At 49.9% G+C, this 53861-nt stretch carries 73 protein-coding genes, 1 rRNA gene and 1 pseudogene (2 of these 75 only partly in view); 56 read left to right on the plus strand and 19 right to left on the minus strand.

The annotated features are described in order from the left end of the window. The 3 genes from kefB to slyD form a co-directional block, all read left to right on the plus strand. Positions 1-1484: the 3' portion of a glutathione-regulated potassium-efflux system protein KefB gene (gene kefB, locus KXD89_RS01835; RefSeq protein WP_000399147.1), read on the plus strand. Its footprint begins 322 nt before the window's first position; only the last 1484 of its 1806 coding nucleotides appear in the window; its start codon lies off the left edge, out of view; the stop codon is at positions 1482-1484. A 9-nt stretch (positions 1485-1493) separates the two neighbouring features. Further along, positions 1494-1694: a YheV family putative zinc ribbon protein gene (locus tag KXD89_RS01840; protein ID WP_001007730.1), complete on the plus strand. Its 201-nt coding sequence runs from the start codon at positions 1494-1496 to the stop codon at positions 1692-1694. Positions 1695-1788: 94 nt separating this feature from the next. Next, positions 1789-2379 (plus strand): peptidylprolyl isomerase, encoded by a 591-nt coding sequence (slyD, locus tag KXD89_RS01845; protein WP_000861334.1) that lies wholly within the window; start codon positions 1789-1791, stop codon positions 2377-2379. 48 nt (positions 2380-2427) lie between these two features. Here slyD and KXD89_RS01850 read toward each other — a convergent pair whose 3' ends face one another. Then, a complete protein-coding gene (locus KXD89_RS01850) occupies positions 2428-2646 on the minus strand; it encodes a protein SlyX (protein ID WP_001153615.1) in 219 nt (72 codons plus the stop codon). A gap of 220 nt (positions 2647-2866) precedes the next feature. Between KXD89_RS01850 and fkpA the strand changes: the two genes are divergently transcribed. The 12 genes and pseudogenes from fkpA to bfr all read left to right on the plus strand — a co-directional run bounded on the left by fkpA (position 2867) and on the right by bfr (position 14037). After that, a complete protein-coding gene (fkpA, locus tag KXD89_RS01855; protein WP_000838250.1) occupies positions 2867-3679 on the plus strand; it encodes an FKBP-type peptidyl-prolyl cis-trans isomerase in 813 nt (270 codons plus the stop codon). A 166-nt stretch (positions 3680-3845) separates the two neighbouring features. Beyond that, positions 3846-4568: a transcriptional regulator gene (locus KXD89_RS01860; RefSeq protein WP_000091466.1), complete on the plus strand. Its 723-nt coding sequence runs from the start codon at positions 3846-3848 to the stop codon at positions 4566-4568. Beyond that, on the plus strand, positions 4568-4954 hold the full coding sequence (gene tusD / locus KXD89_RS01865) for a sulfurtransferase complex subunit TusD (protein WP_001209680.1): 387 nt from the start codon (positions 4568-4570) through the stop codon (positions 4952-4954). The genes KXD89_RS01860 and tusD overlap by 1 nt, the downstream gene beginning before the upstream one ends. Further along, entirely contained in the window at positions 4954-5313 is a 360-nt protein-coding gene (gene tusC, locus KXD89_RS01870) for a sulfurtransferase complex subunit TusC (protein ID WP_000820714.1), read from the plus strand. The genes tusD and tusC overlap by 1 nt, the downstream gene beginning before the upstream one ends. 7 nt (positions 5314-5320) lie before the next feature. Then, positions 5321-5608, plus strand: coding sequence for a sulfurtransferase complex subunit TusB (tusB, locus tag KXD89_RS01875; RefSeq protein WP_000903373.1), 288 nt, complete (start codon positions 5321-5323; stop codon positions 5606-5608). Positions 5609-5733: 125 nt separating this feature from the next. Further along, complete coding sequence (rpsL, locus tag KXD89_RS01880; RefSeq protein ID WP_000246815.1) at positions 5734-6108, plus strand: 30S ribosomal protein S12; 375 nt, start codon at positions 5734-5736, stop codon at positions 6106-6108. Positions 6109-6204: 96 nt separating this feature from the next. Then, positions 6205-6672: pseudogene (gene rpsG, locus KXD89_RS01885) on the plus strand (30S ribosomal protein S7); the annotation flags it as partial. Between the two features lie 99 nt (positions 6673-6771). After that, on the plus strand, positions 6772-8886 hold the full coding sequence (gene fusA / locus KXD89_RS01890) for an elongation factor G (RefSeq protein ID WP_000124700.1): 2115 nt from the start codon (positions 6772-6774) through the stop codon (positions 8884-8886). A gap of 70 nt (positions 8887-8956) precedes the next feature. Next, the gene (gene tuf / locus KXD89_RS01895; protein WP_000031783.1) at positions 8957-10141 is read left to right on the plus strand and encodes an elongation factor Tu; all 1185 of its coding nucleotides are present in this window, start codon (positions 8957-8959) and stop codon (positions 10139-10141) included. A gap of 291 nt (positions 10142-10432) precedes the next feature. Beyond that, entirely contained in the window at positions 10433-13126 is a 2694-nt protein-coding gene (gene chiA, locus KXD89_RS01900) for a bifunctional chitinase/lysozyme (protein WP_000773156.1), read from the plus strand. A 168-nt stretch (positions 13127-13294) separates the two neighbouring features. Next, entirely contained in the window at positions 13295-13489 is a 195-nt protein-coding gene (gene bfd, locus KXD89_RS01905) for a bacterioferritin-associated ferredoxin (RefSeq protein ID WP_000289085.1), read from the plus strand. A gap of 71 nt (positions 13490-13560) precedes the next feature. Continuing rightward, complete coding sequence (gene bfr / locus KXD89_RS01910; RefSeq protein WP_000675504.1) at positions 13561-14037, plus strand: bacterioferritin; 477 nt, start codon at positions 13561-13563, stop codon at positions 14035-14037. Between the two features lie 28 nt (positions 14038-14065). Here the strand turns inward: bfr and gspO are convergent, their stop codons facing one another. The 12 genes from gspO to gspC are packed head-to-tail and all read right to left on the minus strand — an operon-like array spanning position 14066 to position 24708. Next, positions 14066-14743: a prepilin peptidase GspO gene (gene gspO / locus KXD89_RS01915; protein ID WP_000178154.1), complete on the minus strand. Its 678-nt coding sequence runs from the start codon at positions 14741-14743 to the stop codon at positions 14066-14068. Beyond that, on the minus strand, positions 14743-15204 hold the full coding sequence (gene gspM / locus KXD89_RS01920; RefSeq protein WP_001295161.1) for a type II secretion system protein GspM: 462 nt from the start codon (positions 15202-15204) through the stop codon (positions 14743-14745). The genes gspO and gspM overlap by 1 nt, the downstream gene beginning before the upstream one ends. Continuing rightward, positions 15201-16364, minus strand: a complete 1164-nt coding sequence (gene gspL / locus KXD89_RS01925) for a type II secretion system protein GspL (RefSeq protein ID WP_001115238.1) — start codon at positions 16362-16364, stop codon at positions 15201-15203. The genes gspM and gspL overlap by 4 nt, the downstream gene beginning before the upstream one ends. 14 nt (positions 16365-16378) lie before the next feature. Next, complete coding sequence (gspK, locus tag KXD89_RS01930; RefSeq protein ID WP_001058522.1) at positions 16379-17362, minus strand: type II secretion system minor pseudopilin GspK; 984 nt, start codon at positions 17360-17362, stop codon at positions 16379-16381. Further along, complete coding sequence (gene gspJ / locus KXD89_RS01935) at positions 17355-17942, minus strand: type II secretion system minor pseudopilin GspJ (RefSeq protein WP_000610634.1); 588 nt, start codon at positions 17940-17942, stop codon at positions 17355-17357. The genes gspK and gspJ overlap by 8 nt, the downstream gene beginning before the upstream one ends. After that, positions 17935-18312, minus strand: coding sequence for a type II secretion system minor pseudopilin GspI (gene gspI, locus KXD89_RS01940; RefSeq protein WP_001041743.1), 378 nt, complete (start codon positions 18310-18312; stop codon positions 17935-17937). Before gspI ends, gspJ begins: the two co-directional genes overlap by 8 nt. Continuing rightward, positions 18309-18818, minus strand: coding sequence for a type II secretion system minor pseudopilin GspH (gene gspH, locus KXD89_RS01945; RefSeq protein WP_001076046.1), 510 nt, complete (start codon positions 18816-18818; stop codon positions 18309-18311). Before gspH ends, gspI begins: the two co-directional genes overlap by 4 nt. A gap of 7 nt (positions 18819-18825) precedes the next feature. Continuing rightward, on the minus strand, positions 18826-19263 hold the full coding sequence (gene gspG, locus KXD89_RS01950; RefSeq protein ID WP_001202874.1) for a type II secretion system major pseudopilin GspG: 438 nt from the start codon (positions 19261-19263) through the stop codon (positions 18826-18828). Between the two features lie 9 nt (positions 19264-19272). After that, positions 19273-20469, minus strand: coding sequence for a type II secretion system inner membrane protein GspF (gspF, locus tag KXD89_RS01955; protein ID WP_001109573.1), 1197 nt, complete (start codon positions 20467-20469; stop codon positions 19273-19275). Beyond that, positions 20466-21947: a type II secretion system ATPase GspE gene (gene gspE / locus KXD89_RS01960; RefSeq protein WP_001219894.1), complete on the minus strand. Its 1482-nt coding sequence runs from the start codon at positions 21945-21947 to the stop codon at positions 20466-20468. The genes gspF and gspE overlap by 4 nt, the downstream gene beginning before the upstream one ends. Positions 21948-21956: 9 nt before the next feature. Further along, positions 21957-23909: a type II secretion system secretin GspD gene (gene gspD / locus KXD89_RS01965; protein ID WP_001326512.1), complete on the minus strand. Its 1953-nt coding sequence runs from the start codon at positions 23907-23909 to the stop codon at positions 21957-21959. Continuing rightward, positions 23893-24708, minus strand: a complete 816-nt coding sequence (gspC, locus tag KXD89_RS01970; RefSeq protein ID WP_001142708.1) for a type II secretion system protein GspC — start codon at positions 24706-24708, stop codon at positions 23893-23895. Before gspC ends, gspD begins: the two co-directional genes overlap by 17 nt. Positions 24709-24887: 179 nt before the next feature. On the opposite strand from gspC, the gene gspA reads away from it, so the two are divergent. The 33 genes from gspA to arfA all read left to right on the plus strand — a co-directional run bounded on the left by gspA (position 24888) and on the right by arfA (position 41855). Then, complete coding sequence (gene gspA, locus KXD89_RS01975; protein ID WP_000107576.1) at positions 24888-26357, plus strand: type II secretion system protein GspA; 1470 nt, start codon at positions 24888-24890, stop codon at positions 26355-26357. Between the two features lies 1 nt (position 26358). Beyond that, on the plus strand, positions 26359-26778 hold the full coding sequence (gene gspB, locus KXD89_RS01980) for a putative general secretion pathway protein GspB (protein WP_000461450.1): 420 nt from the start codon (positions 26359-26361) through the stop codon (positions 26776-26778). 237 nt (positions 26779-27015) lie between these two features. After that, positions 27016-27327: a 30S ribosomal protein S10 gene (rpsJ, locus tag KXD89_RS01985; RefSeq protein WP_001181004.1), complete on the plus strand. Its 312-nt coding sequence runs from the start codon at positions 27016-27018 to the stop codon at positions 27325-27327. Between the two features lie 32 nt (positions 27328-27359). Further along, positions 27360-27989, plus strand: coding sequence for a 50S ribosomal protein L3 (gene rplC, locus KXD89_RS01990; RefSeq protein WP_000579833.1), 630 nt, complete (start codon positions 27360-27362; stop codon positions 27987-27989). Between the two features lie 10 nt (positions 27990-27999). Next, positions 28000-28605, plus strand: a complete 606-nt coding sequence (gene rplD / locus KXD89_RS01995; RefSeq protein ID WP_000424395.1) for a 50S ribosomal protein L4 — start codon at positions 28000-28002, stop codon at positions 28603-28605. After that, positions 28602-28904 carry a 50S ribosomal protein L23 gene (rplW, locus tag KXD89_RS02000; protein WP_000617544.1) on the plus strand — a complete coding sequence of 101 codons (303 nt, stop codon included), beginning with the start codon at positions 28602-28604 and terminating at the stop codon, positions 28902-28904. Before rplD ends, rplW begins: the two co-directional genes overlap by 4 nt. Positions 28905-28921: 17 nt before the next feature. Further along, positions 28922-29743: a 50S ribosomal protein L2 gene (gene rplB / locus KXD89_RS02005; RefSeq protein WP_000301864.1), complete on the plus strand. Its 822-nt coding sequence runs from the start codon at positions 28922-28924 to the stop codon at positions 29741-29743. 16 nt (positions 29744-29759) lie between these two features. Next, the gene (gene rpsS / locus KXD89_RS02010) at positions 29760-30038 is read left to right on the plus strand and encodes a 30S ribosomal protein S19 (protein WP_001138117.1); all 279 of its coding nucleotides are present in this window, start codon (positions 29760-29762) and stop codon (positions 30036-30038) included. Positions 30039-30052: 14 nt separating this feature from the next. Beyond that, positions 30053-30385, plus strand: a complete 333-nt coding sequence (gene rplV / locus KXD89_RS02015; protein WP_000447529.1) for a 50S ribosomal protein L22 — start codon at positions 30053-30055, stop codon at positions 30383-30385. A 17-nt stretch (positions 30386-30402) separates the two neighbouring features. Next, a complete protein-coding gene (gene rpsC, locus KXD89_RS02020; RefSeq protein WP_000529945.1) occupies positions 30403-31104 on the plus strand; it encodes a 30S ribosomal protein S3 in 702 nt (233 codons plus the stop codon). Positions 31105-31116: 12 nt separating this feature from the next. Next, positions 31117-31527: a 50S ribosomal protein L16 gene (gene rplP, locus KXD89_RS02025; protein WP_000941212.1), complete on the plus strand. Its 411-nt coding sequence runs from the start codon at positions 31117-31119 to the stop codon at positions 31525-31527. Further along, positions 31527-31718, plus strand: a complete 192-nt coding sequence (gene rpmC / locus KXD89_RS02030) for a 50S ribosomal protein L29 (protein ID WP_000644741.1) — start codon at positions 31527-31529, stop codon at positions 31716-31718. The genes rplP and rpmC overlap by 1 nt, the downstream gene beginning before the upstream one ends. After that, the gene (gene rpsQ / locus KXD89_RS02035) at positions 31718-31972 is read left to right on the plus strand and encodes a 30S ribosomal protein S17 (RefSeq protein WP_000130100.1); all 255 of its coding nucleotides are present in this window, start codon (positions 31718-31720) and stop codon (positions 31970-31972) included. Before rpmC ends, rpsQ begins: the two co-directional genes overlap by 1 nt. Before the next feature lie 164 nt (positions 31973-32136). After that, positions 32137-32508 carry a 50S ribosomal protein L14 gene (gene rplN, locus KXD89_RS02040; protein WP_000613955.1) on the plus strand — a complete coding sequence of 124 codons (372 nt, stop codon included), beginning with the start codon at positions 32137-32139 and terminating at the stop codon, positions 32506-32508. 10 nt (positions 32509-32518) lie between these two features. Next, complete coding sequence (rplX, locus tag KXD89_RS02045; protein ID WP_000729185.1) at positions 32519-32833, plus strand: 50S ribosomal protein L24; 315 nt, start codon at positions 32519-32521, stop codon at positions 32831-32833. 14 nt (positions 32834-32847) lie between these two features. Next, a complete protein-coding gene (gene rplE / locus KXD89_RS02050) occupies positions 32848-33387 on the plus strand; it encodes a 50S ribosomal protein L5 (protein WP_001096200.1) in 540 nt (179 codons plus the stop codon). Positions 33388-33401: 14 nt separating this feature from the next. Continuing rightward, positions 33402-33707, plus strand: coding sequence for a 30S ribosomal protein S14 (gene rpsN / locus KXD89_RS02055; protein ID WP_001118930.1), 306 nt, complete (start codon positions 33402-33404; stop codon positions 33705-33707). Between the two features lie 33 nt (positions 33708-33740). Beyond that, complete coding sequence (gene rpsH / locus KXD89_RS02060; protein ID WP_000062611.1) at positions 33741-34133, plus strand: 30S ribosomal protein S8; 393 nt, start codon at positions 33741-33743, stop codon at positions 34131-34133. A gap of 12 nt (positions 34134-34145) precedes the next feature. After that, a complete protein-coding gene (gene rplF / locus KXD89_RS02065; RefSeq protein ID WP_000091945.1) occupies positions 34146-34679 on the plus strand; it encodes a 50S ribosomal protein L6 in 534 nt (177 codons plus the stop codon). Positions 34680-34688: 9 nt separating this feature from the next. Next, positions 34689-35042, plus strand: coding sequence for a 50S ribosomal protein L18 (gene rplR, locus KXD89_RS02070; RefSeq protein ID WP_000358960.1), 354 nt, complete (start codon positions 34689-34691; stop codon positions 35040-35042). A 14-nt stretch (positions 35043-35056) separates the two neighbouring features. Continuing rightward, positions 35057-35560, plus strand: coding sequence for a 30S ribosomal protein S5 (rpsE, locus tag KXD89_RS02075; RefSeq protein ID WP_000940121.1), 504 nt, complete (start codon positions 35057-35059; stop codon positions 35558-35560). 3 nt (positions 35561-35563) lie between these two features. Beyond that, the gene (rpmD, locus tag KXD89_RS02080; RefSeq protein ID WP_001140433.1) at positions 35564-35743 is read left to right on the plus strand and encodes a 50S ribosomal protein L30; all 180 of its coding nucleotides are present in this window, start codon (positions 35564-35566) and stop codon (positions 35741-35743) included. A gap of 3 nt (positions 35744-35746) precedes the next feature. Then, positions 35747-36181 carry a 50S ribosomal protein L15 gene (gene rplO, locus KXD89_RS02085; protein WP_001238914.1) on the plus strand — a complete coding sequence of 145 codons (435 nt, stop codon included), beginning with the start codon at positions 35747-35749 and terminating at the stop codon, positions 36179-36181. Positions 36182-36188: 7 nt separating this feature from the next. Next, positions 36189-37520 carry a preprotein translocase subunit SecY gene (secY, locus tag KXD89_RS02090; RefSeq protein ID WP_001118861.1) on the plus strand — a complete coding sequence of 444 codons (1332 nt, stop codon included), beginning with the start codon at positions 36189-36191 and terminating at the stop codon, positions 37518-37520. A 31-nt stretch (positions 37521-37551) separates the two neighbouring features. After that, positions 37552-37668, plus strand: a complete 117-nt coding sequence (gene rpmJ, locus KXD89_RS02095; protein ID WP_000868187.1) for a 50S ribosomal protein L36 — start codon at positions 37552-37554, stop codon at positions 37666-37668. A gap of 146 nt (positions 37669-37814) precedes the next feature. After that, positions 37815-38171, plus strand: coding sequence for a 30S ribosomal protein S13 (gene rpsM / locus KXD89_RS02100; RefSeq protein WP_000090775.1), 357 nt, complete (start codon positions 37815-37817; stop codon positions 38169-38171). 16 nt (positions 38172-38187) lie between these two features. Further along, positions 38188-38577: a 30S ribosomal protein S11 gene (gene rpsK / locus KXD89_RS02105; protein ID WP_001029684.1), complete on the plus strand. Its 390-nt coding sequence runs from the start codon at positions 38188-38190 to the stop codon at positions 38575-38577. Between the two features lie 33 nt (positions 38578-38610). Beyond that, a complete protein-coding gene (gene rpsD / locus KXD89_RS02110; RefSeq protein WP_000135224.1) occupies positions 38611-39231 on the plus strand; it encodes a 30S ribosomal protein S4 in 621 nt (206 codons plus the stop codon). A gap of 25 nt (positions 39232-39256) precedes the next feature. Beyond that, positions 39257-40246 (plus strand): DNA-directed RNA polymerase subunit alpha, encoded by a 990-nt coding sequence (locus KXD89_RS02115; protein WP_001162094.1) that lies wholly within the window; start codon positions 39257-39259, stop codon positions 40244-40246. 40 nt (positions 40247-40286) lie between these two features. After that, on the plus strand, positions 40287-40670 hold the full coding sequence (gene rplQ / locus KXD89_RS02120; protein ID WP_001216368.1) for a 50S ribosomal protein L17: 384 nt from the start codon (positions 40287-40289) through the stop codon (positions 40668-40670). Positions 40671-40776: 106 nt separating this feature from the next. Further along, on the plus strand, positions 40777-41145 hold the full coding sequence (locus tag KXD89_RS02125) for a DUF1992 domain-containing protein (RefSeq protein WP_000266486.1): 369 nt from the start codon (positions 40777-40779) through the stop codon (positions 41143-41145). Positions 41146-41155: 10 nt separating this feature from the next. Next, positions 41156-41581 (plus strand): Zn(2+)-responsive transcriptional regulator, encoded by a 426-nt coding sequence (zntR, locus tag KXD89_RS02130; RefSeq protein WP_000285607.1) that lies wholly within the window; start codon positions 41156-41158, stop codon positions 41579-41581. A gap of 55 nt (positions 41582-41636) precedes the next feature. Then, on the plus strand, positions 41637-41855 hold the full coding sequence (gene arfA, locus KXD89_RS02135; protein ID WP_000092696.1) for an alternative ribosome-rescue factor ArfA: 219 nt from the start codon (positions 41637-41639) through the stop codon (positions 41853-41855). Here arfA and mscL read toward each other — a convergent pair. The 5 genes from mscL to def all read right to left on the minus strand — a co-directional run bounded on the left by mscL (position 41852) and on the right by def (position 46596). Beyond that, positions 41852-42262: a large-conductance mechanosensitive channel protein MscL gene (mscL, locus tag KXD89_RS02140; RefSeq protein ID WP_000022442.1), complete on the minus strand. Its 411-nt coding sequence runs from the start codon at positions 42260-42262 to the stop codon at positions 41852-41854. The genes arfA and mscL overlap by 4 nt on opposite strands. A gap of 129 nt (positions 42263-42391) precedes the next feature. Beyond that, a complete protein-coding gene (trkA, locus tag KXD89_RS02145; RefSeq protein WP_000691382.1) occupies positions 42392-43768 on the minus strand; it encodes a Trk system potassium transporter TrkA in 1377 nt (458 codons plus the stop codon). A gap of 21 nt (positions 43769-43789) precedes the next feature. Further along, entirely contained in the window at positions 43790-45079 is a 1290-nt protein-coding gene (gene rsmB, locus KXD89_RS02150; RefSeq protein WP_000744778.1) for a 16S rRNA (cytosine(967)-C(5))-methyltransferase RsmB, read from the minus strand. 45 nt (positions 45080-45124) lie between these two features. Then, a complete protein-coding gene (fmt, locus tag KXD89_RS02155; protein ID WP_000004473.1) occupies positions 45125-46072 on the minus strand; it encodes a methionyl-tRNA formyltransferase in 948 nt (315 codons plus the stop codon). Positions 46073-46086: 14 nt separating this feature from the next. Further along, the gene (gene def, locus KXD89_RS02160; RefSeq protein WP_000114984.1) at positions 46087-46596 is read right to left on the minus strand and encodes a peptide deformylase; all 510 of its coding nucleotides are present in this window, start codon (positions 46594-46596) and stop codon (positions 46087-46089) included. Positions 46597-46725: 129 nt separating this feature from the next. On the opposite strand from def, the gene dprA reads away from it, so the two are divergent. From dprA to KXD89_RS02195, 7 genes are all read left to right on the plus strand, one after another. Then, complete coding sequence (gene dprA / locus KXD89_RS02165) at positions 46726-47850, plus strand: DNA-protecting protein DprA (protein ID WP_000228551.1); 1125 nt, start codon at positions 46726-46728, stop codon at positions 47848-47850. Beyond that, entirely contained in the window at positions 47822-48295 is a 474-nt protein-coding gene (gene smg, locus KXD89_RS02170; protein WP_000460680.1) for a DUF494 family protein Smg, read from the plus strand. Before dprA ends, smg begins: the two co-directional genes overlap by 29 nt. A 28-nt stretch (positions 48296-48323) precedes the next feature. After that, entirely contained in the window at positions 48324-48866 is a 543-nt protein-coding gene (locus tag KXD89_RS02175; RefSeq protein WP_001129722.1) for a type I DNA topoisomerase, read from the plus strand. 4 nt (positions 48867-48870) lie between these two features. Then, positions 48871-49443, plus strand: coding sequence for an L-threonylcarbamoyladenylate synthase type 1 TsaC (gene tsaC, locus KXD89_RS02180; protein WP_001301412.1), 573 nt, complete (start codon positions 48871-48873; stop codon positions 49441-49443). A 4-nt stretch (positions 49444-49447) separates the two neighbouring features. Then, positions 49448-50266 carry a shikimate dehydrogenase gene (aroE, locus tag KXD89_RS02185; protein WP_000451243.1) on the plus strand — a complete coding sequence of 273 codons (819 nt, stop codon included), beginning with the start codon at positions 49448-49450 and terminating at the stop codon, positions 50264-50266. A 97-nt stretch (positions 50267-50363) separates the two neighbouring features. Further along, positions 50364-51526 (plus strand): IS3-like element IS3 family transposase gene (locus KXD89_RS02190; RefSeq protein WP_085947771.1). Its coding sequence is split into 2 segments (ribosomal slippage): positions 50364-50625 and positions 50625-51526, totalling 1164 coding nucleotides; the frame shifts between segments, so codons are not numbered across the junction. 12 nt (positions 51527-51538) lie between these two features. Further along, entirely contained in the window at positions 51539-51781 is a 243-nt protein-coding gene (locus tag KXD89_RS02195) for a DUF1488 domain-containing protein (protein WP_047281862.1), read from the plus strand. Here KXD89_RS02195 and KXD89_RS02200 read toward each other — a convergent pair. Continuing rightward, positions 51757-52311 carry a gamma carbonic anhydrase family protein gene (locus KXD89_RS02200; RefSeq protein ID WP_001286216.1) on the minus strand — a complete coding sequence of 185 codons (555 nt, stop codon included), beginning with the start codon at positions 52309-52311 and terminating at the stop codon, positions 51757-51759. The two genes, KXD89_RS02195 and KXD89_RS02200, sit on opposite strands and share 25 nt — an antisense overlap. A 473-nt stretch (positions 52312-52784) precedes the next feature. Here KXD89_RS02200 and KXD89_RS02205 point away from each other — a divergent pair. Next, positions 52785-53861 (plus strand): 16S ribosomal RNA (locus KXD89_RS02205); it runs 465 nt beyond the window's last position.

A 53861-nucleotide genomic window follows, 5' to 3' on the forward strand; every position in this document is an offset into this window, starting at 1 on the left:
TGACGGATTTCGCCTGGCAGGCGGCGGTGGTCGGTGGCATTGGCCTTGCGATGTCTTCAACTGCAATGGCGTTGCAATTGATGCGTGAGAAAGGGATGAATCGCAGCGAATCCGGCCAGCTCGGGTTTTCGGTTCTGCTGTTTCAGGATCTGGCAGTAATCCCAGCACTGGCGTTAGTGCCGTTGTTGGCGGGGTCGGCAGACGAACATTTCGACTGGATGAAGGTCGGCATGAAGGTGCTGGCGTTTGTCGGCATGCTGATTGGTGGGCGCTATTTACTGCGTCCGGTATTCCGCTTTATTGCAGCTTCTGGCGTGCGGGAAGTGTTCACCGCCGCGACGCTGCTGCTGGTGTTGGGTTCCGCATTGTTTATGGATGCGCTGGGGCTGTCGATGGCGCTCGGTACATTTATTGCGGGCGTGCTGCTGGCGGAAAGTGAATATCGCCATGAACTGGAAACGGCTATCGATCCCTTCAAAGGCTTGCTGCTCGGTTTGTTCTTTATCTCTGTCGGCATGTCACTCAACCTCGGGGTGCTTTATACCCATCTGTTGTGGGTAGTGATAAGCGTGGTTGTGCTGGTGGCGGTGAAAATTCTCGTGCTGTATCTGCTGGCGCGATTGTATGGCGTGCGTAGCTCAGAGCGGATGCAGTTTGCTGGCGTGTTGAGTCAGGGTGGTGAGTTTGCCTTTGTCCTCTTTTCTACCGCTTCTTCACAACGCTTATTCCAGGGCGACCAGATGGCGTTGTTGCTGGTGACGGTGACGCTTTCCATGATGACCACGCCGTTGCTGATGAAGCTGGTGGATAAATGGCTATCCCGCCAGTTTAACGGACCGGAAGAAGAAGACGAAAAACCGTGGGTCAACGATGATAAACCCCAGGTCATTGTCGTGGGCTTCGGGCGTTTTGGTCAGGTGATTGGTCGTTTGCTGATGGCAAATAAAATGCGCATTACCGTGCTGGAGCGGGATATCAGCGCCGTTAACCTGATGCGTAAATACGGCTACAAAGTTTATTACGGCGACGCCACGCAGGTCGATCTTTTACGTTCTGCGGGTGCAGAGGCCGCTGAGTCTATCGTCATTACCTGTAACGAGCCGGAAGACACCATGAAGCTGGTGGAAATATGCCAACAGCACTTTCCGCATTTGCATATTCTTGCGCGAGCGCGCGGACGTGTGGAAGCGCATGAGTTATTACAGGCAGGGGTGACGCAGTTTTCCCGTGAAACATTCTCCAGTGCGTTAGAGCTGGGGCGCAAGACGCTGGTCACGCTTGGCATGCATCCGCATCAGGCACAGCGAGCGCAACTGCATTTTCGCCGCCTGGATATGCGGATGCTGCGAGAGCTCATCCCAATGCATGCCGATACCGTACAAATTTCTCGCGCCAGGGAAGCCCGACGCGAACTGGAAGAGATTTTCCAGCGTGAAATGCAACAAGAACGACGCCAGCTGGACGGCTGGGATGAATTTGAGTAGAGGGTAAAGATGGCAATCCGAAAACGTTTTATTGCGGGCGCAAAATGCCCGGCCTGTCAGGCGCAGGATTCAATGGCGATGTGGCGCGAAAATAATATTGATATTGTTGAATGTGTTAAGTGCGGACATCAGATGCGAGAAGCAGACAAAGAAGCCCGCGATCACGTTCGCAAAGATGAGCAAGTGATCGGGATTTTTCATCCGGACTAGCGATATGCGCCGAGTTTTTTTAAGCTAGTGAGTACACGGCTGCAGAATTCCGCTACAATCTGCGCCACTATTCTTCCCATGCTCAGGAGATATCATGAAAGTAGCAAAAGACCTGGTGGTCAGCCTGGCCTATCAGGTACGTACAGAAGACGGTGTGTTGGTTGATGAGTCTCCGGTGAGTGCGCCGCTGGACTACCTGCATGGTCACGGTTCCCTGATCTCTGGCCTGGAAACGGCGCTGGAAGGTCATGAAGTTGGCGACAAATTTGATGTCGCTGTTGGCGCGAACGACGCTTACGGTCAGTACGACGAAAACCTGGTGCAACGTGTTCCTAAAGACGTATTTATGGGCGTTGATGAACTGCAGGTAGGTATGCGTTTCCTGGCTGAAACCGACCAGGGTCCGGTACCGGTTGAAATCACTGCGGTTGAAGACGATCACGTCGTGGTTGATGGTAACCACATGCTGGCCGGTCAGAACCTGAAATTCAACGTTGAAGTTGTGGCGATTCGCGAAGCGACTGAAGAAGAACTGGCTCATGGTCACGTTCACGGCGCGCACGATCACCACCACGATCACGACCACGACGGTTGCTGCGGCGGTCATGGCCACGATCACGGTCATGAACACGGTGGCGAAGGCTGCTGTGGCGGTAAAGGCAACGGCGGTTGCGGTTGCCACTAATACCGAAAAAGTGACAAAAAAGCGGGGAATCCCCGCTTTTTTTACGCCTCAATAATGTGGCGGTGGCGTTTCTTCAGCCTGCGACGCGATGTTCGACGGCTGGCTGGCTTTTAACTTCTCGGTCAGCAGACGCAGATGATCGCGCAGTTTCGCCATCTCCATTTCATGAGCGGTCACCGTGACGTTCAGTTCTTCAATGGTGATTTCCTGAAAAGCCAGTCGGCTCTCCAGCTCTGCCAGGCGTGCTTCCAATGATAAATCCTGCATGATTCACCTCTTTTGTCGAATGGTCGCCGCGGATTCTACTTAACTTTGCTGCCCGAGACAGCACTCATTTCGCGGTCATCGAAACTAATTTAAACAAAAAGAGTCTGAAAATAGATGATAATAGGGCGTGTCTGTATGTAGATTTGTTCGACAACGCTTTATAGTACCCTTCTGATAATAGTTAACCCTGGGGTGAGATGCCCCGATCCTGGAGATATGGATGAAATCACTGTTTAAAGTAACGCTGCTGGCGACCACAATGGCCGTTGCCCTGCATGCACCAATCACTTTTGCTGCTGAAGCTGCAAAACCTGCTACAGCTGCTGACAGCAAAGCAGCGTTCAAAAATGACGATCAGAAATCAGCTTATGCACTGGGTGCCTCGCTGGGTCGTTACATGGAAAACTCTCTAAAAGAACAAGAAAAACTGGGCATCAAACTGGATAAAGATCAGCTGATCGCTGGTGTTCAGGATGCATTTGCTGATAAGAGCAAACTCTCCGACCAAGAGATCGAACAGACTCTACAAGCATTCGAAGCTCGCGTGAAGTCTTCTGCTCAGGCGAAGATGGAAAAAGACGCGGCTGATAACGAAGCAAAAGGTAAAGAGTACCGCGAGAAATTTGCCAAAGAGAAAGGTGTGAAAACCTCTTCAACTGGTCTGGTTTATCAGGTAGTAGAAGCCGGTAAAGGCGAAGCACCGAAAGACAGCGATACTGTTGTAGTGAACTACAAAGGTACGCTGATCGACGGTAAAGAGTTCGACAACTCTTACACCCGTGGTGAACCGCTTTCTTTCCGTCTGGACGGTGTTATCCCGGGTTGGACAGAAGGTCTGAAGAACATCAAGAAAGGCGGTAAGATCAAACTGGTTATTCCACCAGAACTGGCTTACGGCAAAGCGGGTGTTCCGGGGATCCCACCGAATTCTACCCTGGTGTTTGACGTAGAGCTGCTGGATGTGAAACCAGCGCCGAAGGCTGATGCAAAGCCGGAAGCTGATGCGAAAGCCGCAGATTCTGCTAAAAAATAAGCATTAAGAACCGCCGCCTGACCAGGCGGCGGTTTTTTTATTACAGGCCGGATATAATTAGTGCTGGAAAGCGGAACCTCCGCTGTATTAATTTAGTTACCCGCATCATTAATGAGCCTGCCCTGAAAAGTTAACGACAGGCTCCTGAAAAGGAGTGTTTTTTTTCATGTCCAGGTCGCTTTTAACCAACGAAACCAGTGAGTTGGATTTACTGGATCAACGTCCTTTCGACCAGACCGATTTTGATATTCTGAAATCCTACGAAGCGGTGGTGGACGGGTTAGCGATGCTTATTGGCTCCCACTGTGAAATCGTTTTGCACTCTTTGCAGGATCTAAAATGTTCAGCCATTCGCATTGCTAACGGTGAACATACAGGCCGGAAGATTGGTTCGCCAATTACTGACCTGGCGCTACGTATGCTGCACGATATGACGGGAGCGGATAGCAGCGTTTCTAAATGCTACTTTACTCGCGCCAAAAGCGGCGTATTAATGAAGTCCCTGACTATCGCGATTCGTAACCGCGAACAGCGTGTAATTGGTCTGCTGTGCATCAATATGAATCTTGATGTTCCCTTCTCGCAGATTATGAGCACCTTTGTGCCGCCAGAAACCCCGGATGTCGGTTCAAGCGTCAACTTTGCCTCTTCTGTTGAAGATCTGGTTACCCAAACGCTGGAGTTCACCATCGAAGAAGTGAATGCCGATCGCAATGTTTCTAATAACGCCAAAAATCGTCAGATCGTGCTGAATCTCTACGAGAAAGGGATCTTCGATATTAAAGATGCGATCAACCAGGTTGCTGACCGCCTGAACATCTCCAAACACACTGTCTATCTCTACATCCGCCAGTTCAAGAGCGGTGATTTCCAGGGGCAAGATAAGTAATGCGTTTTGCCATCGTGGTGACCGGGCCAGCATACGGTACGCAACAGGCGAGTAGTGCTTTTCAGTTTGCGCAGGCGCTGATAGCAGATGGCCATGAGTTAAGCAGCGTCTTTTTCTATCGGGAAGGGGTCTATAACGCTAACCAATTGACCTCTCCGGCAAGTGACGAATTTGACCTCGTACGGGCCTGGCAACAACTGAATGCGCAACATGGTGTGGCGCTGAATATCTGCGTAGCGGCAGCATTACGCCGTGGCGTTGTTGATGAAACGGAGGCCGGAAGACTGGGGCTGGCTTCGTCAAACCTTCAGCAGGGATTTACCTTAAGCGGACTTGGGGCGCTGGCGGAAGCCTCGCTGACCTGTGACAGGGTGGTACAGTTCTGATGAAACGAATTGCGTTTGTTTTTTCTACTGCACCTCATGGTACAGCCGCAGGCCGGGAAGGTTTAGATGCTTTACTGGCAACTTCCGCATTAACTGACGATCTGGCTGTCTTCTTTATAGCTGATGGCGTTTTTCAGCTGCTGCCAGGACAAAAGCCCGATGCAGTGCTGGCGCGTGATTACATTGCCACTTTTAAATTGTTGGGTCTGTACGACATTGAACAGTGCTGGGTTTGTGCGGCTTCACTGCGCGAACGCGGGTTAGATCCGCAGACACCCTTTGTTGTCGAAGCCACGCCGCTCGAAGCAGATGCCTTACGCCGCGAACTCGCCAACTACGATGTTATTTTGAGGTTTTGAGGCGTTTATGCTGCACACATTACATCGCTCACCCTGGCTGACGGATTTTGCTGCGCTGCTGCGTCTGCTCAGTGAAGGAGACGAACTGCTATTATTGCAAGATGGCGTAACTGCCGCAGTTGACGGTAACCGCTACCTTGAAAGTCTGCGTAATGCCCCCATTAAGGTCTATGCCCTGAACGAAGACCTTATTGCCCGCGGTTTGACTGGTCAAATTTCGAACGACATCATTCTCATTGACTATACTGATTTCGTCAGACTTACGGTTAAGCACCCCAGCCAGATGGCCTGGTGATGGCGGGATCGTTGTATATTTCTTGACACCTTTTCGGCATCGCCCTAAAATTCGGCGTCCTCATATTGTGTGAGGACGTTTTATTACGTGTTTACGAAGCAAAAGCTAAAACCAGGAGCTATTTAATGGCAACAGTTAACCAGCTGGTACGCAAACCACGTGCTCGCAAAGTTGCGAAAAGCAACGTGCCTGCGCTGGAAGCATGCCCGCAAAAACGTGGCGTATGTACTCGTGTATATACTACCACTCCTAAAAAACCGAACTCCGCGCTGCGTAAAGTATGCCGTGTTCGTCTGACTAACGGTTTCGAAGTGACTTCCTACATCGGTGGTGAAGGTCACAACCTGCAGGAGCACTCCGTGATCCTGATCCGTGGCGGTCGTGTTAAAGACCTCCCGGGTGTTCGTTACCACACCGTACGTGGTGCGCTTGACTGCTCCGGCGTTAAAGACCGTAAGCAGGCTCGTTCCAAGTATGGCGTGAAGCGTCCTAAGGCTTAATGGTTCTCCGTTAAGTAAGGCCAAACGTTTTAACTTAAATGTCAAACTAAACTCGTAGAGTTTTGGACAATCCTGAATTAACAACGGAGTATTTCCATGCCACGTCGTCGCGTCATTGGTCAGCGTAAAATTCTGCCGGATCCGAAGTTCGGATCAGAACTGCTGGCTAAATTTGTAAATATCCTGATGGTAGATGGTAAAAAATCTACTGCTGAATCTATCGTATACAGCGCGCTGGAGACCCTGGCTCAGCGCTCTGGTAAATCTGAACTGGAAGCATTCGAAGTAGCTCTCGAAAACGTGCGCCCGACTGTAGAAGTTAAGTCTCGCCGCGTTGGTGGTTCTACTTATCAGGTACCAGTTGAAGTCCGTCCGGTTCGTCGTAATGCTCTGGCAATGCGTTGGATCGTTGAAGCTGCTCGTAAACGCGGTGATAAATCCATGGCTCTGCGCCTGGCGAACGAACTTTCTGATGCTGCAGAAAACAAAGGTACTGCAGTTAAGAAACGTGAAGACGTTCACCGTATGGCCGAAGCCAACAAGGCGTTCGCACACTACCGTTGGTTATCCCTTCGGAGTTTTAGTCACCAGGCGGGCGCTTCCAGTAAGCAGCCCGCTTTGGGCTACTTAAATTGAACGCCTAAAAGATAAACGAGGAAACAAATGGCTCGTACAACACCCATCGCACGCTACCGTAACATCGGTATCAGTGCGCACATCGACGCCGGTAAAACCACTACTACCGAACGTATTCTGTTCTACACCGGTGTAAACCATAAAATCGGTGAAGTTCATGACGGCGCTGCAACCATGGACTGGATGGAGCAGGAGCAGGAACGTGGTATTACCATCACTTCCGCTGCGACTACTGCATTCTGGTCTGGTATGGCTAAGCAGTATGAGCCGCATCGCATCAACATCATCGACACCCCGGGGCACGTTGACTTCACAATCGAAGTAGAACGTTCCATGCGTGTTCTCGATGGTGCGGTAATGGTTTACTGCGCAGTTGGTGGTGTTCAGCCGCAGTCTGAAACCGTATGGCGTCAGGCAAACAAATATAAAGTTCCGCGCATTGCGTTCGTTAACAAAATGGACCGCATGGGTGCGAACTTCCTGAAAGTTGTTAACCAGATCAAAACCCGTCTGGGCGCGAACCCGGTTCCGCTGCAGCTGGCGATTGGTGCTGAAGAACATTTCACCGGTGTTGTTGACCTGGTGAAAATGAAAGCTATCAACTGGAACGACGCTGACCAGGGCGTAACCTTCGAATACGAAGATATCCCGGCAGACATGGTTGAACTGGCTAACGAATGGCACCAGAACCTGATCGAATCCGCAGCTGAAGCTTCTGAAGAGCTGATGGAAAAATACCTGGGTGGTGAAGAACTGACTGAAGCAGAAATCAAAGGTGCTCTGCGTCAGCGCGTTCTGAACAACGAAATCATCCTGGTAACCTGTGGTTCTGCGTTCAAGAACAAAGGTGTTCAGGCGATGCTGGATGCGGTAATTGATTACCTGCCATCCCCGGTTGACGTACCTGCGATCAACGGTATCCTGGACGACGGTAAAGACACTCCGGCTGAACGTCACGCAAGTGATGACGAGCCGTTCTCTGCACTGGCGTTCAAAATCGCTACCGACCCGTTTGTTGGTAACCTGACCTTCTTCCGTGTTTACTCCGGTGTGGTTAACTCTGGTGATACCGTACTGAACTCCGTGAAAGCTGCACGTGAGCGTTTCGGTCGTATCGTTCAGATGCACGCTAACAAACGTGAAGAGATCAAAGAAGTTCGCGCGGGCGACATCGCTGCTGCTATCGGTCTGAAAGACGTAACCACTGGTGACACCCTGTGTGACCCGGATGCGCCGATCATTCTGGAACGTATGGAATTCCCTGAGCCGGTAATCTCCATCGCAGTTGAACCGAAAACCAAAGCTGACCAGGAAAAAATGGGTCTGGCTCTGGGCCGTCTGGCTAAAGAAGACCCGTCTTTCCGTGTATGGACTGACGAAGAATCTAACCAGACCATCATCGCGGGTATGGGCGAACTGCACCTCGACATCATCGTTGACCGTATGAAGCGTGAATTCAACGTTGAAGCGAACGTAGGTAAACCGCAGGTTGCTTACCGTGAAACTATCCGCCAGAAAGTTACCGATGTTGAAGGTAAACACGCGAAACAGTCTGGTGGTCGTGGTCAGTATGGTCATGTTGTTATCGACATGTACCCGCTGGAGCCGGGTTCAAACCCGAAAGGCTACGAGTTCATCAACGACATTAAAGGTGGTGTAATCCCTGGCGAATACATCCCGGCCGTTGATAAAGGTATCCAGGAACAGCTGAAAGCAGGTCCGCTGGCAGGCTACCCGGTAGTAGACATGGGTATTCGTCTGCACTTCGGTTCTTACCATGACGTTGACTCCTCTGAACTGGCGTTTAAACTGGCTGCTTCTATCGCCTTTAAAGAAGGCTTTAAGAAAGCGAAACCAGTTCTGCTTGAGCCGATCATGAAGGTTGAAGTAGAAACTCCGGAAGAGAACACCGGTGACGTTATCGGTGACTTGAGCCGTCGTCGTGGTATGCTCAAAGGTCAGGAATCTGAAGTTACTGGCGTTAAGATCCACGCTGAAGTACCGCTGTCTGAAATGTTCGGATACGCAACTCAGCTGCGTTCTCTGACCAAAGGTCGTGCATCATACACTATGGAATTCCTGAAGTATGATGAAGCGCCGAGTAACGTTGCTCAGGCCGTAATTGAAGCCCGTGGTAAATAAGCCTAAGGGTTAATACCAAAGTCCCGTGCTCTCTCCTGAAGGGGAGAGCACTATAGTAAGGAATATAGCCGTGTCTAAAGAAAAATTTGAACGTACAAAACCGCACGTTAACGTTGGTACTATCGGCCACGTTGACCACGGTAAAACTACTCTGACCGCTGCAATCACCACCGTACTGGCTAAAACCTACGGCGGTGCTGCTCGTGCATTCGACCAGATCGATAACGCGCCGGAAGAAAAAGCTCGTGGTATCACCATCAACACTTCTCACGTTGAATACGACACCCCGACCCGTCACTACGCACACGTAGACTGCCCGGGGCACGCCGACTATGTTAAAAACATGATCACCGGTGCTGCTCAGATGGACGGCGCGATCCTGGTAGTTGCTGCGACTGACGGCCCGATGCCGCAGACTCGTGAGCACATCCTGCTGGGTCGTCAGGTAGGCGTTCCGTACATCATCGTGTTCCTGAACAAATGCGACATGGTTGATGACGAAGAGCTGCTGGAACTGGTTGAAATGGAAGTTCGTGAACTTCTGTCTCAGTACGACTTCCCGGGCGACGACACTCCGATCGTTCGTGGTTCTGCTCTGAAAGCGCTGGAAGGCGACGCAGAGTGGGAAGCGAAAATCCTGGAACTGGCTGGCTTCCTGGATTCTTATATTCCGGAACCAGAGCGTGCGATTGACAAGCCGTTCCTGCTGCCGATCGAAGACGTATTCTCCATCTCCGGTCGTGGTACCGTTGTTACCGGTCGTGTAGAACGCGGTATCATCAAAGTTGGTGAAGAAGTTGAAATCGTTGGTATCAAAGAGACTCAGAAGTCTACCTGTACTGGCGTTGAAATGTTCCGCAAACTGCTGGACGAAGGCCGTGCTGGTGAGAACGTAGGTGTTCTGCTGCGTGGTATCAAACGTGAAGAAATCGAACGTGGTCAGGTACTGGCTAAGCCGGGCACCATCAAGCCGCACACCAAGTTCGAATCTGAAGTGTACATTCTGTCCAAAGATGAAGGCGGCCGTCATACTCCGTTCTTCAAAGGCTACCGTCCGCAGTTCTACTTCCGTACTACTGACGTGACTGGTACCATCGAACTGCCGGAAGGCGTAGAGATGGTAATGCCGGGCGACAACATCAAAATGGTTGTTACCCTGATCCACCCGATCGCGATGGACGACGGTCTGCGTTTCGCAATCCGTGAAGGCGGCCGTACCGTTGGCGCGGGCGTTGTTGCTAAAGTTCTGGGCTAATTACACGTTAATTAGTTTTGAATTGAAAAGGGCGCTTCGGCGCCCTTTTTGCATTTGTTGACGGCATATCTTATTCGTACTGTCAGAACGAATAAATTATTCATATTTAAAATATCAATTCAATTTAACATTTTAAATATGAATGTTTCTGTTTTTAAAATGCTTCATTTGTCAGGCTTTTTTCTTATTTTTAATGCCGTAATTTAATTCATATTGAAGGGTTCTCGTAAAACGTAAATAATTCCTGCGTAGGACTTTTGTTTTGCAGTTTTTACGTCACAAGGGATTATAATGAAATTAAATATATTTACTAAATCTATGATTGGTATGGGGCTGGTGTGTTCCGCTCTGCCAGCATTGGCAATGGAAGCATGGAATAACCAACAAGGTGGTAATAAATATCAGGTTATTTTCGATGGCAAAATTTATGAAAATGCCTGGTGGGTTTCTTCTACAAATTGCCCGGGAAAAGCGAAAGCAAATGATGCAACTAACCCGTGGCGTTTAAAGCGTACCGCAACAGCTGCTGAAATTAGTCAGTTTGGCAATACACTTTCCTGCGAAAAGAGCGGCAGCTCATCTTCTTCAAATTCAAATACGCCTGCATCCAATACGCCGGCTAATGGCGGTTCGGCTACACCAGCACAGGGCACTGTTCCGTCTAATTCTTCTGTAGTTGCCTGGAATAAACAGCAGGGTGGTCAGACCTGGTATGTCGTCTTTAATGGTGCGGTATATAAAAATGCCTGGTGGGTAGCCTCTTCTAACTGTCCGGGTGATGCGAAAAGCAATGATGCCAGCAACCCATGGCGTTATGTTCGTGCCGCTACGGCAACGGAAATCTCAGAAACCAGTAATCCACAGTCCTGTACTTCAGCACCACAGCCTTCACCGGATGTGAAACCGGCACCGGACGTTAAACCGGCTCCTGATGTTCAGCCAGCCCCAGCTGATAAGTCAAACGACAACTATGCTGTAGTAGCCTGGAAAGGTCAGGAAGGTTCTTCTACATGGTACGTTATCTATAACGGCGGCATTTATAAGAACGCCTGGTGGGTAGGCGCGGCAAATTGCCCAGGCGATGCGAAAGAAAACGATGCCAGTAACCCATGGCGTTATGTTCGCGCGGCAACGGCAACAGAAATCAGCCAGTATGGTAACCCTGGCTCCTGTTCCGTTAAGCCGGATAATAATGGCGGTGCTGTGACTCCGGTTGATCCAACTCCGGAAACACCGGTGACCCCAACTCCGGATAACAGCGAGCCATCAACACCAGCGGATAGCGTTAACGATTACTCATTGCAAGCGTGGAGCGGCCAGGAAGGTAGCGAAATTTACCATGTTATTTTCAATGGTAATGTTTACAAGAACGCCTGGTGGGTTGGGTCTAAAGATTGCCCACGGGGTACCAGCGCTGAAAACTCCAATAACCCATGGCGTCTCGAGCGTACAGCTACCGCTGCGGAATTGAGTCAGTACGGTAACCCGACTACCTGTGAAATTGATAACGGCGGCGTCATTGTTGCGGATGGTTTCCAGGCCAGCAAAGCGTACAGCGCGGACAGCATCGTAGATTATAACGATGCACATTATAAAACTTCTGTCGATCAAGACGCATGGGGCTTTGTCCCGGGCGGCGATAACCCGTGGAAGAAATACGAACCGGCGAAAGCATGGTCCGCATCCACTGTGTACGTGAAAGGTGATCGCGTTGTTGTTGATGGGCAGGCTTATGAAGCGCTGTTCTGGACGCAAAGTGACAACCCTGCTCTGGTGGCGAACCAAAACGCCACCGGTAGCAATAGCCGCCCGTGGAAGCCGTTAGGTAAGGCTCAGAGCTATAGCAACGAAGAGCTGAATAATGCGCCGCAGTTTAATCCAGAAACGCTTTATGCCAGCGATACGCTGATTCGCTTTAACGGTGTGAACTACATTTCTCAGAGTAAAGTGCAGAAAGTTTCTCCTTCTGACAGCAACCCGTGGCGTGTTTTTGTTGACTGGACCGGAACCAAAGAGCGCGTAGGTACGCCGAAGAAAGCGTGGCCGAAACACGTTTATGCACCGTATGTCGACTTTACGCTGAATACGATCCCGGATCTGGCTGCGCTGGCTAAGAATCATAACGTCAACCACTTCACGCTGGCGTTTGTGGTGAGTAAAGATGCGAACACCTGTCTGCCGACATGGGGTACCGCTTACGGTATGCAGAATTACGCTCAGTACAGCAAAATCAAAGCTCTGCGTGAGGCTGGCGGCGATGTGATGCTGTCTATCGGTGGTGCTAACAACGCTCCGCTGGCTGCTTCCTGTAAGAACGTAGACGATCTGATGCAGCATTATTATGACATCGTTGATAACCTGAACCTCAAAGTCCTGGACTTCGATATCGAAGGCACCTGGGTTGCGGATCAGGCATCTATTGAACGTCGTAACCTTGCTGTGAAGAAAGTGCAGGATAAATGGAAGTCAGAAGGCAAAGATATTGCTATCTGGTACACCTTGCCAATTCTGCCGACTGGCCTGACGCCGGAAGGGATGAATGTCCTGAGCGATGCCAAAGCGAAAGGTGTTGAGCTGGCGGGTGTGAACGTGATGACAATGGACTACGGTAACGCGATTTGTCAGTCTGCAAATACCGAAGGCCAGAACATTCACGGTAAGTGTGCAACGTCTGCGATTGCCAACCTGCATTCACAATTGAAAGGCCTCCATCCCAATAAGAGCGATGCAGAAATTGACGCTATGATGGGTACCACGCCGATGGTTGGCGTGAACGACGTTCAGGGCGAGGTGTTCTATCTCTCTGATGCTCGTCTGGTCATGCAGGATGCGCAGAAGCGTAATCTCGGTATGGTTGGTATCTGGTCAATCGCGCGCGACCTGCCGGGCGGCACTAACCTGTCTCCGGAATTCCACGGCCTGACTAAAGAACAGGCACCGAAGTACGCATTTAGCGAAATCTTCGCGCCGTTTACTAAGCAATAAATGTGTTGGCGATACCTTCCAGTATCGCCGCATTTTTTGTCAATGGGCTACTTTTGGTAGCCCATTATTTTTATTCATATTTCTATTCTTTGCTTAAAAAAGAGTCTTTCCGTAATTGAAATAAGAACTATTTTCATTTATTTTTGAAGAAAGTATACGGGAGTCTCTATGTACGTTTGTCTTTGTAATGGTATCAGCGATAAAAAAATTCGTCAGGCTGTGCGCCAGTTTTCCCCTCACTCGTTCCAGCAATTAAAAAAATTTATTCCGGTCGGCAATCAGTGCGGTAAATGTGTCCGGGCCGCGCGTGAAGTGATGGAGGATGAATTAATGCAGCTGCCGGAGTTTAAGGAGTCCGCATAAACGGAGTGTGTTTTTTGACTTACTCGTAAGCCGTTCTACTCTTCAAAGAGTGGAAGCGAAGGAGTCAAAAAATGAAAGGTGATACTAAAGTTATAAATTATCTCAACAAACTGTTGGGAAATGAGCTTGTCGCAATCAATCAGTACTTTCTCCATGCCCGAATGTTTAAAAACTGGGGTCTCAAACGTCTCAATGATGTGGAGTATCATGAATCCATTGATGAGATGAAACACGCCGATCGTTATATTGAGCGCATTCTTTTTCTGGAAGGTCTTCCAAACTTACAGGACCTGGGCAAACTGAACATTGGTGAAGATGTTGAGGAAATGCTGCGTTCTGATCTGGCACTTGAGCTGGATGGCGCGAAGAATTTGCGTGAGGCAATTGGTTATGCCGATAGCGTTCATGATTACGTCAGCCGCGATATGATGATAGAAATTTTGCGTGATGAAGAAGGCCATATCGACTGGCTGGAAACGGAACTTGATCTGATTCAGAAGATGGGCCTGCAAAATTATCTGCAAGCACAGATCCGCGAAGAAGGTTGAGCCGTGTCGGGAGGGAGAACCCTCCCGGTTAATAAGAGATCCAGGCCAGATACCCCAGGTTTATCATGCTGCCGAGCGCAAGCCACGGGCCGAATGCGATAGTGGTTATAGTCCGGCGTTGCAGAAGTTGTGAAACGATGGCGTAACCAATGCCACCCAGCGAGGCAATCAGCAGTATCATTGGCAACGTTTGCCAGCCACACCATGCGCCTGCAGCGGCCAGTAGCTTGAAATCACCGTAGCCCAATCCCTCTTTGTGACAAACTAACCAGACGCCCCAGTAAACACACCACAGCACCCCATAGCCCGCTACCGCGCCGTAAACCGCATCATGTAAATCAATTAATCCATACTGCGCATTAAATACCAAGCCAAGCCAGAGCAGCGGTAAGGTGAGTTTGTCGGGCAGGAGCTGAGTGCGAAAATCAATAACACTGAGCGTGAGTACGAAACAGAAATAGAGAAAGAGTGCGCCAGTCACGATGGGCGTGAAAGGTGCCAGGGCGCAGGCGATAGCAGCAGCAACACAAAGTATCAGGGGCACTGTATCATGCCAGGCATATTTTTTTTGCCTGAAATGAACCAATACCTGGCGAAACGTTAACGCCGTTTTATCCTCCAACGGCGAGAGGTGATAGGCGATGGCATTAACAAAATAATCTGCAATAAAACCAACCAGAATGAAGAGCGGCAGTAGCATTGTCATTATTGTTGCTCCCTGAAGGACAAATGCCTGAGGGTGATCTCTTCGTTTCCGGCAAGAGTAAACTGAAGGTCTTCAATAACAATACCGTATGTTACCTGTGCCGTAGTGAGCCAGCGGGAGACGTTTTCGAGGGGAGCTGTGACAGGATGAATTGTCAGAGTATTGTCCGGGCCGTTTTCCAGCGTGATAGCCAAATTCTCACGTTTTGCTTCCTCGAGAAGGATATTTTTGATGGGCTGCGTAAGCGCAGGATGACCGAGTAAACCATGGGTGCTCGCTTGATCCTGCATCCATTTGATGTCCTTCTTAATTTTTTGCGCGTGGGACTGATGCTCTGCAATGTAGGTATCTATCGGTTTTATCACCCCAAGCCAACAAAAAACGCCGAGCGAGAGAACCGCCAGTGCCGCAACGATCTGTTTTTCCGATGTGGATTTTTCTGCCCACCATGATTTAATCATTTCCCTGAGTTCCTTACTGTCCATACACCACTGACCGGATCTTTTTCTGTTTTTTCCATCGGAAGCCAGGACTGTGTTAACTCACAGAAACGATCGATATTAGCTTCACTCTTAGCACTCATTTTTAAGGTCAGCGACTTTTGCTTCTGGCTATAGTTCGCCTCCATTAACTGCAGTTCAGGGTGTTCCAGCAGAAGTGTTTGTAAATGATAGAGCAACGGCACAGCTTCAGGATATTGCTGAGCGAGTTGCTGCTTAAAGTAAAAACGAAAATTGTGGGTGCGTTTGATCTGCGGGAAATAACGTTGCCAGGTTTCTTGCTGTTGTTGCTGAAGTTGATCTTCAATCTTAAGCGTATGCCAGAGCGCGATGCTCCGGCTGCCAACAAAAGAAAGAATGGCGAGAACGAGACAGCTTACTGCCAGGCGGGCGAGCCATTTTCCCGATTTGCTTACAGTTTTCTGTTTACGAAAAATACCATGCAGCATGTCATAGCGCTGGAATGCAATATCGGCAGAATACAAACTCAGTGATGGTATTTCAGGATGCTGGATAAGTGGATTGGCCGCTGCAACGCCGTGAGGTACTACACCATAACAAAGCATATTCTCAGGCGGAAACTGGGCAGCAAGATGCTGTAACCAGTGTTCATCCAGTTCGTTGAAGGCATGTGCGGCACTGCGAATGAGCCAGCTTGTTTGCTGGTTAACCAGAGTCCAGCTATCTACTTCCCAGGGAAGATAGCAGCCATCTGGCAAAACCCGCGTCACGTTGAGTCCGGCAGTATGTAAACGCTCAAGATAGCGACTGAGTTTCTCCGACTGAATGCCTATCACCTCGACACTTTCGTTTTGTTTATCGACAACCGTCCAGTGCCAGTCCTGGGTGTTGTCGGGTAACGTCTCCTCTGCCAGCCATTGTAATGTTTGTGCGGTGAGTTTGTATTTGGCGTTGGGCAGCGTGAGGGAACGATATAAAAGGCCCTCTGGTGGGATCAAAAGATGAACATTTCCGGCACCGGGCTGATCGGCCAGCGACTCCAGCGGAAGATCGTCCGTGAGCGTATGTACCGAAGATACGCTATCTGCGGAGAACGTCATCCATTCCCAATGCTTACGCAGCGTCGAGGAAGAACGTATGACCATCAACGATTCAGGCATCACGATCCTTATGATTAGTAGAGTTGCAGCGTACGCCGATAGATTTGGGCGCTCTGCTGTTTACGGTTGAAAAAAATATGGCTTTGCCATCCCTGGGATTGTTCGTCGCTGATACTTTCCGTACTCAGCGTAAAATAGCGGCTATAGGGAAAGAGATGCCTTTTCACCTGAGCAACCAGTGGCTTCACACCGGAGAAATCCTGCTGCGCCCAGTAAAGAAATGCATCCGTGGTTAGCCAGCCTTCCCTCGGCCTTTTTTGCAATAAGACCCGAGCGTCAGCATCCGTGATGTTATTGAGGAATAACGCTCTGAAGAGCGGAATATCGTTCTCCGTTAGCATATTAAGATTGATGCTAAGTTCCGTGGTCGGGAGAACGCAGACATACGGGATAAGCCGCTGATAGATGTTTTCGGTTATGCCTTTTATCTGACGTAATTCGCCAGTCAGAAAAAGCATCTGATTGGCACTATGCCGGGGCGGCGTCTGGCTTTGGTAAAAGCTATCTTCTGCGCCGTGAAAGCGTGGTGAGTCATCGACATCAATATAGTCAGCGATTGATTGCACGATCTCATCGGTGTTTCCGCGATCGATACCGGCGTTAATCAGCAGCGCACTGAATACCTGGGCGGGGAAATCAGGGGAAGCCAGCGGGTCGTCAGAGATTTTTGCTAACGCATTGAGATTAAAACAGTGCTGGGCATCGCGTAACTGCCACTTCACTGTATTGCCATCTTCCAGCTGCAACTGTTGTGGCTGTGCCCAGTACTGCTGCAACGTGGTCTGTCTGTCGTTATCTTTAACGTCCTGGGTGAGGCTGGCAAGCGCAAGTTTCTCCGCCAGTTCAATATCATATTGCCGTTGCAGATGATGGTTTACCTGGCGGGTTCGCTGAAGCTGGCTGTGAAAACTGAGCGTCATGTCTGCTGCCAGAGCAGCCATGAGCGCCAGTAACATGAGTACAATGAGCAGCGCGACGCCGCGTTGTTCATTATTCATGGTTATTATTCCCGGCCTGCGTCTGAGCTGGCGACTCTTCTCTCGCTAACTGCTCAGGTAATGCAAAACGGCGCTGTAACCCCCCATATTGCTGAGTCTGCAGATGTAACGTGACTGAGAGAGGAAGTTCCTGGCTTTCCCCGCTGTTACTTTCCAGAAGAAAGCTCTCGACATGTTCCAGCATCGCCTGGGCGGGTTGATCCTTCCTGCCATCCACAGAAGTACGAACAGCACGGTAGAGCGTATGATTTCGCAGATACCAGTGAACAGTGAGTAAGGTTTGTGCTTCACTGAGAGGAGCCAGCGGATCGCGACTTTGCGTGGTAAAAATAGCTTCTTCACCCAACACCATGATTTTGTCCGTACTCCGATTCCTCCGGGCGACCAGTTGCAGGAGATCGTTATCAAGAATGGTGATGGTGCGCTGTAGCTGATTGAACTGCTGGATTTCTTTCTGTGAGCGTTGATGCAACTCGGAAGCTTGCGAAAAAATCATAAACGCCAGCACGCTAAGCATTGAGAAAATCGCCAGCGCCGCCATGACCTCCAGCAATGTGAAACCCTGCTGGCGATTAATCATCTTGTGCCTGCCCGGATTTATTATCGATGCTTTGATAACGCGTAAGCGAGGTTGTCTGACCGCTGGGTAATGTCACCGTTATGGTGCGTTCCAGAAGCGTGCCGTCTTTGCTTGAGTGGATATCGCTGCGCCAGTTCCACTCTTCGCCATTTATTAACTCTTTGCCAGAACTGGACGTGTTTTCCTCGCCGAATGAATCTTGTGACTGAAGCTGGTTATCCGCTATCCACAATGCCAGCGTCTCGTTACGCATTCGCTCGATGGCATTTCGTTGCCCTTGCATACTGCTCATTAAAGTCAGAGCAACAGCGGTGAAAATACTCATCGCCAGTAAGACTTCAAGCAGTGTCATCCCTGATTGTTTGTTCATGGGCGGGTATCTCTGGCGAGCGTTTGATCCAGGGGCCATGAGCCTGAACAGACTAACGTCAGGAGCGGCTCACCGGTCCCGGCGTTAGCCATCAACAAAGAGAAGGGCGTGATTTGTCCGTCGGCCAGAATCACAACCTGTGGCTGGTTGCTGTCATCAGGTTTAAATGGCTGAAGATGAATTGAGAGTTCTTCATCCCAGTCATTTTGGCTCTCGTCTGCGGCATCTTCTTGTAATGGAACCCAGCGCCAGGCTGATGGTGTTTTGCCCGGTACCATAATGCGCCATGCTGAATCAGAGAAATGGATACCGACAGGCTGACCACTGAGCGTGGCGCGGTCGATGGCTAATTCAAGTGCAGCGGTAAACCGCGCCGCTGTTTCGCGCGCACGAGTGCTGGCGACATCCTCCCGGCCATATGTGAAGAGCACCACGCTTGCCGTGATAGCGACCAGCGCCAGCACCAGCATCATCTCCAGCAGGGTAAACCCGCGTTGCTGATTCATCGCTGACTTACTTTTTCTTCTTGCTCAAACCCCAGTTGGTGATGTCGTCCTCGGTTCCCATTTCACCATCGGGCCCTGCTGAAAGCAGATCGTATGCACCATGTTCACCAGGATTAACGAGGACATAATCATTGCCCCAGGGATCGGCAGGCAGACGCTTGATATAACCTTCCTTGTTATAGTTTGCGGCCAGCGGTGGCAGTGTCGGCGCTTCTACTAAGGATTCAAGCCCCTGATTTGTGGTTGGATAGTGATGATTGTCGAGTTTGTACATATCAAGGGCGTTTTCCAGCGCCACAATATCGCTGACGGCTTTTTGCTTATCCGCCTTTTCTTTATTGCCCATTAGGTTAGGAACCACCAGGCTGGCAAGTACGCCGATAATGACGATCACCACCATAATTTCCAGTAATGTAAAACCGCGTTGCTTATCCGTTGCGCGCATATGCTTTCCTTAATTAATCATTGAGTTAAGTTGAAGAAGAGGTTGGAGTACCGACACGACAATAAACAGGACGATCAGTGCCATCGTAATAATGAGTGCTGGCTCGAAGATGGAGAGCGTTAAGGCGATCCGATTTTGTTGGAGTGTCTCCTGGTTATCTGCGGCTCTGACCATTAATGTGCCGAGCTGCCCGCTTTTTTCGCCAGAGGCCACCATGTAGAGCATCATCGGCGGGAAAATTGCGGTTTGTTCCAGCGAAAGATGAATGCTGTTACCCTGGCGAACGTTCTCTGCCGCATTTGCCAGACGCTGGCGAATTTCGAGGTTGTTGAGGCTTTCGGTGGACAAATTCATCCCATCCAGCAGAGGGACGCCGCTGGATTGCAAAATACTTAAAGTGCGGAGATAGCGTGCGCTGTTAATGGCGCAAATCAGCGGGCCGATGAGCGCAACGCGCAGCAACATGGCATGAAAACGGTGGCGGTTATTGCCGCGTTTTAACCAGAGCCAGAAACCTACAGCGACAATAAACACTGTCGCTAATAATGTCGGGCCGGTACGTTGCAACGTGTCGCTCAGACCTAAAAGAATGCGTGTACTCAGCGGCAGTTGCTGCTTCATATGCACGAACTGTTCGGTAATTTTGGGCACGACAGCAGTGAGGAGAATAATCACGACCCCAATCGCCACCGTAGTGAGCATACAGGGGTAGATCAGTGACTGAATGAGCTTGCTGCGGATTTTCTGCCGGTTTTCATTGTAATCAGCCAGCTTTTCCAACACCGGGGCCAGCAGCCCGCTCTTTTCGCCCGCTTTTACCAGGGTACGATAGAGCGAATCGAAAAGCGTGGGAAAATGCTGTAATGCATCGGAAAGGGGATGCCCTTCAAGGATGGCGCTGCGTACCTGATTTAACACGTCACCCAGTCGTTTATTACTGCTTTGTTGACCGATTACGGCAAGGCTCTCTTCCAGGGGTAATGCCGCTGCGCTTAAGGTTGCCAACTGCCGGGTGAAAAGCGTCAGTTCACTATGGCTGATCCTCGGGCGACGTGTTTTTACTCCCGAACTTTTTTGGGGGCGAATATCCAGCAGGAAAAGCCCTTCTTCACGCAGCCGCAGTCGTGCCTGACGTTCATCGTTAGCATCAATGATCCCTTGCAATTTTTGACCATCCTGGGTCATGGCGCGATAGCGATAATTCATGCTTCGCTCTCCAGCGTGGCACTGGCGACGCGCATAACCTCATCCCAGGAGGTGTCACCGCTTATCACTTTTTGCAGGCCATTTTTGATTAAGGCCTTGTGTTGTTGCCGGACTAGTCGCTCCAGTGCTTGTTCATCCACATTTTCATGAATAGCGGCCCGTAATTCCGGCGTCACCACCATCATTTCGTGGATCGCCATGCGCCCCTGATAGCCGGATTGATGGCAATGAGGGCAGCCTACGGGAGTGCCAATTGTTGTCACCGCGAGCTGATGATATTTAAACATCTGCGCTTGTTGGGGTGATACGGGCGTGAATTGTCGGCATTGCGGACACAGGCGACGAACCAGACGTTGCGCGATAATCCCTGCCAGGGAAGACGAAAGCAGGAATGATTCGACGCCCATGTCGCGGAGCCGGGTCACTGCGCCTGATGCACTGTTAGTGTGGAGTGTTGAGAGTACCAGATGGCCGGTGAGCGAGGCCTGAACCGCAATCTGCGCGGTTTCTGTATCACGAATTTCCCCCACCATGACGACATCCGGGTCCTGGCGAAGTATGGCGCGCAGGCCGCGAGCGAAAGACATATCCACACGGGTATTCACCTGCGTTTGCCCAATGCCTTCCAGCTCATATTCCACGGGATCTTCTACCGTCAGAATATTGCGGCCGGGAGTATTCAGCGCCGAAAGGATGGCGTAGAGCGTGGTGCTTTTACCGGAGCCTGTCGGCCCTGTCACCAGGATAATACCGTGCGGAAGCTGAATGAGATTTTCTAAATCCTGCTTATCCGCTGCCGTCATCCCCAGGTTGTTCAATGAAAGCTGGAGGCTGTTTTTATCCAGCAGGCGGAGTACGGCGCGTTCACCATAGATGGACGGCAGTGTGGATACGCGGACATCTATGTTACGTCGCCCGATACGCAAACTAATTCTTCCATCCTGTGGAATACGTTTTTCGGCGATATCAAGACGAGCCATGACCTTAATTCGGGAGATAAGCAGTGCCGCCAGTTTTTTGTTTGGCTGTAAAATTGTCCGCAAAACGCCGTCGATGCGAAAACGGATCGACATTGTTTTTTCATAGGTTTCAATGTGGATATCAGAGGCGGTTTCTTTGATGGCCTCACTCAAAATCGCATTGATCAAGCGGATAACCGGTGCCGCTGAATCTTCATTCAGGAGATCTTCATTTGCGGGCATCTCTTCCGAAAGCGAGAGAAGATCGACGGATTGATCGATATCCTGCGCAATCTGTTGCGACTCACCGGTATTCTGATGGAATACCGCTTCCAGCCGAGCTTCAAAATCAGCCTGTGACAAGCTGGTCATGGTCTGGCACTGGCCAACCTGACGTTGAATATCGAGTAACCGCTCGAATGGCGTATCGGCGAGATAAATAATCTCGCCCTCTGAATAGAGATAACCAATTCGTTGTGCCAGCGCCCAACTGGCGGGGTACGGTGAGTGAATTCTCATATGAATGCCTCACCGTGACGATGGCGCAGGGGCGTGACTGTTGAACGTGTTTTCATCCAGCACCGGCAAATCTTCCGAGCCAACCAGCGCTTTTGATTTCCCGTCGATCCGCTGTTGTTGCTCCTGACGGTAACGGGTGTATTTCTCTTTTGACAGTGAGCGATAAACATCATCGTCACGGATAATCGTCGGACGGATAAATACCATCAGGTTGCGTTTAGCGCGCTCGGTGGAGGTATAGCGGAAGAGTTGCCCCACTAAAGGAATATCGCCAAGCAGAGGAACCTTTGACACTTGCTCTTTAGAAAAATCATCCAGCAATCCGCCCAGGACCACCGTTTCACCGGTTTTGACCAGCACGGCGTTTTGAATAGTACGGGTATTAAACGTCGGGCCGAGCGTCGAGTTAGAGGAAGAGTCAACGCTGGAGACTTCCTGCTCTATTTCGAGCAACACCGCGTCGCCTTCATTGACCTGCGGAGTAACTTTGAGTTTTGTCCCCACCGTTTTGCGTTCGACGGTATTAAAGACGTTATCCCCTGAAGTGGTCTGTGACCCGGATAGCACCGGCACATCCTGCCCCACGTTGAAGGACGCGAGTTTATTATCCAGCGTTACGATGCTTGGGGTGGCGAGGATGTCATTTTTATTGTTACTGGCCAGCGCGGTAAGCAGTACTCCCCAGTCGCCATTGAAGAAGCCTGCGGCCATGCCATTGTAGGCGCTAAACATATCCCAGGCAGGATTCGCGCTGGTGATCCCACCATTCTTTTTATAATCAGCCACACCTTGCGCAGCGTTAAAAATCGGTAATCCGGTATTGGTAAATTGCTGTGCGCCAACGTTTTTATTCGCCCATTGCACGCCGAGGTTTAGTCCATTTCCATCCTGAACTTCAACGATGATTGCCTCAACCAGCACCTGTGCACGGCGAATGTCCAGACGCGCAATTACCGTGGCGAGTTTTTCCTGGACGGACTGGTCAGCGGTAATGACCAGAGAGTTAGTCTGTTCATCGGCGGTAATGGCGACGTTATCCATCGCGCCAGAAGAGGAGGGCTTACGCGCATTCCCTTTTTCATCTTTCAGCTTTTCGGAAACACCGGTTAGCACTTCCACCAGATTCGTGGCTTTAGCATATTTCAGGTAATAAACCCGGGTATTTCCTTCCTCGCTCTCTTCGACATCAAGGCTTTTCAGTAATGAAGTGATGCGCTGGCGTGCTTTTTCCGGTCCACTGATGATAAGAGAGTTGGTTCGCTTATCCGCCACAATCTTCGCGGAGAGGAGGGCTGGCATCTGGCTTTTACCGTGGCTTTCGCTGATTAATTGATTAAGAATCTCGGCGAGATCTTCCGCTGACGCATATTCCAGATGAATAATTTGCTGCTTCTCTGTGCCGATGACATCAACGCGCTTTATGACTTCAATCAGTTTATTAATGGTGGAGGCACGACCGGTCAGAATAAGAACGTTGGAGGGTTCATAATGCACAACATTACCGACGCTACCCGCATCCATCATCTGGCGGAGCAGGGGGGCCAGGTCACGAGCAGGAACGTTCTCAAGCGGTACAATTCGGGTGACCAACTCATCACCTACGCCTGGACGAGAACTGTCAGCAATCATCCCTGGCGATGTTTTTACATTAGCTGAGCGAACCACTTTCAGAAAACCATTGTCCAGCGTGATCACGGAATAACCGTAAAGATCAAGAATACTTAAAAAGAACTGGTAGTACTCCTGTTGGCTAAACGTATCATTACTGCGTACGGAAATGGTTCCCTGTACCGAAGGGTCGATCAGGATCGTTTTGCCAAGATGCTGACCCACTATTTCCACGAACTGGCGGATATCGGCGTTATTGAAGTTCGCGCCGTATTGTTCGTTCTCAGCGTGTCCTGCACAAGGCATGAGTAGTGCTGCCAGCAAGCAGCAGGTGATTTTATTGAGTCCTTTCATGACGCAGTCCATTCATTCCTGTAAGTTCCCCGACGGAAACATTTATCAAGCGGGGTACGCCGTTGCGACGAATTGTAAACTGAGCACTTTGTTGAGTTAGCAGTAAACTTAATGCCTGTGAAACCTCATCAGGGTGGGTCAGCGAAAGATTATTGATCCTGAGGGCGATATCCCCTGGTTGTAGCAAGCTGGTGGTAAATGCATTGAGGCCCTTACGAGGGTTCAATCGAAGCCCGTATATCTGTTCTCCATCACGTATAGGCGTGGCGATAATATAATCAGCGAGTACATTTTGACTTTCTGAATCAGGCTGCTTGATGATGTCAGGTAGCCCTGGATGGAGAGTTACTTTTTCGTAATGCCCGTGAGTTTCAAACACAACGCTGGTTTTATTTATTTTTCTAATAAACGTTCCCGGCGCTGACTCAAGGGCTTCGTTGAGGGAGTATCGCTTTTGTTCGCTCCCCTCATTAATTAAGACAAAAGAAGTCTCATCATTCGATGTGAGTACAATGCCATTAAGCGCTATAGAGAGCTTAGGTGTTTCCTGATTAACTGCCACGGGATTTGCATCTTTTACCCCAGCATGATTTTCGTTACGCCATAAAGCGGCAAGGCTGAAATCAGACTGAAATGCGTTTGTTGGTTGATTAATGATCTGTCCATTTTTAACTATAGTTGTATGGAAATAATTCACATTAAAAATAATCGACCCTATGCTTATAAATATAATCAATATATTGATGGCAGCATCTTTATTATGATTCGCCAGATGGAAGGGGAAACGTAGTGTGGGCACGATGTATGTTCTAATAAAATAGATTGGGTGGGTTGTATATTGACGTTAGTATAAATAGTATTAATGCCGCTTGCATGAATCAAGCAAAATTTATTTATATTAGTAATATGTATTTAATTAATAAATACATACATTATTTTTATGATTAAGGATAATCAATAATTAAAACAGGAAGTTCTATGTCTACGAGAAGAGAAGTTATTCTTTCCTGGTTGTGTGAGAAACGTCAAACCTGGCGTCTATGCTATTTGTTGGGTGAGGCTGGAAGTGGAAAAACCTGGCTGGCGCAGCAACTGCAAAAAGATAAACATCGCCGTGTGATTACTTTAAGCCTCGTTGTTTCCTGGCAAGGTAAGGCCGCATGGATCGTTACCGACGATAACGCGGCTGAACAGGGCTGCCGTGACAGCGCCTGGACGCGAGATGAGATGGCGGGGCAATTACTGCATGCGCTTCATCGAACTGATAGTCGCTGCCCTCTTATTATTATTGAAAATGCTCACCTGAATCACCGCCGCATACTTGATGATCTCCAACGCGCAATATCTCTTATTCCTGACGGTCAATTTTTGCTGATCGGCAGACCCGATCGAAAAGTCGAACGTGATTTTAAAAAACAGGGCATTGAACTTGTCTCGATAGGACGTCTGACGGAGCACGAACTTAAGGCAAGCATCCTTGAAGGTCAGAATATTGACCAACCCGATCTCCTTTTAACCGCCAGAGTTCTGAAACGGATAGCTTTATTATGTCGGGGCGATCGCAGAAAGCTGGCGCTTGCCGGCGAAACAATTCGCTTATTACAGCAAGCCGAGCAGACCAGCGTTTTCACAGCAAAACAATGGCGAATGATTTACCGCATATTGGGTGATAACCGCCCCCGGAAAATGCAGCTTGCCGTGGTGATGAGTGGAACCATTATCGCTCTTACCTGTGGTTGGCTACTGCTGTCCTCTTTTACAGCTACGTTACCCGTTCCTGCGTGGCTGATACCCGTAACGCCAGTAGTTAAACAAGATATGACTAAGGATATTGCTCATGTGGTGATGCGCGATAGTGAGGCGCTAAGCGTGTTATACGGCGTATGGGGGTACGAGGTCCCAGCTGATTCGGCCTGGTGCGATCAGGCAGTAAGAGCGGGGCTGGCATGTAAAAGTGGGAATGCTTCTTTACAAACATTGGTAGATCAGAATTTGCCCTGGATCGCATCGCTTAAAGTCGGGGACAAAAAATTGCCTGTTGTGGTCGTTCGCGTCGGTGAGGCTAGCGTTGATGTCCTCGTAGGTCAGCAAACGTGGACGCTGACACATAAATGGTTTGAGTCGGTATGGACGGGTGATTATCTTCTGTTGTGGAAAATGTCGCCGGAAGGGGAGAGTACCATTACGCGTGATAGCAGCGAGGAAGAGATTCTCTGGCTGGAAACGATGTTAAACCGCGCATTGCATATTTCGACAGAACCTTCGGCGGAGTGGCGTCCCTTGTTGGTAGAAAAAATAAAGCAATTTCAAAAAAGCCACCACTTGAAAACTGACGGTGTTGTTGGCTTTTCAACGTTAGTACATCTCTGGCAGGTGGCAGGGGAGAGTGCCTACTTATATCGGGATGAAGCAAATATTTCCCCGGAAACAACAGTGAAGGGGAAATGACATGTTTGAATTCTATATCGCCGCGCGTGAGCAGAAAGAAACAGGTCACCCTGGTATCTTCTCCCGACAAAAACACAGCACCATAATATATGTAATTTGTTTATTACTGATTTGCCTGTGGTTTGCAGGAATGGTGCTGGTTGGTGGGTATGCCAGGCAGCTATGGGTGCTTTGGATAGTAAAAGCCGAAGTCACTGTAGAGGCTGAAACGCCCGCTTTTAAACAATCAACACAACACTATTTCTTCAAAAAACAGCCACTCCCCGTCGTCGAATCCGTCGAGGAGGAAGATGACCCAGGCGTCGCGGTTGAGAATGCCCCCTCTTCTTCTGAAGACGAAGAAAATACTGTGGAAGAAAGCGAAGAGAAAGCCGGTTTAAGAGAGCGTGTCAAAAATGCACTGAACGAACTTGAGAGATAACCCGAAGGCTGTTTACTTTACTAGCAATACGCTTGCGTTCGGTGGTTAAGTATGTATAATGCGCGGGCTTGTCGTAGTTGACAGCAGGTTCAATCTGAACCTCAGTTAGCCGAATTTGGCTACCTAACAATGCTCCCAATCGGGGAGCTACGTAAGAACGGTTACACTCTCCCATCAATCGTAATGGGTCTGAGGAGTAATCATTTTCGTTTATAAAATAATTGGAGCTCTGGTCTCATGCAGAACCAAAGAATCCGTATCCGCCTGAAAGCGTTTGATCATCGTCTGATCGATCAAGCAACCGCGGAAATCGTCGAGACTGCCAAGCGCACTGGTGCGCAGGTCCGTGGTCCGATCCCGCTGCCGACACGCAAAGAGCGCTTCACTGTTCTGATCTCCCCGCACGTCAACAAAGACGCGCGCGATCAGTACGAAATCCGTACTCACTTGCGTCTGGTTGACATCGTTGAGCCAACCGAGAAAACCGTTGATGCTCTGATGCGTCTGGATCTGGCTGCCGGTGTAGACGTGCAGATCAGCCTGGGTTAATCAGGTCATTGAGCGATTGAGAGGTTGAAACAATGATTGGTTTAGTCGGTAAAAAAGTGGGTATGACCCGTATCTTCACAGAAGACGGCGTTTCTATCCCAGTAACCGTAATCGAAGTTGAAGCAAACCGCGTTACTCAGGTTAAAGACCTGGCTAACGATGGCTACCGTGCTATTCAGGTGACCACCGGTGCTAAAAAAGCTAACCGTGTGACCAAGCCTGAAGCTGGCCACTTCGCTAAAGCTGGCGTAGAAGCTGGCCGTGGTCTGTGGGAATTCCGCCTGGCTGAAGGCGAAGAGTTCACTGTAGGTCAGAGCATTAGCGTTGAACTGTTTGCTGACGTTAAAAAAGTTGACGTAACTGGCACCTCTAAAGGTAAAGGTTTCGCAGGTACCGTTAAGCGCTGGAACTTCCGTACCCAGGACGCTACTCACGGTAACTCCTTGTCTCACCGCGTTCCGGGTTCTATCGGTCAGAACCAGACTCCGGGCAAAGTGTTCAAAGGCAAGAAAATGGCAGGTCAGATGGGTAACGAACGTGTAACCGTTCAGAGCCTTGACGTAGTACGCGTTGACGCTGAGCGCAACCTGCTGCTGGTTAAAGGTGCTGTCCCGGGTGCAACCGGTAGCGACCTGATCGTTAAACCAGCTGTGAAGGCGTAAGGAGATAGCAATGGAATTAGTATTGAAAGACGCGCAGAGCGCGCTGACTGTTTCCGAAACTACCTTCGGTCGTGATTTCAACGAAGCGCTGGTTCACCAGGTTGTTGTTGCTTATGCAGCTGGTGCTCGTCAGGGTACTCGTGCTCAGAAGACTCGTGCTGAAGTAACTGGTTCCGGTAAAAAACCGTGGCGCCAGAAAGGCACCGGCCGTGCGCGTTCTGGTTCTATCAAGAGCCCGATCTGGCGTTCTGGTGGCGTGACCTTTGCTGCTCGTCCGCAGGACCACAGTCAAAAAGTTAACAAGAAGATGTACCGCGGCGCGCTGAAAAGCATCCTGTCCGAACTGGTACGTCAGGATCGTCTGATCGTTGTCGAGAAGTTCTCTGTAGAAGCGCCGAAAACTAAGCTGCTGGCACAGAAACTGAAAGACATGGCTCTGGAAGATGTGCTGATCATCACCGGTGAGCTGGACGAAAACCTGTTCCTGGCTGCGCGCAACCTGCACAAGGTTGACGTACGCGATGCAACTGGTATCGACCCGGTTAGCCTGATCGCCTTCGACAAAGTCGTAATGACTGCTGATGCTGTTAAGCAAGTTGAGGAGATGCTGGCATGATTCGTGAAGAACGTCTGCTGAAGGTGCTGCGTGCACCGCACGTTTCTGAAAAAGCGTCTACTGCGATGGAAAAATCCAACACCATCGTACTCAAAGTTGCTAAAGACGCGACCAAAGCAGAAATCAAAGCTGCTGTGCAGAAACTGTTTGAAGTCGAAGTCGAAGTCGTTAACACCCTGGTAGTTAAAGGGAAAGTTAAACGTCACGGACAGCGTATCGGTCGTCGTAGCGACTGGAAAAAAGCTTACGTCACCCTGAAAGAAGGCCAGAATCTGGACTTCGTTGGCGGCGCTGAGTAAGTCGGAGGAGTAATACAATGGCAGTTGTTAAATGTAAACCGACATCTCCGGGTCGTCGCCACGTAGTTAAAGTGGTTAACCCTGAGCTGCACAAGGGCAAACCTTTTGCTCCGTTGCTGGAAAAAAACAGCAAATCCGGTGGTCGTAACAACAATGGCCGTATCACCACTCGTCATATCGGTGGTGGCCACAAGCAGGCTTACCGTATTGTTGACTTCAAACGCAACAAAGACGGTATCCCGGCAGTTGTTGAACGTCTTGAGTACGATCCGAACCGTTCCGCGAACATCGCGCTGGTTCTGTACAAAGACGGTGAACGCCGTTACATCCTGGCCCCTAAAGGCCTGAAAGCTGGCGACCAGATTCAGTCTGGCGTTGATGCTGCAATCAAACCAGGTAACACCCTGCCGATGCGCAACATCCCGGTTGGTTCTACTGTTCATAACGTAGAAATGAAACCAGGTAAAGGCGGTCAGCTGGCACGTTCCGCTGGTACTTACGTTCAGATCGTTGCTCGTGATGGTGCTTATGTCACCCTGCGTCTGCGTTCTGGTGAAATGCGTAAAGTAGAAGCAGACTGCCGTGCAACTCTGGGCGAAGTTGGCAATGCTGAGCATATGCTGCGCGTTCTGGGTAAAGCAGGTGCTGCACGCTGGCGTGGTGTTCGTCCGACCGTTCGCGGTACCGCGATGAACCCGGTAGACCACCCACATGGTGGTGGTGAAGGTCGTAACTTTGGTAAGCACCCGGTAACTCCGTGGGGCGTTCAGACCAAAGGTAAGAAGACCCGCAGCAACAAGCGTACTGATAAATTCATCGTACGTCGCCGTAGCAAATAATTTTAGAGGATAAGCCATGCCACGTTCTCTCAAGAAAGGTCCTTTTATTGACCTGCACTTGCTGAAGAAGGTAGAGAAAGCGGTGGAAAGCGGAGACAAGAAGCCCCTGCGCACTTGGTCCCGTCGTTCAACGATCTTTCCTAACATGATCGGTTTGACCATCGCTGTCCATAATGGTCGTCAGCACGTTCCGGTATTTGTAACCGACGAAATGGTTGGTCACAAACTGGGTGAATTCGCACCGACTCGTACTTATCGCGGCCACGCTGCTGATAAAAAAGCGAAGAAGAAATAAGGTAGGAGGAAGAGATGGAAACTATCGCTAAACATCGCCATGCTCGTTCTTCTGCTCAGAAGGTTCGCCTTGTTGCTGACCTGATTCGCGGTAAGAAAGTGTCGCAGGCTCTGGATATTTTGACCTACACCAACAAGAAAGCGGCTGTACTGGTCAAGAAAGTTCTGGAATCTGCCATTGCTAACGCTGAACACAACGATGGCGCTGACATTGACGATCTGAAAGTTACGAAAATTTTCGTAGACGAAGGCCCGAGCATGAAGCGCATTATGCCGCGTGCAAAAGGTCGTGCAGATCGCATCCTGAAGCGCACCAGCCACATCACTGTGGTTGTGTCCGATCGCTGAGACTCTGGAGACTAGCAATGGGTCAGAAAGTACATCCTAATGGTATTCGCCTGGGTATTGTAAAACCATGGAACTCTACCTGGTTTGCGAACACCAAAGAATTCGCTGACAACCTGGACAGCGATTTTAAAGTACGTCAGTACCTGACTAAGGAACTGGCTAAAGCGTCCGTATCTCGTATCGTTATCGAGCGTCCGGCTAAGAGCATCCGTGTAACCATTCACACTGCTCGCCCGGGTATCGTTATCGGTAAAAAAGGTGAAGACGTAGAAAAACTGCGTAAGGTCGTAGCGGACATCGCTGGCGTTCCTGCACAGATCAACATCGCCGAAGTTCGTAAGCCTGAACTGGACGCAAAACTGGTTGCTGACAGCATCACTTCTCAGCTGGAACGTCGCGTTATGTTCCGTCGTGCTATGAAGCGTGCTGTACAGAACGCAATGCGTCTGGGCGCTAAAGGTATTAAAGTTGAAGTTAGCGGCCGTCTGGGCGGCGCGGAAATCGCACGTACCGAATGGTACCGCGAAGGTCGCGTACCGCTGCACACTCTGCGTGCTGACATCGACTACAACACCTCTGAAGCGCACACCACTTACGGTGTAATCGGCGTTAAAGTGTGGATCTTCAAAGGCGAGATCCTGGGTGGTATGGCTGCTGTTGAACAACCGGAAAAACCGGCTGCTCAGCCTAAAAAGCAGCAGCGTAAAGGCCGTAAATAAGGAGCGTCGCTGATGTTACAACCAAAGCGTACAAAATTCCGTAAAATGCACAAAGGCCGTAACCGCGGTCTGGCGCAGGGTACGGATGTTAGCTTCGGCAGCTTCGGTCTGAAAGCTGTTGGCCGTGGTCGTCTGACTGCCCGTCAGATCGAAGCAGCACGTCGTGCTATGACCCGTGCAGTTAAGCGTCAAGGTAAGATCTGGATCCGTGTGTTCCCGGACAAACCGATCACTGAAAAGCCGCTGGCAGTGCGTATGGGTAAAGGTAAAGGTAACGTGGAGTATTGGGTTGCCTTGATTCAGCCGGGTAAAGTCCTGTATGAAATGGACGGTGTTCCGGAAGAGCTGGCCCGTGAAGCATTCAAGCTGGCAGCAGCGAAACTGCCGATTAAAACCACCTTTGTAACTAAGACGGTGATGTAATGAAAGCAAAAGAGCTGCGTGAGAAGAGCGTTGAAGAGCTGAACACCGAGCTGCTGAACCTGCTGCGTGAGCAGTTCAACCTGCGTATGCAGGCTGCAAGTGGCCAGCTGCAACAGTCTCACCTGTTGAAGCAAGTGCGTCGCGATGTCGCACGCGTTAAGACTTTACTGAACGAGAAGGCGGGTGCGTAATGACCGATAAAATCCGTACTCTGCAAGGTCGCGTTGTTAGCGACAAAATGGAGAAATCCATTGTTGTTGCTATCGAACGTTTTGTGAAACACCCGATCTACGGTAAATTCATCAAGCGTACGACCAAACTGCACGTACATGACGAGAACAACGAATGCGGTATCGGTGACGTGGTTGAAATCCGCGAATGCCGTCCGCTGTCCAAGACTAAATCCTGGACGCTGGTTCGCGTTGTAGAGAAAGCGGTTCTGTAATACAGTACACTCTCTCAATACGAATAAACGGCTCAGAAATGAGCCGTTTATTTTTTCTACCCATATCCTTGAAGCGGTGTTATAATGCCGCGCCCTCGATATGGGGATTTTTAACGACCTGATTTTCGGGTCTCAGTAGTAGTTGACATTAGCGGAGCACTAAAATGATCCAAGAACAGACTATGCTGAACGTCGCCGACAACTCCGGTGCACGTCGCGTAATGTGTATCAAGGTTCTGGGTGGCTCGCACCGTCGCTACGCAGGCGTAGGCGACATCATCAAGATCACCATCAAAGAAGCAATTCCGCGTGGTAAGGTCAAAAAAGGTGATGTGCTGAAGGCGGTAGTGGTGCGCACCAAGAAGGGTGTTCGTCGCCCGGACGGTTCTGTCATTCGCTTCGATGGTAATGCTTGTGTTCTTCTGAACAACAACAGCGAGCAGCCTATCGGTACGCGTATTTTTGGGCCGGTAACTCGTGAGCTTCGTAGTGAGAAGTTCATGAAAATTATCTCTCTGGCACCAGAAGTACTCTAAGGAGCGAATCATGGCAGCGAAAATCCGTCGTGATGACGAAGTTATCGTGTTAACCGGTAAAGATAAAGGTAAACGCGGTAAAGTTAAGAATGTCCTGTCTTCCGGCAAGGTCATTGTTGAAGGTATCAACCTGGTTAAGAAACATCAGAAGCCGGTTCCGGCCCTGAACCAACCGGGTGGCATCGTTGAAAAAGAAGCCGCTATTCAGGTTTCCAACGTAGCAATCTTCAATGCGGCAACCGGCAAGGCTGACCGTGTAGGCTTTAGATTCGAAGACGGTAAAAAAGTCCGTTTCTTCAAGTCTAACAGCGAAACTATCAAGTAATTTGGAGTAGTACGATGGCGAAACTGCATGATTACTACAAAGACGAAGTAGTTAAAAAACTCATGACTGAGTTTAACTACAATTCTGTCATGCAAGTCCCTCGGGTCGAGAAGATCACCCTGAACATGGGTGTTGGTGAAGCGATCGCTGACAAAAAACTGCTGGATAACGCAGCAGCAGACCTGGCAGCAATCTCCGGTCAAAAACCGCTGATCACCAAAGCACGCAAATCTGTTGCAGGCTTCAAAATCCGTCAGGGCTATCCGATCGGCTGTAAAGTAACTCTGCGTGGCGAACGCATGTGGGAGTTCTTTGAGCGCCTGATCACTATTGCTGTACCTCGTATCCGTGACTTCCGTGGCCTGTCCGCTAAGTCTTTCGACGGTCGTGGTAACTACAGCATGGGTGTCCGTGAGCAGATCATCTTCCCAGAAATCGACTACGATAAAGTCGACCGCGTTCGTGGTTTGGATATTACCATTACCACTACTGCGAAATCTGACGAAGAAGGCCGCGCTCTGCTGGCTGCCTTTGACTTCCCGTTCCGCAAGTAAGGTAGGGTTACTAAATGGCTAAGCAATCAATGAAAGCACGCGAAGTAAAACGCGTAGCTTTAGCTGATAAATACTTCGCGAAACGCGCTGAACTGAAAGCGATCATCTCTGATGTGAACGCTTCCGACGAAGATCGTTGGAACGCTGTTCTCAAGCTGCAGACTCTGCCGCGTGATTCCAGCCCGTCTCGTCAGCGTAACCGCTGCCGTCAAACAGGTCGTCCGCATGGTTTCCTGCGGAAGTTCGGGTTGAGCCGTATTAAGGTCCGTGAAGCCGCTATGCGCGGTGAAATCCCGGGTCTGAAAAAGGCTAGCTGGTAATTGTCACCAATTGAATCACGGGAGTAAAGACAGATGAGCATGCAAGATCCGATCGCGGATATGCTGACCCGTATCCGTAACGGTCAGGCCGCGAACAAAGCTGCGGTCACCATGCCTTCCTCCAAGCTGAAAGTGGCAATCGCCAACGTGCTGAAGGAAGAAGGTTTTATTGAAGATTTTAAAGTTGAAGGCGACACCAAGCCTGAACTGGAACTTACTCTGAAGTATTTCCAGGGCAAAGCTGTTGTAGAAAGCATTCAGCGTGTCAGCCGCCCAGGTCTGCGCATCTATAAACGTAAAGATGAGCTGCCGAAAGTTATGGCGGGTCTGGGTATCGCAGTTGTTTCTACCTCTAAAGGTGTTATGACTGATCGTGCAGCGCGCCAGGCTGGTCTTGGTGGCGAAATTATCTGCTACGTAGCCTAATCGGAGGAAAAAATGTCTCGTGTTGCTAAAGCACCGGTCGTTGTTCCTGCCGGCGTTGACGTAAAAATCAACGGTCAGGTTATTACGATCAAAGGTAAAAACGGCGAGCTGACTCGTACTCTCAACGATGCTGTTGAAGTTAAACATGCAGATAATACCCTGACCTTCGGTCCGCGTGATGGTTACGCAGACGGTTGGGCACAGGCTGGTACCGCGCGTGCCCTGCTGAACTCAATGGTTATCGGTGTTACCGAAGGCTTCACTAAGAAGCTGCAGCTGGTTGGTGTAGGTTACCGTGCAGCGGTTAAAGGCAATGTGATTAACCTGTCTCTGGGTTTCTCTCATCCTGTTGACCATCAGCTGCCTGCGGGTATCACTGCTGAATGTCCGACTCAGACTGAAATCGTGCTGAAAGGCGCTGATAAGCAGGTGATCGGCCAGGTTGCAGCGGATCTGCGCGCCTACCGTCGTCCTGAGCCTTATAAAGGCAAGGGTGTTCGTTACGCCGACGAAGTCGTGCGTACCAAAGAGGCTAAGAAGAAGTAAGGTAACACTATGGATAAGAAATCTGCTCGTATCCGTCGTGCGACCCGCGCACGCCGCAAGCTCCAGGAGCTGGGCGCAACTCGCCTGGTGGTACATCGTACCCCGCGTCACATTTACGCACAGGTAATTGCACCGAACGGTTCTGAAGTTCTGGTAGCTGCTTCTACTGTAGAAAAAGCTATCGCTGAACAACTGAAGTACACCGGTAACAAAGACGCGGCTGCAGCTGTGGGTAAAGCTGTCGCTGAACGCGCTCTGGAAAAAGGCATCAAAGATGTATCCTTTGACCGTTCCGGGTTCCAATATCATGGTCGTGTCCAGGCACTGGCAGATGCTGCCCGTGAAGCTGGCCTTCAGTTCTAAGGTAGAGGTGTAAGATGGCTCACATCGAAAAACAAGCTGGCGAACTGCAGGAAAAGCTGATCGCGGTAAACCGCGTATCTAAAACCGTTAAAGGTGGTCGTATTTTCTCCTTCACAGCTCTGACTGTAGTTGGCGATGGTAACGGTCGCGTTGGTTTTGGTTACGGTAAAGCGCGTGAAGTTCCAGCAGCGATCCAGAAAGCGATGGAAAAAGCCCGTCGCAATATGATTAACGTCGCGCTGAATAACGGCACTCTGCAACACCCTGTTAAAGGTGTTCACACGGGTTCTCGCGTATTCATGCAGCCGGCTTCCGAAGGTACCGGTATCATCGCCGGTGGTGCAATGCGCGCCGTTCTGGAAGTCGCTGGGGTTCATAACGTTCTGGCTAAAGCCTATGGTTCCACCAACCCGATCAACGTGGTTCGTGCAACTATTGATGGCCTGGAAAATATGAATTCTCCAGAAATGGTCGCTGCCAAGCGTGGTAAATCCGTTGAAGAAATTCTGGGGAAATAAACCATGGCAAAGACTATTAAAATTACTCAAACCCGCAGTGCAATCGGTCGTCTGCCGAAACACAAGGCAACGCTGCTTGGCCTGGGTCTGCGTCGTATTGGTCACACCGTAGAGCGCGAGGATACTCCTGCTATTCGCGGTATGATCAACGCGGTTTCCTTCATGGTTAAAGTTGAGGAGTAAGAGATGCGTTTAAATACTCTGTCTCCGGCCGAAGGCTCCAAAAAGGCGGGTAAACGCCTGGGTCGTGGTATCGGTTCTGGCCTCGGTAAAACCGGTGGTCGTGGTCACAAAGGTCAGAAGTCTCGTTCTGGCGGTGGCGTACGTCGCGGTTTCGAGGGTGGTCAGATGCCTCTGTACCGTCGTCTGCCGAAATTCGGCTTCACTTCTCGTAAAGCAGCGATTACAGCCGAAATTCGTCTGTCTGACCTGGCTAAAGTAGAAGGCGGTGTAGTAGACCTGAACACGCTGAAAGCGGCTAACATTATCGGTATCCAGATCGAGTTCGCGAAAGTGATCCTGGCTGGCGAAGTAACGACTCCGGTAACTGTTCGTGGCCTGCGTGTTACTAAAGGCGCTCGTGCTGCTATCGAAGCTGCTGGCGGTAAAATCGAGGAATAAGTAGCAGATGGCTAAACAACCGGGATTAGATTTTCAAAGTGCCAAAGGTGGCTTAGGCGAGCTGAAACGCAGACTGCTGTTTGTTATCGGTGCGCTGATTGTGTTCCGTATTGGCTCTTTTATTCCGATCCCTGGTATTGATGCCGCTGTACTTGCCAAACTGCTTGAGCAACAGCGAGGCACCATCATTGAGATGTTTAACATGTTCTCTGGTGGTGCTCTCAGCCGTGCTTCTATCTTTGCTCTGGGGATCATGCCGTATATTTCGGCGTCGATCATTATCCAGCTGCTGACGGTGGTTCACCCAACGTTGGCAGAAATTAAGAAAGAAGGGGAGTCTGGTCGTCGTAAGATCAGCCAGTACACCCGCTACGGTACTCTGGTGCTGGCAATATTCCAGTCGATCGGTATTGCTACCGGTCTGCCGAATATGCCTGGTATGCAAGGCCTGGTGATTAACCCGGGCTTTGCATTCTACTTCACCGCTGTTGTAAGTCTGGTCACAGGAACCATGTTCCTGATGTGGTTGGGCGAACAGATTACTGAACGAGGTATCGGCAACGGTATTTCAATCATTATCTTCGCCGGTATTGTCGCGGGACTCCCGCCAGCCATTGCCCATACTATCGAGCAAGCGCGTCAAGGCGACCTGCACTTCCTCGTGTTGCTGTTGGTTGCAGTATTAGTATTTGCAGTGACGTTCTTTGTTGTATTTGTTGAGCGTGGTCAACGCCGCATTGTGGTAAACTACGCGAAACGTCAGCAAGGTCGTCGTGTCTATGCTGCACAGAGCACACATTTACCGCTGAAAGTGAATATGGCGGGGGTAATCCCGGCAATCTTCGCTTCCAGTATTATTCTGTTCCCGGCGACCATCGCGTCATGGTTCGGGGGCGGTACTGGTTGGAACTGGCTGACAACAATTTCGCTGTATTTGCAGCCTGGGCAACCGCTTTATGTGTTACTCTATGCGTCTGCAATCATCTTCTTCTGTTTCTTCTACACGGCGTTGGTTTTCAACCCGCGTGAAACAGCAGATAACCTGAAGAAGTCCGGTGCATTTGTACCAGGAATTCGTCCGGGAGAGCAAACGGCGAAGTATATCGATAAAGTAATGACCCGCCTGACCCTGGTTGGTGCGCTGTATATTACCTTTATCTGCCTGATCCCGGAGTTCATGCGTGATGCAATGAAAGTACCGTTCTACTTCGGTGGGACCTCACTGCTTATCGTTGTTGTCGTGATTATGGACTTTATGGCTCAAGTGCAAACTCTGATGATGTCCAGTCAGTATGAGTCTGCATTGAAGAAGGCGAACCTGAAAGGCTACGGCCGATAATTGGTCGCCCGAGAAGTTACGGAGAGTAAAAATGAAAGTTCGTGCTTCCGTCAAGAAATTATGCCGTAACTGCAAAATCGTTAAGCGTGATGGTGTCATCCGTGTGATTTGCAGTGCCGAGCCGAAGCATAAACAGCGCCAAGGCTGATTTTTTCGCATATTTTTCTTGCAAAGTTGGGTTGAGCTGGCTAGATTAGCCAGCCAATCTTTTGTATGTCTGTGCGTTTCCATTTGAGTATCCTGAAAACGGGCTTTTCAGCATGGAACGTACATATTAAATAGTAGGAGTGCATAGTGGCCCGTATAGCAGGCATTAACATTCCTGATCATAAGCATGCCGTAATCGCATTAACTTCGATTTATGGCGTCGGCAAGACCCGTTCTAAAGCCATCCTGGCTGCAGCGGGTATCGCTGAAGATGTTAAGATCAGTGAGCTGTCTGAAGGACAAATCGACACGCTGCGTGACGAAGTTGCCAAATTTGTCGTTGAAGGTGATCTGCGCCGTGAAATCAGCATGAGCATCAAGCGCCTGATGGATCTTGGTTGCTATCGCGGTTTGCGTCATCGTCGTGGTCTCCCGGTTCGCGGTCAGCGTACCAAGACCAACGCACGTACCCGTAAGGGTCCGCGCAAACCGATCAAGAAATAATCGGGGTGATTGAATAATGGCAAAGGCACCAATTCGTGCACGTAAACGTGTAAGAAAACAAGTCTCTGACGGCGTGGCTCATATCCATGCTTCTTTCAACAACACCATCGTGACTATCACTGATCGTCAGGGTAACGCGTTGGGTTGGGCAACAGCCGGTGGTTCCGGTTTCCGTGGTTCTCGCAAATCCACTCCGTTTGCAGCTCAGGTTGCAGCAGAGCGTTGCGCTGACGCCGTGAAAGAATACGGCATCAAGAATCTGGAAGTTATGGTTAAAGGTCCGGGTCCAGGCCGCGAATCTACTATTCGTGCTCTGAACGCCGCAGGTTTCCGCATCACTAACATTACTGATGTGACTCCGATCCCTCATAACGGTTGTCGTCCGCCGAAAAAACGTCGCGTATAACGCCTCGTTTTCCAGGTTTGTTGGAGAAAGAAAATGGCAAGATATTTGGGTCCTAAGCTCAAGCTGAGCCGTCGTGAGGGCACCGACTTATTCCTTAAGTCTGGCGTTCGCGCGATCGATACCAAGTGTAAAATTGAACAAGCTCCTGGCCAGCACGGTGCGCGTAAACCGCGTCTGTCTGACTATGGTGTGCAGTTGCGTGAAAAGCAAAAAGTTCGCCGTATCTATGGTGTGCTGGAGCGTCAGTTCCGTAACTACTACAAAGAAGCAGCACGTCTGAAAGGCAACACCGGTGAAAACCTGTTGGCTCTGCTGGAAGGTCGTCTGGACAACGTTGTATACCGTATGGGCTTCGGTGCCACTCGTGCAGAAGCACGTCAGCTGGTTAGCCATAAAGCAATTATGGTAAACGGTCGTGTTGTTAACATCGCTTCTTATCAGGTTAGTCCGAATGACGTTGTAAGCATTCGTGAGAAAGCGAAGAAGCAGTCTCGCGTGAAAGCCGCTCTGGAGCTGGCTGAGCAGCGTGAAAAGCCAACCTGGCTGGAAGTTGATGCTGGCAAGATGGAAGGTACGTTTAAGCGTAAGCCGGAGCGTTCTGATCTGTCTGCGGACATTAACGAACACCTGATCGTCGAGCTTTACTCCAAGTAAAGCTTAGTACCAAAGAGAGGACACAATGCAGGGTTCTGTGACAGAGTTTCTAAAACCGCGCCTGGTTGATATCGAGCAAGTGAGTTCGACGCACGCCAAGGTGACCCTTGAGCCTTTAGAGCGTGGCTTTGGCCATACTCTGGGTAACGCACTGCGCCGTATTCTGCTCTCATCGATGCCGGGTTGCGCGGTGACCGAGGTTGAGATTGATGGTGTACTACATGAGTACAGCACCAAAGAAGGCGTTCAGGAAGATATCCTGGAAATCCTGCTCAACCTGAAAGGGCTGGCGGTGAGAGTTCAGGGCAAAGATGAAGTTATTCTTACCTTGAATAAATCTGGCATTGGCCCTGTGACTGCAGCCGATATCACCCACGACGGTGATGTCGAAATCGTCAAGCCGCAGCACGTGATCTGCCACCTGACCGATGAGAACGCGTCTATTAGCATGCGTATCAAAGTTCAGCGCGGTCGTGGTTATGTGCCGGCTTCTACCCGAATTCATTCGGAAGAAGATGAGCGCCCAATCGGCCGTCTGCTGGTCGACGCATGCTACAGCCCTGTGGAGCGTATTGCCTACAATGTTGAAGCAGCGCGTGTAGAACAGCGTACCGACCTGGACAAGCTGGTCATCGAAATGGAAACCAACGGCACAATCGATCCTGAAGAGGCGATTCGTCGTGCGGCAACCATTCTGGCTGAACAACTGGAAGCTTTCGTTGACTTACGTGATGTACGTCAGCCTGAAGTGAAAGAAGAGAAACCAGAGTTCGATCCGATCCTGCTGCGCCCTGTTGACGATCTGGAATTGACTGTCCGCTCTGCTAACTGCCTTAAAGCAGAAGCTATCCACTATATCGGTGATCTGGTACAGCGTACCGAGGTTGAGCTCCTTAAAACGCCTAACCTTGGTAAAAAATCTCTTACTGAGATTAAAGACGTGCTGGCTTCCCGTGGACTGTCTCTGGGCATGCGCCTGGAAAACTGGCCACCGGCAAGCATCGCTGACGAGTAACCGGATCACAGGTTAAGGTTTTACTGAGAAGGATAAGGTCATGCGCCATCGTAAGAGTGGTCGTCAACTGAACCGCAACAGCAGCCATCGCCAGGCTATGTTCCGCAATATGGCAGGTTCACTGGTTCGTCATGAAATCATCAAGACGACTCTGCCTAAAGCGAAAGAGCTGCGCCGCGTAGTTGAGCCGCTGATTACTCTTGCCAAGACTGATAGCGTTGCTAATCGTCGTCTGGCATTCGCCCGTACTCGTGATAACGAGATCGTGGCAAAACTGTTTAACGAACTGGGCCCGCGTTTCGCGAGCCGTGCCGGTGGTTACACTCGTATTCTGAAGTGTGGCTTCCGTGCAGGCGACAACGCGCCGATGGCTTACATCGAGCTGGTTGATCGTTCAGAGAAAGCAGAAGCTGCTGCAGAGTAATCTGAAGCAACGTAAAAAAACCCGCCCCGGCGGGTTTTTTTATACCCGTAGTATCCCCACTTATCTACAATAGCTGTACTCTTTTTGTTCATCCCCTGGAGTATTTATGTGGTTACTTGACCAGTGGGCAGAGCGCCATATAGCAGAAGCGCAAGCGAAAGGTGAGTTTGATAACCTGGCAGGTAGCGGCGAACCATTGATACTGGATGATGATTCTCACGTGCCACCGGAATTACGTGCGGGGTATCGCTTGCTGAAGAATGCCGGTTGCTTACCGCCAGAACTTGAGCAACGGAGAGAAGCAATTCAGCTTCTGGATATTCTCAAAGGTATCCGTCACGATGATCCGCAATATCAAGAGGTTAGCCGTCGATTGTCATTACTGGAATTGAAGCTGCGACAAGCTGGATTGAGTACCGATTTTTTACGCGGCGATTATGCTGACAAGTTGTTGGACAAAATCAACGATAACTAGTGGAGTATGTATGTATCGCATTGGTGAGCTGGCAAAAATGGCGGAAGTAACACCCGACACGATTCGTTATTACGAAAAACAGCAGATGATGGAGCATGAAGTGCGTACTGAAGGTGGGTTTCGCCTATATACCGAAAGCGATCTCCAGCGATTGAAATTTATCCGCCATGCCAGACAACTAGGTTTCAGTCTGGAGTCGATCCGCGAGTTGCTGTCGATCCGCATCGATCCTGAACACCATACCTGTCAGGAGTCAAAAGGCATTGTGCAGGAAAGATTGCAGGAAGTCGAAGCACGGATAGCCGAGTTGCAGAGTATGCAGCGTTCCTTGCAACGCCTTAACGATGCCTGTTGTGGGACTGCTCATAGCAGTGTTTATTGTTCGATTCTTGAAGCTCTTGAACAAGGGGCGAGTGGCGTTAAGAGTGGTTGTTGATTTTTTGCACTGGCAGGATTACACTCGCGCCGTTAAATAACCAACTGGAGTTTTTATGAGTCGATATCAGCATACTAAAGGGCAGATAAAGGATAATGCGATAGAAGCATTACTACATGATCCCTTATTCCGACAGCGCGTAGAGAAAAATAAGAAGGGGAAAGGCAGTTACATGCGAAAAGGAAAACATGGCAATCGGGGGAACTGGGAGGCCAGTGGCAAGAAAGTAAATCACTTTTTTACCACTGGTCTTCTGCTTTCAGGCGCTTGTTAAGAGCGGTTATTCTGCTCTTTCAGCAAATCACGAATTTCTGTCAGTAATACTTCTTCTTTAGTTGGTGCAGGTGCGGCTGCTGGTTCTTCTTTTTTCCGATTCAGTTTGTTGATTAGCTTAATCGCCATAAAGATGGCAAAGGCCACAATCAGAAAATCAAAGACGTTTTGAATGAAGACACCGTAATGCATCACAACAGCAGGGATATCCCCCTGCGCATCGCGTAGCGTGACAGCAAACTGTTTAAAATCGATCCCGCCAATTAATAAGCCCAGAGGAGGCATGATGATATCGGCAACCAGTGAAGAGACAATCTTCCCGAATGCCGCACCGATAATGACACCCACCGCCAAATCCACCACGTTCCCGCGCATCGCAAATTCGCGAAATTCTTTAATAATGCTCATGTTATTCTCCCTATGAAGCCGACAACCATAAGTCTAACAAATGTTAAGCCATTTTCCTGCCAGGAATGAATTTAATTAATCCTTGATAATCAAAGGGAAATAATAAGGCGTCATTAGACGCCTTATTAATTACAAGAAGAAAGGGCTTGGCTGGAAGAGTCTTTCGACGTCGGTAATAAACTTTTTATCTGTGAGGAACATAATTACGTGATCGCCTTGCTCAATGCGCAGATTGTCATTGGCAATCATCACGTCGTTTCCACGTACCACCGCTCCAATAATCGTTCCTGGCGGTAGCTTGATTTCGTCAATGACTCTGCCGACAACGCGTGAGGTGCTTTCATCACCGTGAGCAACGGCTTCAATAGCTTCTGCTACGCCGCGGCGCAATGAGGAAACACCAACAATATCTGCTTTTCGCACATGGCTAAGCAACGCAGAAATAGTTGCTTGTTGTGGTGAAATCGCAATATCGATAACGCTCCCCTGAACCAGATCCACATAAGCGCGACGCTGGATCAATACCATCACCTTTTTCGCACCCATACGTTTGGCAAGCATGGCGGACATGATATTGGCCTCGTCATCGTTGGTGACGGCAATAAACAGATCAACTTGATCGATATGTTCTTCGGCCAGTAGTTCTTGATCCGACGCATCACCAAAAAAGACGATCGTATTCTGTAACTTTTCCGCCAGTTCGGCAGCGCGCTGCTGATTACGTTCGATGAGTTTAACGCTGTAATCTTTTTCCAGACGACGCGCCAGCCCTGCACCGATATTACCGCCACCAACCAGCATGATCCGCTTATACGGTTTTTCCAGTCGCTGTAATTCACTCATCACCGCGCGGATATGCTGTGAAGCGGCAATAAAGAACACTTCATCACCAGCTTCAACAATGGTCGAACCTTGCGGACGAATGGGGCGATCGTGGCGGAAAATTGCTGCCACACGAGTATCGATATGTGGCATATGTTCGCGCATGGTCGAAAGTGCATTACCAATCAGCGGGCCGCCATAATAGGCTTTAACCACAGCCAGGCTGACTTTACCCTCAGCGAAGTTCACCACCTGCAATGCGCCGGGATACTCAATCAGTCGGTAAATATTATCGATAACCAACTGCTCTGGTGCGATCAGATGATCAATCGGCACAGCATCTGAATGAAATAGCTTATCGGCATCGCGCACGTAGTCTGGTGAGCGGATACGAGCGATGCGATTAGGGGTGTTGAAAAGTGAGTAGGCTACCTGGCAGGCAACCATATTGGTTTCATCTGAACTGGTTACAGCAACCAGCATATCGGCGTCGTCGGCACCTGCCTCCCGCAATACGCGTGGATGAGAGCCATGCCCCTGCACGACCCGCAGGTCAAATTTATCCTGTAAGGTCCGCAGACGCTCACCGTTGGTATCGACAACAGTAATATCGTTGTTCTCGCCAACCAGGTTTTCCGCCAGTGTGCCGCCAACCTGGCCGGCACCCAGAATGATAATTTTCATCAGTCGCGACCCGTTATCTCATCACTTTTTGATTAGCTTAGCGTAAAAGAAGCCGTCGCCCTCTTCGGCACCAGGTAGATTTTGTTTACCCGGTTGCTCTGGTGTTCCTGTTTCGCAAAGTTCGGCATCAGCGGTACGTTGCAAAAAGGCTTTAATCTGCAGGCTATTCTCTTCCGGTAACACCGAACAGGTGGCATAGACCAGAGTTCCACCGGTTTTTAAATGCGGCCAAATGGCGTCGAGAATTTCAGACTGCAATTGCGCGAGTTCCGGGATATCGCGATCGCGACGTAACCATTTAATATCTGGATGGCGACGAATCACACCGGTTGCTGAACAAGGCGCATCTAATAAAATGCGATCAAACTGTTGCTCGCCACACCATTGAGAAGGGTAACGGCCATCACCTTGTTTCACGGTCGCCTTCATACCAAGGCGTTTTAAATTGTCGTAAACCCGAGAGAGGCGCTGTTCGTCGATATCAACCGCAACAACCTGCGCTTCTGGTGCCACCTCAAGGATATGCGTTGTTTTACCGCCGGGGGCGGCACAAAGATCCAAAATGTGTTCACCGTTTTGTGGCGCAAGCCAGGTCATGCAACCTTGTGCTGATGCATCCTGAACGGTAACCCATCCGTCTTCAAAACCAGGTAGCGCATGAACAGGTGCAGGTGTTTCCAGACGTACAGCATCAGGGTAATCCGCATGCGGGAAACCTTTCATTCCTGCTTCATCCAGCAATGCAAGCCAGCTGTCGCGGGAATGATGCGTACGATTAATACGCAGCCACATTGGCGGACGCTGGTTATTGGCTTCGACGATGGATTGCCACTGCTCTGGATACGCTTTTTGCAGACGCTTCAGCAACCAGGAAGGATGCAGATAACGTGCATCACTGGCATTAAACTCGGCTAATAACTCTTCTTGCTGACGCTGGAACTGGCGTAATACACCGTTTATCAACCCTTTAAGTTGCGGACGCTTAATTGCGATAGCGCCTTCAACCGTTTCAGCCAGCGCAGCATGAGGTGGAATGCGGGTATAAAGCAGTTGATACAAACCAACCATAATCAGGTAATGCACGGTCCGCTGTTTGCCGGTCATCGGACGGGCCATTAACTTATTAATCAGCCAGTCTAACTGCGAAAGCGTACGCAGTACGCCAAAGCACAACTCTTGAAGAAGTGCTTTGTCTTTATCGGAAACTTTTTGCTGGAGCGGTGGCAGAATGTTGCTTAATGATTGCCCTTGCTCGACGACTTGTTCAACGGCCTGGGCCGCCATGCTACGTAAATTACGTTGTTTTTTCATAAGTATAAAAACGCCCGGCAAGACCGGGCTTAGAAGAGTGGACTATCAGACCAGACGGTTGCCCGGAACAAACCATTCCCGACGAGAGTTCAGGAGGTCTTGCGCGCTCATCGCTTTCTTACCCGCAGGTTGTAACGAGAGCAGGTTCAGGATGCCATCACCAGTCGCAACCTGAATGCCTTGTTTGTTGGCTTCAAGGATCGTTCCTGGTGCAGCGTTGGTTGCCGTATCAATGACCGATGCTTTCCAGACTTTAACCGGCTGTCCTTCAATTTCCAGCCAGCTCATTGGCCATGGATTGAAAGCGCGAATGCAGCGTTCAAGCTGTGCTGCCGAAAGTGACCAGTCAATACGCGCTTCTTCTTTACTCAACTTCTCGGCGTAAGTGACAAGAGTTTCGTCCTGAACTTCTGGTTTCGCCGTGCCGTCTGCCAGTTGTTTCAACGTGGTGATAAGCCCTTGTGGGCCAAGCTCTGCCAGCTTGTCGTACAGCGTACCACTGGTATCTTCTGCAGTAATCGGGCAGGAGAGCTTATAGAGCATATCACCGGTGTCTAAACCGACATCCATTTGCATAATGGTCACACCAGTTTCTGCATCACCCGCCCATAGTGAGCGTTGGATTGGTGCAGCACCGCGCCAGCGTGGCAGCAGTGAACCATGAACGTTGATACAGCCAAGACGCGGCATCTCCAGCACTGCTTTCGGCAGAATTAAACCATAGGCGACGACGACCATAACATCAGCCTGCAGTTCGGCGACCAGTTGCTGGTTTTCTTGTGGACGCAGGGAAACAGGTTGAAAAACGGGCAGACCTTTTTCCTCAGCCAGAACTTTAACCGGGCTGGGCATCAGTTTTTTACCGCGTCCTGCCGGTCGGTCTGGCTGGGTGAACACGCCAACGACGTTATGACCAGAAGACAACAGCGCGTCGAGATGACGCGCTGCAAAGTCAGGTGTACCCGCAAAAATAATACGTAGTGATTCTGACACGTTAGTTCTTATCCTTAAGCCCGGGCTTTCAGACGATCCAGTTTTTCAACTTTCTGACGAATACGTTGTTGTTTCAGCGGTGACAGATAATCCATAAACAGTTTGCCGACCAGGTGATCCATCTCATGCTGAATACAGATGGCTAACAGACCGTCTGCTTCCAGTTCAAATGGTTTACCGTCGCGGTCAAGGGCGCGAATTTTAACTTTCTCTGCGCGCGGCACTAAAGCACGTTGTTCAGGGATCGACAGGCAACCTTCTTCAATGCCTGTTTCGCCGCTTTTTTCTAAAAGCTCTGGATTGATTAACACTAGCCGTTCGTCACGGTTTTCCGAAACATCAATAACAATGATACGTTGATGGATATCAACCTGGGTTGCCGCCAGGCCAATACCTTCTTCTGCGTACATCGTCTCGAACATATCATCGACGATACGCTGAATTTCTGCATTCACTTCTTCTACCGGTTTAGCAACTTTGCGAAGCCGCTCGTCCGGAATATGTAACACTTGCAAAACTGACATAAATCTCCAGAGATGTGTTCAGGAGTTAGAAAGATTATTTCTTCTATTCTAGACAAATCCCCCTCTGATTGACAGCATCACTGACCAATCGCAAAGATTGCTAAGGCTGCTTATGGCAGGGAGATAAGGATGGTCGATACAGAAATTTGGCTGCGTTTAATGAGTATCAGCAGCTTGTACGGCGATGATATGGTCCGTATCGCTCACTGGGTGGCAAAACAGTCGCATATTGATGCGGTTGTATTGCAGCAAACAGGGCTTACATTGCGGCAGGCACAACGCTTTCTTTCATTTCCACGAAAGAGTATCGAAAGCTCACTTTGTTGGTTGGAGCAACCCAACCATCATTTAATTCCTGCGGACAGCGAATTTTATCCTCCTCAACTTCTGGCGACGACAGATTACCCCGGCGCACTGTTTGTTGAAGGAGAACTGCACGCGCTGCATTCATTTCAGCTTGCCGTAGTGGGGAGTCGGGCGCATTCATGGTATGGCGAGCGATGGGGACGATTATTTTGCGAAACTCTGGCGACGCGTGGAGTGACAATTACGAGTGGACTGGCGCGTGGAATCGATGGTGTAGCGCATAAAGCAGCCTTACAGGTAAATGGCGTCAGCATTGCTGTATTGGGGAATGGACTTAATACCATTCATCCCCGCCGTCATGCCCGACTGGCTGCCAGTCTGCTTGAACAGGGGGGCGCTCTCGTCTCGGAATTTCCCCTCGATGTTCCACCCCTTGCTTACAATTTCCCACGAAGAAATCGCATTATCAGTGGTCTAAGTAAAGGTGTACTGGTGGTGGAAGCGGCTTTGCGTAGTGGTTCGCTGGTGACAGCACGTTGTGCGCTTGAGCAGGGGCGAGAAGTTTTTGCCTTGCCAGGTCCAATAGGGAATCCGGGAAGCGAAGGGCCTCACTGGTTAATAAAACAAGGTGCGATTCTTGTGACGGAACCGGAAGAAATTCTGGAAAACTTGCAATTTGGATTGCACTGGTTGCCAGACGCCCCTGAAAATTCATTTTATTCACCAGATCAGCAAGACGTGGCATTGCCATTTCCTGAGCTCCTGGCTAACGTAGGAGATGAGGTAACACCTGTTGACGTCGTCGCTGAACGTGCCGGCCAACCTGTGCCAGAGGTAGTTACTCAACTACTCGAACTGGAGTTAGCAGGATGGATCGCAGCTGTACCCGGCGGCTATGTCCGATTGAGGAGGGCATGCCATGTTCGACGTACTAATGTATTTGTTTGAAACCTATATTCACACAGAAGCTGAGTTGCGTGTGGATCAAGACAAACTTGAACAGGATCTTACCGACGCAGGTTTTGAGCGAGAAGATATCTACAATGCCCTGCTATGGCTGGAAAAACTTGCTGATTATCAGGAAGGGTTGGCAGAACCGATGCAACTGGCCTCGGATCCTCTCTCCATGCGTATTTATACACCGGAAGAGTGTGAACGACTGGATGCCAGCTGCCGTGGGTTTCTGCTTTTCCTTGAGCAGATTCAGGTGCTCAACCTTGAAACTCGTGAAATGGTGATAGAGCGAGTGCTCGCGCTGGATAACGCAGAGTTCGAACTGGATGATCTGAAATGGGTGATCCTGATGGTGTTGTTCAATATTCCGGGCTGCGAAAATGCGTACCAGCAAATGGAAGAATTACTCTTTGAAGTGAATGAAGGTATGCTGCATTAATCATTTCTTTAATTCAGCATAAGTTGTTATGGCGAAATCAGCACTGTTCACGGTGCGTAATAATGAGTCCTGCCCAAAGTGCGGGGCTGAACTGGTTATTCGATCCGGGAAACACGGTCCGTTTCTTGGATGCTCACAGTATCCGGCGTGTGACTACGTCCGTCCTCTGAAATCTTCAGCGGATGGACATATCGTCAAAGTTCTGGAGGGGCAGGTTTGCCCTGCATGTGGCGCAAATCTGGTATTACGCCAGGGACGCTTTGGTATGTTTATTGGTTGCATTAACTACCCTGAATGCGAACATACCGAACTTATCGATAAACCGGACGAAACAGCAATTACATGCCCCCAATGTCGGACGGGCCATCTGGTCCAGCGCCGCTCCCGTTATGGCAAAACATTTCACTCTTGTGATCGCTACCCGGAGTGTCAATTTGCCATTAACTTCAAACCCATAGCTGGAGAATGCCCTGAGTGTCATTATCCGCTACTCATCGAAAAGAAAACCGCGCAGGGTGTAAAACACTTTTGTGCCAGTAAACAATGTGGAAAGCCGGTTTCGGCGGAATAATAACGTGAATAATAACCTGCAAAGAGACGCTATCGCAGCTGCGATAGATGTTCTCAATGAAGAACGTGTCATCGCCTATCCAACGGAAGCCGTTTTCGGTGTTGGGTGCGATCCTGATAGCGAAACAGCAGTGATGCGACTGTTGGAGTTAAAACAGCGTCCGGTTGATAAGGGGCTGATTTTAATCGCAGCAAATTACGAGCAGCTTAAACCCTATATTGATGACACCATGTTGACTGACGTGCAGCGTGAAACCATTTTTTCCCGCTGGCCAGGTCCTGTCACCTTTGTCTTTCCCGCGCCTGCGACAACACCGCGCTGGTTGACGGGCCGCTTTGATTCGCTTGCTGTACGAGTCACCGACCATCCGTTGGTGGTTGCTTTGTGCCAGGCTTATGGTAAACCGCTGGTTTCTACCAGTGCCAACTTGAGTGGATTGCCACCTTGTCGAACAGTAGACGAAGTTCGCGCACAATTTGGCGCGGCGTTCCCGGTTGTGCCTGGTGAAACGGGGGGGCGTTTAAATCCTTCAGAAATCCGCGATGCCCTGACGGGTGAACTGTTTCGACAGGGGTAACATAATGGAAACCTATGCTGTTTTTGGTAATCCGATAGCCCACAGCAAATCGCCATTCATTCATCAGCAATTTGCTCAGCAACTGAATATTGAACATCCCTATGGGCGCGTGTTGGCACCCATCAATGATTTCATCAACACACTGAACGCTTTCTTTAGTGCTGGTGGTAAAGGTGCGAATGTGACGGTGCCTTTTAAAGAAGAGGCTTTTGCCAGAGCGGATGAGCTTACTGAACGGGCAGCGTTGGCTGGTGCTGTTAATACCCTCATGCGGTTAGAAGATGGACGCCTGCTGGGTGACAATACCGATGGTGTAGGCTTGTTAAGCGATCTGGAACGTCTGTCTTTTATCCGCCCTGGTTTACGTATTCTGCTTATCGGCGCTGGTGGAGCATCTCGCGGCGTACTACTGCCACTCCTTTCCCTGGACTGTGCGGTGACAATAACTAATCGGACGGTATCCCGCGCGGAAGAGTTGGCTAAATTGTTTGCGCACACTGGCAGTATTCAGGCGTTGAGTATGGACGAACTGGAAGGTCATGAGTTTGATCTCATTATTAATGCAACATCCAGTGGCATCAGTGGTGATATTCCGGCGATCCCGTCATCGCTCATTCATCCAGGCATTTATTGCTATGACATGTTCTATCAGAAAGGAAAAACTCCTTTTCTGGCATGGTGTGAGCAGCGAGGCTCAAAGCGTAATGCTGATGGTTTAGGAATGCTGGTGGCACAGGCGGCTCATGCCTTTCTTCTCTGGCACGGTGTTCTGCCTGACGTAGAACCAGTTATAAAGCAATTGCAGGAGGAATTGTCCGCGTGAATCAGGCCATCCAGTTTCCGGACAGGGAAGAGTGATCTTACCCAGCAATAGTGGACACGCGGCTAAGTGAGTAAACTCTCAGTCAGAGGTGACTCACATGACAAAAACAGTATCAACCAGTAAAAAACCCCGTAAACAGCATTCGCCTGAATTTCGCAGTGAAGCCCTGAAGCTTGCTGAACGCATCGGTGTTACTGCCGCAGCCCGTGAACTCAGCCTGTATGAATCACAACTCTACAACTGGCGCAGTAAACAGCAAAATCAGCAGACGTCTTCTGAACGTGAACTGGAGATGTCTACCGAGATTGCACGTCTCAAACGCCAGCTGGCAGAACGGGATGAAGAGCTGGCTATCCTCCAAAAGGCCGCGACATACTTCGCGAAGCGCCTGAAATGAAGTATGTCTTTATTGAAAAACATCAGGCTGAGTTCAGCATCAAAGCAATGTGCCGCGTGCTCCGGGTGGCCCGCAGCGGCTGGTATACGTGGTGTCAGCGGCGGACAAGGATAAGCACGCGTCAGCAGTTCCGCCAACACTGCGACAGCGTTGTCCTCGCGGCTTTTACCCGGTCAAAACAGCGTTACGGTGCCCCACGCCTGACGGATGAACTGCGTGCTCAGGGTTACCCCTTTAACGTAAAAACCGTGGCGGCAAGCCTGCGCCGTCAGGGACTGAGGGCAAAGGCCTCCCGGAAGTTCAGCCCGGTCAGCTACCGCGCACACGGCCTGCCTGTGTCAGAAAATCTGTTGGAGCAGGATTTTTACGCCAGTGGCCCGAACCAGAAGTGGGCAGGAGACATCACGTACTTACGTACAGATGAAGGCTGGCTGTATCTGGCAGTGGTCATTGACCTGTGGTCACGTGCCGTTATTGGCTGGTCAATGTCGCCACGCATGACGGCGCAACTGGCCTGCGATGCCCTGCAGATGGCGCTGTGGCGGCGTAAGAGGCCCCGGAACGTTATCGTTCACACGGACCGTGGAGGCCAGTACTGTTCAGCAGATTATCAGGCGCAACTGAAGCGGCATAATCTGCGTGGAAGTATGAGCGCAAAAGGTTGCTGCTACGATAATGCCTGCGTGGAAAGCTTCTTTCATTCGCTGAAAGTGGAATGTATCCATGGAGAACACTTTATCAGCCGGGAAATAATGCGGGCAACGGTGTTTAATTATATCGAATGTGATTACAATCGGTGGCGGCGGCACAGTTGGTGTGGCGGCCTCAGTCCGGAACAATTTGAAAACAAGAACCTCGCTTAGGCCTGTGTCCATATTACGTGGGTAGGATCAGAGTGGGACGAGAATAAAAAATGTGTATGTTTTCCCGCTCTCGTGAATGGTATGCAACTGACATGCGCGATCTCTGGCGAGAGTCTGGCGTATCGCTTTACTGGAGATACGCCAGAACAGTGGTTAGCGAGTTTTCGTCAGCATCGCTGGGACCTGGAAGAAGAAGCGGAAAACTTAATTCAGGAACAAAGTGAAGATGATCAAGGCTGGGTCTGGTTACCCTGATCCAGATATTCGTCCTTCCATTTCACGTAATTATTCGCGGAATAGCGTAACCCAGCCTTCTCTTCATCACTTAACGGGCGGATCTGTTTGACGGGGCTACCGAGATACAGATATCCGCTCTCCAGCCGTTTATTTTGTGGGACCAGACTACCCGCACCAATCATCACATCATCTTCTACTATTGCGCCATCAAGTAAAATTGAGCCCATCCCAACCAAAACTCGATTGCCAATGGTGCAGCCGTGGAGCATCACCTTGTGACCAACAGTGACATCTTCGCCAATGGTTAATGGGTTGCCATCTGGGTTGTACGAGGATTTATGAGTGACATGCAACATACTGCCATCCTGGATATTGGTGCGTGCTCCGATCTGTACATAATGTACATCTCCACGAATCACAACGAGCGGCCAGATCCCCACATCATCAGCCAGACGAACGTCACCAATCACGACACTGCTATCGTCGATCATTACGCGCTGACCGATTTGTGGAAAAAGATCGCGGTATGGGCGTAAAACATCAGACATACTTACCTCAGCAATAAATGATTTACTAATGACTTTGGGGGCATTATTGGCCTTGTGCAAGTCTTTTAGTATGCAAAAAAGCACCGTTTTGTGTGCGATTGCAGCAAAAAGGGTGAAAAAACAACAAACAGAAAAAAAGATCAAAAAAATACTTGTGCAAAAAATTGGGATCCCTATAATGCGCCTCCGTTGAGACGACAACGTGAAACACTTCACAGGATGGTCGGAACAACGAAGAGAAAAAAATCCTGAAATTCAGGGTTGACTCTGAAAGAGGAAAGCGTAATATACGCCACCTCGCGACAGTGAGCTGAAAGCCGCGTCGCAACTGCTCTTTAACAATTTATCAGACAATCTGTGTGGGCACTCGAAGATACGGATTCTTAACGTCGCAAGACGAAAAATGAATACCAAGTCTCAAGAGTGAACACGTAATTCATTACGAAGTTTAATTCTTTGAGCATCAAACTTTTAAATTGAAGAGTTTGATCATGGCTCAGATTGAACGCTGGCGGCAGGCCTAACACATGCAAGTCGAACGGTAACAGGAAACAGCTTGCTGTTTCGCTGACGAGTGGCGGACGGGTGAGTAATGTCTGGGAAACTGCCTGATGGAGGGGGATAACTACTGGAAACGGTAGCTAATACCGCATAACGTCGCAAGACCAAAGAGGGGGACCCTCGGGCCTCTTGCCATCGGATGTGCCCAGATGGGATTAGCTTGTTGGTGGGGTAACGGCTCACCAAGGCGACGATCCCTAGCTGGTCTGAGAGGATGACCAGCCACACTGGAACTGAGACACGGTCCAGACTTCTACGGGAGGCAGCAGTGGGGAATATTGCACAATGGGCGCAAGCCTGATGCAGCCATGCCGCGTGTATGAAGAAGGCCTTCGGGTTGTAAAGTACTTTCAGCGGGGAGGAAGGGAGTAAAGTTAATACCTTTGCTCATTGACGTTACCCGCAGAAGAAGCACCGGCTAACTCCGTGCCAGCAGCCGCGGTAATACGGAGGGTGCAAGCGTTAATCGGAATTACTGGGCGTAAAGCGCACGCAGGCGGTTTGTTAAGTCAGATGTGAAATCCCCGGGCTCAACCTGGGAACTGCATCTGATACTGGCAAGCTTGAGTCTCGTAGAGGGGGGTAGAATTCCAGGTGTAGCGGTGAAATGCGTAGAGATCTGGAGGAATACCGGTGGCGAAGGCGGCCCCCTGGACGAAGACTGACGCTCAGGTGCGAAAGCGTGGGGAGCAAACAGGATTAGATACCCTGGTAGTCCACGCCGTAAACGATGTCGACTTGGAGGTTGTGCCCTTGAGGCGTGGCTTCCGGAGCTAACGCGTTAAGTCGACCGCCTGGGGAGTACGGCCGCAAGGTTAAAACTCAAATGAATTGACGGGGGCCCGCACAAGCGGTGGAGCATGTGGTTTAATTCGATGCAACGCGAAGAACCTTACCTGGTCTTGACATCCACGGAAGTTTTCAGAGATGAGAATGTGCCTTCGGGAACCGTGAGACAGGTGCTGCATGGCTGTCGTCAGCTCGTGTTG

It is taken from the genome of Escherichia sp. TC-EC600-tetX4, from assembly GCF_019356055.1.
Lineage (GTDB): Bacteria > Pseudomonadota > Gammaproteobacteria > Enterobacterales > Enterobacteriaceae.

Bases quoted from the DNA above. Each gene is read 5' to 3' on its own strand.
- KXD89_RS01840 (WP_001007730.1), top strand. From the start codon at position 1,494: ATGGCAATCCGAAAACGTTTTATTGCGGGCGCAAAATGCCCGGCCTGT.
- slyD (WP_000861334.1), top strand. From the start codon at position 1,789: ATGAAAGTAGCAAAAGACCTGGTGGTCAGCCTGGCCTATCAGGTACGT.
- KXD89_RS01850 (WP_001153615.1), bottom strand. From the start codon at position 2,646: ATGCAGGATTTATCATTGGAAGCACGCCTGGCAGAGCTGGAGAGCCGA.
- fkpA (WP_000838250.1), top strand. From the start codon at position 2,867: ATGAAATCACTGTTTAAAGTAACGCTGCTGGCGACCACAATGGCCGTT.
- KXD89_RS01860 (WP_000091466.1), top strand. From the start codon at position 3,846: ATGTCCAGGTCGCTTTTAACCAACGAAACCAGTGAGTTGGATTTACTG.
- tusD (WP_001209680.1), top strand. From the start codon at position 4,568: ATGCGTTTTGCCATCGTGGTGACCGGGCCAGCATACGGTACGCAACAG.
- tusC (WP_000820714.1), top strand. From the start codon at position 4,954: ATGAAACGAATTGCGTTTGTTTTTTCTACTGCACCTCATGGTACAGCC.
- tusB (WP_000903373.1), top strand. From the start codon at position 5,321: ATGCTGCACACATTACATCGCTCACCCTGGCTGACGGATTTTGCTGCG.
- rpsL (WP_000246815.1), top strand. From the start codon at position 5,734: ATGGCAACAGTTAACCAGCTGGTACGCAAACCACGTGCTCGCAAAGTT.
- fusA (WP_000124700.1), top strand. From the start codon at position 6,772: ATGGCTCGTACAACACCCATCGCACGCTACCGTAACATCGGTATCAGT.
- chiA (WP_000773156.1), top strand. From the start codon at position 10,433: ATGAAATTAAATATATTTACTAAATCTATGATTGGTATGGGGCTGGTG.
- bfd (WP_000289085.1), top strand. From the start codon at position 13,295: ATGTACGTTTGTCTTTGTAATGGTATCAGCGATAAAAAAATTCGTCAG.
- bfr (WP_000675504.1), top strand. From the start codon at position 13,561: ATGAAAGGTGATACTAAAGTTATAAATTATCTCAACAAACTGTTGGGA.
- gspO (WP_000178154.1), bottom strand. From the start codon at position 14,743: ATGACAATGCTACTGCCGCTCTTCATTCTGGTTGGTTTTATTGCAGAT.
- gspM (WP_001295161.1), bottom strand. From the start codon at position 15,204: ATGATTAAATCATGGTGGGCAGAAAAATCCACATCGGAAAAACAGATC.
- gspL (WP_001115238.1), bottom strand. From the start codon at position 16,364: ATGCCTGAATCGTTGATGGTCATACGTTCTTCCTCGACGCTGCGTAAG.
- gspK (WP_001058522.1), bottom strand. From the start codon at position 17,362: ATGAATAATGAACAACGCGGCGTCGCGCTGCTCATTGTACTCATGTTA.
- gspJ (WP_000610634.1), bottom strand. From the start codon at position 17,942: ATGATTAATCGCCAGCAGGGTTTCACATTGCTGGAGGTCATGGCGGCG.
- gspI (WP_001041743.1), bottom strand. From the start codon at position 18,312: ATGAACAAACAATCAGGGATGACACTGCTTGAAGTCTTACTGGCGATG.
- gspH (WP_001076046.1), bottom strand. From the start codon at position 18,818: ATGAATCAGCAACGCGGGTTTACCCTGCTGGAGATGATGCTGGTGCTG.
- gspG (WP_001202874.1), bottom strand. From the start codon at position 19,263: ATGCGCGCAACGGATAAGCAACGCGGTTTTACATTACTGGAAATTATG.
- gspF (WP_001109573.1), bottom strand. From the start codon at position 20,469: ATGAATTATCGCTATCGCGCCATGACCCAGGATGGTCAAAAATTGCAA.
- gspE (WP_001219894.1), bottom strand. From the start codon at position 21,947: ATGAGAATTCACTCACCGTACCCCGCCAGTTGGGCGCTGGCACAACGA.
- gspD (WP_001326512.1), bottom strand. From the start codon at position 23,909: ATGAAAGGACTCAATAAAATCACCTGCTGCTTGCTGGCAGCACTACTC.
- gspA (WP_000107576.1), top strand. From the start codon at position 24,888: ATGTCTACGAGAAGAGAAGTTATTCTTTCCTGGTTGTGTGAGAAACGT.
- gspB (WP_000461450.1), top strand. From the start codon at position 26,359: ATGTTTGAATTCTATATCGCCGCGCGTGAGCAGAAAGAAACAGGTCAC.
- rpsJ (WP_001181004.1), top strand. From the start codon at position 27,016: ATGCAGAACCAAAGAATCCGTATCCGCCTGAAAGCGTTTGATCATCGT.
- rplC (WP_000579833.1), top strand. From the start codon at position 27,360: ATGATTGGTTTAGTCGGTAAAAAAGTGGGTATGACCCGTATCTTCACA.
- rplD (WP_000424395.1), top strand. From the start codon at position 28,000: ATGGAATTAGTATTGAAAGACGCGCAGAGCGCGCTGACTGTTTCCGAA.
- rplW (WP_000617544.1), top strand. From the start codon at position 28,602: ATGATTCGTGAAGAACGTCTGCTGAAGGTGCTGCGTGCACCGCACGTT.
- rplB (WP_000301864.1), top strand. From the start codon at position 28,922: ATGGCAGTTGTTAAATGTAAACCGACATCTCCGGGTCGTCGCCACGTA.
- rpsS (WP_001138117.1), top strand. From the start codon at position 29,760: ATGCCACGTTCTCTCAAGAAAGGTCCTTTTATTGACCTGCACTTGCTG.
- rplV (WP_000447529.1), top strand. From the start codon at position 30,053: ATGGAAACTATCGCTAAACATCGCCATGCTCGTTCTTCTGCTCAGAAG.
- rpsC (WP_000529945.1), top strand. From the start codon at position 30,403: ATGGGTCAGAAAGTACATCCTAATGGTATTCGCCTGGGTATTGTAAAA.
- rplP (WP_000941212.1), top strand. From the start codon at position 31,117: ATGTTACAACCAAAGCGTACAAAATTCCGTAAAATGCACAAAGGCCGT.
- rpmC (WP_000644741.1), top strand. From the start codon at position 31,527: ATGAAAGCAAAAGAGCTGCGTGAGAAGAGCGTTGAAGAGCTGAACACC.
- rpsQ (WP_000130100.1), top strand. From the start codon at position 31,718: ATGACCGATAAAATCCGTACTCTGCAAGGTCGCGTTGTTAGCGACAAA.
- rplN (WP_000613955.1), top strand. From the start codon at position 32,137: ATGATCCAAGAACAGACTATGCTGAACGTCGCCGACAACTCCGGTGCA.
- rplX (WP_000729185.1), top strand. From the start codon at position 32,519: ATGGCAGCGAAAATCCGTCGTGATGACGAAGTTATCGTGTTAACCGGT.
- rplE (WP_001096200.1), top strand. From the start codon at position 32,848: ATGGCGAAACTGCATGATTACTACAAAGACGAAGTAGTTAAAAAACTC.
- rpsN (WP_001118930.1), top strand. From the start codon at position 33,402: ATGGCTAAGCAATCAATGAAAGCACGCGAAGTAAAACGCGTAGCTTTA.
- rpsH (WP_000062611.1), top strand. From the start codon at position 33,741: ATGAGCATGCAAGATCCGATCGCGGATATGCTGACCCGTATCCGTAAC.
- rplF (WP_000091945.1), top strand. From the start codon at position 34,146: ATGTCTCGTGTTGCTAAAGCACCGGTCGTTGTTCCTGCCGGCGTTGAC.
- rplR (WP_000358960.1), top strand. From the start codon at position 34,689: ATGGATAAGAAATCTGCTCGTATCCGTCGTGCGACCCGCGCACGCCGC.
- rpsE (WP_000940121.1), top strand. From the start codon at position 35,057: ATGGCTCACATCGAAAAACAAGCTGGCGAACTGCAGGAAAAGCTGATC.
- rpmD (WP_001140433.1), top strand. From the start codon at position 35,564: ATGGCAAAGACTATTAAAATTACTCAAACCCGCAGTGCAATCGGTCGT.
- rplO (WP_001238914.1), top strand. From the start codon at position 35,747: ATGCGTTTAAATACTCTGTCTCCGGCCGAAGGCTCCAAAAAGGCGGGT.
- secY (WP_001118861.1), top strand. From the start codon at position 36,189: ATGGCTAAACAACCGGGATTAGATTTTCAAAGTGCCAAAGGTGGCTTA.
- rpmJ (WP_000868187.1), top strand. From the start codon at position 37,552: ATGAAAGTTCGTGCTTCCGTCAAGAAATTATGCCGTAACTGCAAAATC.
- rpsK (WP_001029684.1), top strand. From the start codon at position 38,188: ATGGCAAAGGCACCAATTCGTGCACGTAAACGTGTAAGAAAACAAGTC.
- rpsD (WP_000135224.1), top strand. From the start codon at position 38,611: ATGGCAAGATATTTGGGTCCTAAGCTCAAGCTGAGCCGTCGTGAGGGC.
- KXD89_RS02115 (WP_001162094.1), top strand. From the start codon at position 39,257: ATGCAGGGTTCTGTGACAGAGTTTCTAAAACCGCGCCTGGTTGATATC.
- rplQ (WP_001216368.1), top strand. From the start codon at position 40,287: ATGCGCCATCGTAAGAGTGGTCGTCAACTGAACCGCAACAGCAGCCAT.
- KXD89_RS02125 (WP_000266486.1), top strand. From the start codon at position 40,777: ATGTGGTTACTTGACCAGTGGGCAGAGCGCCATATAGCAGAAGCGCAA.
- zntR (WP_000285607.1), top strand. From the start codon at position 41,156: ATGTATCGCATTGGTGAGCTGGCAAAAATGGCGGAAGTAACACCCGAC.
- arfA (WP_000092696.1), top strand. From the start codon at position 41,637: ATGAGTCGATATCAGCATACTAAAGGGCAGATAAAGGATAATGCGATA.
- mscL (WP_000022442.1), bottom strand. From the start codon at position 42,262: ATGAGCATTATTAAAGAATTTCGCGAATTTGCGATGCGCGGGAACGTG.
- trkA (WP_000691382.1), bottom strand. From the start codon at position 43,768: ATGAAAATTATCATTCTGGGTGCCGGCCAGGTTGGCGGCACACTGGCG.
- rsmB (WP_000744778.1), bottom strand. From the start codon at position 45,079: ATGAAAAAACAACGTAATTTACGTAGCATGGCGGCCCAGGCCGTTGAA.
- def (WP_000114984.1), bottom strand. From the start codon at position 46,596: ATGTCAGTTTTGCAAGTGTTACATATTCCGGACGAGCGGCTTCGCAAA.
- dprA (WP_000228551.1), top strand. From the start codon at position 46,726: ATGGTCGATACAGAAATTTGGCTGCGTTTAATGAGTATCAGCAGCTTG.
- smg (WP_000460680.1), top strand. From the start codon at position 47,822: ATGTTCGACGTACTAATGTATTTGTTTGAAACCTATATTCACACAGAA.
- KXD89_RS02175 (WP_001129722.1), top strand. From the start codon at position 48,324: ATGGCGAAATCAGCACTGTTCACGGTGCGTAATAATGAGTCCTGCCCA.
- aroE (WP_000451243.1), top strand. From the start codon at position 49,448: ATGGAAACCTATGCTGTTTTTGGTAATCCGATAGCCCACAGCAAATCG.
- KXD89_RS02200 (WP_001286216.1), bottom strand. From the start codon at position 52,311: ATGTCTGATGTTTTACGCCCATACCGCGATCTTTTTCCACAAATCGGT.